56 protein-coding genes, 1 tRNA gene and 1 pseudogene (2 of these 58 running past the window's edge) are annotated in these 57,671 nt (G+C 37.2%); 22 read left to right on the top strand and 36 right to left on the bottom strand.

Annotated features, from left to right (window positions below; all coding sequences use genetic code 11):
* The 6 genes from OLM56_RS00730 to OLM56_RS00755 form a co-directional block, all read left to right on the top strand.
* Positions 1-260, top strand: the 3' portion of a protein-coding gene (locus OLM56_RS00730; protein WP_264527984.1) for an LptE family protein. The gene continues 244 nt to the left of window position 1, outside the view; only the last 260 of its 504 coding nucleotides appear in the window; the start codon falls outside the window, past its left edge; the stop codon is at positions 258-260.
* A 29-nt stretch (positions 261-289) separates the two neighbouring features.
* Complete coding sequence (locus OLM56_RS00735; RefSeq protein ID WP_264527985.1) at positions 290-1,219, top strand: tetratricopeptide repeat protein; 930 nt, start codon at positions 290-292, stop codon at positions 1,217-1,219.
* 3 nt (positions 1,220-1,222) lie between these two features.
* Positions 1,223-1,591, top strand: a complete 369-nt coding sequence (secG, locus tag OLM56_RS00740) for a preprotein translocase subunit SecG (RefSeq protein ID WP_264527986.1) — start codon at positions 1,223-1,225, stop codon at positions 1,589-1,591.
* Positions 1,592-1,735: 144 nt separating this feature from the next.
* The gene (groES, locus tag OLM56_RS00745; RefSeq protein ID WP_182492727.1) at positions 1,736-2,011 is read left to right on the top strand and encodes a co-chaperone GroES; all 276 of its coding nucleotides are present in this window, start codon (positions 1,736-1,738) and stop codon (positions 2,009-2,011) included.
* Between the two features lie 41 nt (positions 2,012-2,052).
* On the top strand, positions 2,053-3,681 hold the full coding sequence (gene groL, locus OLM56_RS00750) for a chaperonin GroEL (RefSeq protein ID WP_182492729.1): 1,629 nt from the start codon (positions 2,053-2,055) through the stop codon (positions 3,679-3,681).
* A gap of 119 nt (positions 3,682-3,800) precedes the next feature.
* A complete protein-coding gene (locus OLM56_RS00755; protein WP_264527987.1) occupies positions 3,801-6,176 on the top strand; it encodes an ATP-binding protein in 2,376 nt (791 codons plus the stop codon).
* A 57-nt stretch (positions 6,177-6,233) separates the two neighbouring features.
* On the opposite strand, the gene OLM56_RS00760 is transcribed toward OLM56_RS00755, so the two are convergent.
* The 6 genes from OLM56_RS00760 to xrtF all read right to left on the bottom strand — a co-directional run bounded on the left by OLM56_RS00760 (position 6,234) and on the right by xrtF (position 11,819).
* Positions 6,234-7,574: a hypothetical protein gene (locus OLM56_RS00760; protein WP_264527988.1), complete on the bottom strand. Its 1,341-nt coding sequence runs from the start codon at positions 7,572-7,574 to the stop codon at positions 6,234-6,236.
* Positions 7,575-7,660: 86 nt separating this feature from the next.
* Positions 7,661-8,002 carry a heavy-metal-associated domain-containing protein gene (locus OLM56_RS00765; RefSeq protein WP_264527989.1) on the bottom strand — a complete coding sequence of 114 codons (342 nt, stop codon included), beginning with the start codon at positions 8,000-8,002 and terminating at the stop codon, positions 7,661-7,663.
* Between the two features lie 39 nt (positions 8,003-8,041).
* Positions 8,042-10,288 (bottom strand): TonB-dependent receptor, encoded by a 2,247-nt coding sequence (locus tag OLM56_RS00770; RefSeq protein ID WP_264527990.1) that lies wholly within the window; start codon positions 10,286-10,288, stop codon positions 8,042-8,044.
* Between the two features lie 64 nt (positions 10,289-10,352).
* Complete coding sequence (locus tag OLM56_RS00775; protein WP_264527991.1) at positions 10,353-10,778, bottom strand: HYC_CC_PP family protein; 426 nt, start codon at positions 10,776-10,778, stop codon at positions 10,353-10,355.
* A 53-nt stretch (positions 10,779-10,831) separates the two neighbouring features.
* On the bottom strand, positions 10,832-11,287 hold the full coding sequence (locus OLM56_RS00780) for an exosortase F system-associated membrane protein (protein ID WP_264527992.1): 456 nt from the start codon (positions 11,285-11,287) through the stop codon (positions 10,832-10,834).
* A complete protein-coding gene (gene xrtF / locus OLM56_RS00785) occupies positions 11,271-11,819 on the bottom strand; it encodes an exosortase family protein XrtF (RefSeq protein WP_264527993.1) in 549 nt (182 codons plus the stop codon). Before xrtF ends, OLM56_RS00780 begins: the two co-directional genes overlap by 17 nt.
* 74 nt (positions 11,820-11,893) lie before the next feature.
* On the opposite strand from xrtF, the gene OLM56_RS00790 reads away from it, so the two are divergent.
* From OLM56_RS00790 to OLM56_RS00825, 8 genes are all read left to right on the top strand, one after another.
* A complete protein-coding gene (locus OLM56_RS00790; protein ID WP_264527994.1) occupies positions 11,894-12,349 on the top strand; it encodes a GAF domain-containing protein in 456 nt (151 codons plus the stop codon).
* Positions 12,350-12,541: 192 nt separating this feature from the next.
* Positions 12,542-12,811 carry a 30S ribosomal protein S15 gene (rpsO, locus tag OLM56_RS00795; RefSeq protein WP_121375174.1) on the top strand — a complete coding sequence of 90 codons (270 nt, stop codon included), beginning with the start codon at positions 12,542-12,544 and terminating at the stop codon, positions 12,809-12,811.
* 152 nt (positions 12,812-12,963) lie between these two features.
* Positions 12,964-15,117, top strand: coding sequence for a polyribonucleotide nucleotidyltransferase (locus tag OLM56_RS00800; RefSeq protein ID WP_121375175.1), 2,154 nt, complete (start codon positions 12,964-12,966; stop codon positions 15,115-15,117).
* 138 nt (positions 15,118-15,255) lie between these two features.
* Entirely contained in the window at positions 15,256-16,098 is an 843-nt protein-coding gene (locus tag OLM56_RS00805; RefSeq protein WP_264527995.1) for a hypothetical protein, read from the top strand.
* A 46-nt stretch (positions 16,099-16,144) separates the two neighbouring features.
* Entirely contained in the window at positions 16,145-17,431 is a 1,287-nt protein-coding gene (locus OLM56_RS00810) for a DUF1566 domain-containing protein (RefSeq protein WP_264527996.1), read from the top strand.
* A 29-nt stretch (positions 17,432-17,460) separates the two neighbouring features.
* Entirely contained in the window at positions 17,461-18,012 is a 552-nt protein-coding gene (locus tag OLM56_RS00815; RefSeq protein WP_182492740.1) for an RNA polymerase sigma factor, read from the top strand.
* Complete coding sequence (locus OLM56_RS00820) at positions 18,002-19,417, top strand: hypothetical protein (RefSeq protein WP_264527997.1); 1,416 nt, start codon at positions 18,002-18,004, stop codon at positions 19,415-19,417. The genes OLM56_RS00815 and OLM56_RS00820 overlap by 11 nt, the downstream gene beginning before the upstream one ends.
* A 305-nt stretch (positions 19,418-19,722) precedes the next feature.
* Positions 19,723-20,403 (top strand): hypothetical protein, encoded by a 681-nt coding sequence (locus tag OLM56_RS00825; RefSeq protein ID WP_264527998.1) that lies wholly within the window; start codon positions 19,723-19,725, stop codon positions 20,401-20,403.
* Positions 20,404-20,500: 97 nt separating this feature from the next.
* Here OLM56_RS00825 and OLM56_RS00830 read toward each other — a convergent pair whose 3' ends face one another.
* Together OLM56_RS00830 and OLM56_RS00835 are read right to left on the bottom strand one after the other, a co-directional pair.
* A complete protein-coding gene (locus OLM56_RS00830) occupies positions 20,501-21,115 on the bottom strand; it encodes a hypothetical protein (protein WP_264527999.1) in 615 nt (204 codons plus the stop codon).
* Positions 21,108-21,686, bottom strand: coding sequence for a hypothetical protein (locus tag OLM56_RS00835; protein WP_264528000.1), 579 nt, complete (start codon positions 21,684-21,686; stop codon positions 21,108-21,110). Before OLM56_RS00835 ends, OLM56_RS00830 begins: the two co-directional genes overlap by 8 nt.
* Positions 21,687-21,786: 100 nt before the next feature.
* On the opposite strand from OLM56_RS00835, the gene OLM56_RS00840 reads away from it, so the two are divergent.
* The 3 genes and pseudogenes from OLM56_RS00840 (at position 21,787) to rpe (ending at position 24,793) form a co-directional block, all read left to right on the top strand.
* Positions 21,787-22,743, top strand: a complete 957-nt coding sequence (locus tag OLM56_RS00840) for a hypothetical protein (protein WP_264528001.1) — start codon at positions 21,787-21,789, stop codon at positions 22,741-22,743.
* A gap of 99 nt (positions 22,744-22,842) precedes the next feature.
* Entirely contained in the window at positions 22,843-23,706 is an 864-nt protein-coding gene (locus tag OLM56_RS00845; protein WP_026707723.1) for an RNA polymerase sigma factor RpoD/SigA, read from the top strand.
* A 423-nt stretch (positions 23,707-24,129) separates the two neighbouring features.
* Positions 24,130-24,793, top strand: a pseudogene (gene rpe, locus OLM56_RS00850) (ribulose-phosphate 3-epimerase).
* Positions 24,794-24,855: 62 nt separating this feature from the next.
* On the opposite strand, the gene OLM56_RS00855 reads toward rpe, so the two are convergent.
* From OLM56_RS00855 to mraZ, 16 genes are all read right to left on the bottom strand, one after another.
* Positions 24,856-25,650: a zinc-dependent peptidase gene (locus OLM56_RS00855; protein ID WP_264528002.1), complete on the bottom strand. Its 795-nt coding sequence runs from the start codon at positions 25,648-25,650 to the stop codon at positions 24,856-24,858.
* Between the two features lie 92 nt (positions 25,651-25,742).
* A tRNA-Arg gene (locus OLM56_RS00860) sits at positions 25,743-25,816 on the bottom strand.
* A gap of 29 nt (positions 25,817-25,845) precedes the next feature.
* Positions 25,846-26,295, bottom strand: coding sequence for a GatB/YqeY domain-containing protein (locus OLM56_RS00865; protein ID WP_264528003.1), 450 nt, complete (start codon positions 26,293-26,295; stop codon positions 25,846-25,848).
* Between the two features lie 166 nt (positions 26,296-26,461).
* Positions 26,462-28,393 (bottom strand): cell division protein FtsZ, encoded by a 1,932-nt coding sequence (gene ftsZ, locus OLM56_RS00870; RefSeq protein ID WP_264528004.1) that lies wholly within the window; start codon positions 28,391-28,393, stop codon positions 26,462-26,464.
* Positions 28,394-28,453: 60 nt separating this feature from the next.
* A complete protein-coding gene (gene ftsA, locus OLM56_RS00875) occupies positions 28,454-29,848 on the bottom strand; it encodes a cell division protein FtsA (protein WP_264528005.1) in 1,395 nt (464 codons plus the stop codon).
* Between the two features lie 3 nt (positions 29,849-29,851).
* On the bottom strand, positions 29,852-30,577 hold the full coding sequence (locus OLM56_RS00880; RefSeq protein WP_264528006.1) for a cell division protein FtsQ/DivIB: 726 nt from the start codon (positions 30,575-30,577) through the stop codon (positions 29,852-29,854).
* Positions 30,564-31,913 carry a UDP-N-acetylmuramate--L-alanine ligase gene (gene murC, locus OLM56_RS00885; protein WP_264528007.1) on the bottom strand — a complete coding sequence of 450 codons (1,350 nt, stop codon included), beginning with the start codon at positions 31,911-31,913 and terminating at the stop codon, positions 30,564-30,566. Before murC ends, OLM56_RS00880 begins: the two co-directional genes overlap by 14 nt.
* 50 nt (positions 31,914-31,963) lie before the next feature.
* Positions 31,964-33,067: an undecaprenyldiphospho-muramoylpentapeptide beta-N-acetylglucosaminyltransferase gene (gene murG / locus OLM56_RS00890; protein ID WP_264528008.1), complete on the bottom strand. Its 1,104-nt coding sequence runs from the start codon at positions 33,065-33,067 to the stop codon at positions 31,964-31,966.
* 70 nt (positions 33,068-33,137) lie between these two features.
* The gene (locus tag OLM56_RS00895) at positions 33,138-34,451 is read right to left on the bottom strand and encodes an FtsW/RodA/SpoVE family cell cycle protein (protein WP_264528009.1); all 1,314 of its coding nucleotides are present in this window, start codon (positions 34,449-34,451) and stop codon (positions 33,138-33,140) included.
* A 50-nt stretch (positions 34,452-34,501) separates the two neighbouring features.
* Complete coding sequence (murD, locus tag OLM56_RS00900; RefSeq protein ID WP_121375193.1) at positions 34,502-35,839, bottom strand: UDP-N-acetylmuramoyl-L-alanine--D-glutamate ligase; 1,338 nt, start codon at positions 35,837-35,839, stop codon at positions 34,502-34,504.
* The gene (gene mraY, locus OLM56_RS00905; protein ID WP_264528010.1) at positions 35,840-37,063 is read right to left on the bottom strand and encodes a phospho-N-acetylmuramoyl-pentapeptide-transferase; all 1,224 of its coding nucleotides are present in this window, start codon (positions 37,061-37,063) and stop codon (positions 35,840-35,842) included.
* 7 nt (positions 37,064-37,070) lie between these two features.
* Positions 37,071-38,534, bottom strand: a complete 1,464-nt coding sequence (locus OLM56_RS00910) for a UDP-N-acetylmuramoyl-L-alanyl-D-glutamate--2,6-diaminopimelate ligase (RefSeq protein ID WP_264528011.1) — start codon at positions 38,532-38,534, stop codon at positions 37,071-37,073.
* Positions 38,531-40,528: a penicillin-binding protein gene (locus OLM56_RS00915; protein WP_121375195.1), complete on the bottom strand. Its 1,998-nt coding sequence runs from the start codon at positions 40,526-40,528 to the stop codon at positions 38,531-38,533. The genes OLM56_RS00910 and OLM56_RS00915 overlap by 4 nt, the downstream gene beginning before the upstream one ends.
* Positions 40,519-40,866: an FtsL-like putative cell division protein gene (locus tag OLM56_RS00920; protein ID WP_121375196.1), complete on the bottom strand. Its 348-nt coding sequence runs from the start codon at positions 40,864-40,866 to the stop codon at positions 40,519-40,521. Before OLM56_RS00920 ends, OLM56_RS00915 begins: the two co-directional genes overlap by 10 nt.
* 60 nt (positions 40,867-40,926) lie before the next feature.
* Positions 40,927-41,835 carry a 16S rRNA (cytosine(1402)-N(4))-methyltransferase RsmH gene (gene rsmH / locus OLM56_RS00925; protein WP_264528012.1) on the bottom strand — a complete coding sequence of 303 codons (909 nt, stop codon included), beginning with the start codon at positions 41,833-41,835 and terminating at the stop codon, positions 40,927-40,929.
* Positions 41,810-42,283: a division/cell wall cluster transcriptional repressor MraZ gene (mraZ, locus tag OLM56_RS00930; RefSeq protein WP_182492758.1), complete on the bottom strand. Its 474-nt coding sequence runs from the start codon at positions 42,281-42,283 to the stop codon at positions 41,810-41,812. Before mraZ ends, rsmH begins: the two co-directional genes overlap by 26 nt.
* Before the next feature lie 431 nt (positions 42,284-42,714).
* Between mraZ and OLM56_RS00935 the strand changes: the two genes are divergently transcribed.
* The gene (locus OLM56_RS00935) at positions 42,715-43,479 is read left to right on the top strand and encodes an alpha/beta fold hydrolase (protein ID WP_264528013.1); all 765 of its coding nucleotides are present in this window, start codon (positions 42,715-42,717) and stop codon (positions 43,477-43,479) included.
* Positions 43,480-43,577: 98 nt separating this feature from the next.
* Positions 43,578-44,198: a ribosome biogenesis GTP-binding protein YihA/YsxC gene (yihA, locus tag OLM56_RS00940; RefSeq protein WP_121375199.1), complete on the top strand. Its 621-nt coding sequence runs from the start codon at positions 43,578-43,580 to the stop codon at positions 44,196-44,198.
* Between the two features lie 56 nt (positions 44,199-44,254).
* Here the strand turns inward: yihA and gldC are convergent, their stop codons facing one another.
* Positions 44,255-44,596, bottom strand: a complete 342-nt coding sequence (gldC, locus tag OLM56_RS00945) for a gliding motility protein GldC (protein ID WP_170148744.1) — start codon at positions 44,594-44,596, stop codon at positions 44,255-44,257.
* Complete coding sequence (gene gldB / locus OLM56_RS00950; protein WP_264528014.1) at positions 44,596-45,555, bottom strand: gliding motility lipoprotein GldB; 960 nt, start codon at positions 45,553-45,555, stop codon at positions 44,596-44,598. Before gldB ends, gldC begins: the two co-directional genes overlap by 1 nt.
* Before the next feature lie 127 nt (positions 45,556-45,682).
* Here gldB and nadE point away from each other — a divergent pair, with 127 nt between their 5' ends.
* Positions 45,683-46,489 (top strand): NAD(+) synthase, encoded by an 807-nt coding sequence (gene nadE, locus OLM56_RS00955; protein WP_182492761.1) that lies wholly within the window; start codon positions 45,683-45,685, stop codon positions 46,487-46,489.
* An 83-nt stretch (positions 46,490-46,572) separates the two neighbouring features.
* Positions 46,573-47,202, top strand: a complete 630-nt coding sequence (locus OLM56_RS00960) for a response regulator transcription factor (RefSeq protein ID WP_121375202.1) — start codon at positions 46,573-46,575, stop codon at positions 47,200-47,202.
* Between the two features lie 2 nt (positions 47,203-47,204).
* Here the strand turns inward: OLM56_RS00960 and dnaG are convergent, their stop codons facing one another.
* The 7 genes from dnaG to rlmN all read right to left on the bottom strand — a co-directional run bounded on the left by dnaG (position 47,205) and on the right by rlmN (position 55,258).
* Positions 47,205-49,181 (bottom strand): DNA primase, encoded by a 1,977-nt coding sequence (gene dnaG / locus OLM56_RS00965; RefSeq protein WP_264528015.1) that lies wholly within the window; start codon positions 49,179-49,181, stop codon positions 47,205-47,207.
* A 129-nt stretch (positions 49,182-49,310) separates the two neighbouring features.
* A complete protein-coding gene (locus OLM56_RS00970) occupies positions 49,311-50,369 on the bottom strand; it encodes a hypothetical protein (protein WP_264528016.1) in 1,059 nt (352 codons plus the stop codon).
* Between the two features lie 34 nt (positions 50,370-50,403).
* Complete coding sequence (locus OLM56_RS00975; protein ID WP_264528017.1) at positions 50,404-51,108, bottom strand: hypothetical protein; 705 nt, start codon at positions 51,106-51,108, stop codon at positions 50,404-50,406.
* Entirely contained in the window at positions 51,095-51,655 is a 561-nt protein-coding gene (locus OLM56_RS00980) for an RNA polymerase sigma factor (protein WP_182492765.1), read from the bottom strand. The genes OLM56_RS00975 and OLM56_RS00980 overlap by 14 nt, the downstream gene beginning before the upstream one ends.
* Before the next feature lie 148 nt (positions 51,656-51,803).
* The gene (locus OLM56_RS00985) at positions 51,804-52,994 is read right to left on the bottom strand and encodes an aspartyl protease family protein (RefSeq protein ID WP_264528018.1); all 1,191 of its coding nucleotides are present in this window, start codon (positions 52,992-52,994) and stop codon (positions 51,804-51,806) included.
* 109 nt (positions 52,995-53,103) lie between these two features.
* Complete coding sequence (locus OLM56_RS00990; RefSeq protein ID WP_264528019.1) at positions 53,104-54,084, bottom strand: polyprenyl synthetase family protein; 981 nt, start codon at positions 54,082-54,084, stop codon at positions 53,104-53,106.
* 130 nt (positions 54,085-54,214) lie between these two features.
* On the bottom strand, positions 54,215-55,258 hold the full coding sequence (gene rlmN, locus OLM56_RS00995) for a 23S rRNA (adenine(2503)-C(2))-methyltransferase RlmN (RefSeq protein WP_264528020.1): 1,044 nt from the start codon (positions 55,256-55,258) through the stop codon (positions 54,215-54,217).
* 78 nt (positions 55,259-55,336) lie between these two features.
* Here rlmN and OLM56_RS01000 point away from each other — a divergent pair, with 78 nt between their 5' ends.
* Entirely contained in the window at positions 55,337-55,978 is a 642-nt protein-coding gene (locus OLM56_RS01000) for an O-methyltransferase (protein WP_264528021.1), read from the top strand.
* 1 nt (position 55,979) lies between these two features.
* On the opposite strand, the gene OLM56_RS01005 is transcribed toward OLM56_RS01000, so the two are convergent.
* The 3 genes from OLM56_RS01005 to OLM56_RS01015 form a co-directional block, all read right to left on the bottom strand.
* The gene (locus OLM56_RS01005) at positions 55,980-56,585 is read right to left on the bottom strand and encodes a phosphatase PAP2 family protein (protein ID WP_264528022.1); all 606 of its coding nucleotides are present in this window, start codon (positions 56,583-56,585) and stop codon (positions 55,980-55,982) included.
* Complete coding sequence (locus OLM56_RS01010; protein ID WP_121375212.1) at positions 56,586-56,960, bottom strand: twin-arginine translocase TatA/TatE family subunit; 375 nt, start codon at positions 56,958-56,960, stop codon at positions 56,586-56,588.
* A gap of 91 nt (positions 56,961-57,051) precedes the next feature.
* Positions 57,052-57,671: the 3' end of a M1 family metallopeptidase gene (locus OLM56_RS01015; RefSeq protein ID WP_264528023.1), read on the bottom strand. 1,639 nt of this gene lie beyond the right edge of the window; 620 of the gene's 2,259 nt are visible here — the last part of the coding sequence; the start codon falls outside the window, past its right edge; its stop codon occupies positions 57,052-57,054.

The following is a 57,671-nucleotide window of genomic DNA, read 5'->3' on the forward strand; positions in this document are numbered from 1 at the left end:
GTGAAATTGTAGATTATAGAGTTTCGCCAATGACGGCAACAGCAGACCAAAAAGCGGCCCAAAACAGATTAACAATTTCTGTAATGGTACGTTTCACCAATAAAAACAAAGAAGAAGACGATTTTGAAAAACGATTTTCTTTCTTCTATGATTACCCAGGAACCAACCAGCTTGTTGGATCGCAACTGACAACCGCCTTGGATGTGATTTTTGAAAGAATTACACAAGACATATTCAATGCGTCTTTAGCAAAATGGTAAACAAAAACCGTTTCTAAAACATTTAAAAATTGAACCTAACGGAATTTACATCTTTGTTGAGCAACCCAAATGCTGTCAGTGAACGGCAGGTATTTGCTTTGGAAAAAATAGTGGAAGAATTTCCCTATTTCCAAAGCGCTCGAGCATTACGCCTAAAAGGATTGTACAACCAGGACAGTTTTAAATACAACGGAGAACTAAAAGTCACTGCTGCTCATACTACAGACAGAAGTGTCTTATTCGAATTCATCACTTCTGAAAATTTCATGGCTATCAACAAAGCTTTTTTTGAAGAAAAAGAAGCTCGCATTAATGAAATCAAGGTGAATGAAATTGAGATTCTTCGTCCAGAAATTGAAATAGAAGAACCGATCGCAAAAATCGACCCGCTAGAACAATCGATGCTTGCCTCTATTCGCGAAGCCGCTGCCTCTCAGCCGCAACGCGAAGAAGAAAATATCCTTGAAACCCAGCAAGAAGAATTAAAAACGGAAATAGAAATTCCAGCAGAAACAATCGAAGAAAAACTAGAAATAGGAAAACCGCTAGATTTTTCAAAGGAAGAAAAACATTCTTTCCAAGAGTGGCTCCAGCTGTCAAGTTTCAAGCCTATTGAAAGAGAAGAAATAACTGCTGCTACAGAAAAACCAGAAGAAGTTTCAGAAATCGATCAAGAGAAAAAGAAGAAATTAGAAATTATCGACAAATTTATTGAGGCAAATCCGAAAATTTCTCCTGTCAAGAACACCTCTCCTATTTCATTGGTTTCGGAGCGAAATTCACAAGATAATTCCTATCTGATGACCGAAACTTTGGCCAAAGTTTATCTCGAACAGAAAAAATATCAGAAAGCAATTCAAGCTTATGAAATATTAATTTTGAAATATCCAGAAAAAAGTCATTTCTTTGCAGACCGAATTTTGGATATTAAGACATTACAACAAAATAACAATAATTAAACAATGAGCACATTTACAATTTTTTTGGTTTTAATCACAATCGTTTGCTTTCTACTAATCGTAGTTATTATGGTACAAAACCCTAAAGGTGGCGGTTTGTCATCTACACTAGGTGGTGGCGGACAAATGGGCGGAGTTCAAAAAACTACAGATTTCCTAGATAAAAGTACTTGGACGTTGGCAACTTTGCTAATCGTTTTGATTTTATTATCAAGCTTGAGTTTTACAGGAACTTTTGGTGACAGTTCATTAAAAACAATCGACCAAAATGCTGCTCCAGCTCCAAAAACAGCTCCTGCAGCAAAAACACCTGTGACTGAAGCTCCTGCAGCTACAACAGCACAGCCTGCAGCACAAGACACAGCAAAATAATTTCTTTTGAAAATAGATCCGAAATGCCAACATCTGACGTGTTGGCATTTTTTTTTGATCAAAATGGCATAAATAGCGATTGGCATAATTTCTGACTACTAGAAGAAAACTTTAAAAACACATATAAATATAAATTTTATAATTATGGCTTTAAACATTAAACCTCTTTCAGACCGTGTATTGGTTGAACCGGTTGCAGCAGAAACAAAAACTGCATCTGGAATTTTTATTCCTGACACAGCAAAAGAAAAACCTCAAAAAGGAACCGTTGTAGCTGTAGGAAACGGAACAAAAGACCACGATATGACTGTAAAAGTTGGCGATTCTGTCCTTTATGGAAAATATGCAGGAACAGAACTAAAATTGGAAGGAAAAGATTACTTGATTATGAGAGAAGACGACATTCTTGCGATAATCTAAAAACTTTAAAAATTCTTTCAAACAAATAAATTAAGACAAAAATGGCAAAAGAAATAAAATTTGATATTGAAGCACGTGACGGTTTAAAACGTGGTGTTGATGCATTGGCTAATGCAGTAAAAGTAACTTTAGGACCAAAAGGTCGTAATGTAATTATTGGGAAATCTTTCGGCGGACCAACAGTTACAAAAGATGGTGTTTCTGTAGCAAAAGAAATCGAACTTCAGGATACACTAGAAAACATGGGAGCGCAAATGGTAAAAGAAGTCGCTTCAAAAACCAACGATTTAGCGGGTGACGGAACTACAACTGCAACTGTTTTAGCTCAAGCTATCGTAAAAGAAGGCTTGAAAAACGTTGCTGCAGGTGCAAATCCGATGGACTTGAAAAGAGGTATCGATAAAGCCGTAGAAGCTATAGTTGCCGACTTAGCAAAACAAGCTACAGAAGTTGGAACAAACACGGACAAAATCAAACAAGTAGCTTCTATTTCAGCAAATAACGATGACGTAATCGGCGAGCTGATTGCTACAGCATTTGGAAAAGTTGGAAAAGAAGGTGTAATTACTGTTGAAGAAGCAAAAGGAACTGATACGTATGTTGATGTTGTAGAAGGAATGCAGTTTGACAGAGGTTATCTTTCTCCTTATTTCGTTACCAATTCTGAGAAAATGGAAGCGGAATTAGAAAATCCTTATATCTTATTATACGATAAAAAAGTTTCTTCATTGAAGGAACTACTTCCAATTTTGGAACCAGTAGCTCAATCAGGAAAACCATTGTTGATTATTGCTGAAGATGTTGACGGAGAAGCTTTATCAACTTTAGTGGTAAACAAATTAAGAGGTGCTTTGAAAATTGCTGCCGTGAAAGCTCCAGGTTTTGGAGACAGAAGAAAAGCGTTATTAGAAGACATCGCAATCTTGACTGGCGGTACTGTAATAGCTGAAGAGCAAGGATATACTCTAGAAAACGCTACGCTTGAAATGCTTGGAACAGCAAAAAGAGTGACTATCAATAAAGACAATACGACATTGGTTAGTGGTGCTGGCGAAATCGATTTGATCAAAAATCGCGTGAACCAAATCAAAGGTCAGATGGAAACTACAACTTCTGACTATGACAGAGAAAAATTGCAAGAGCGTTTGGCTAAATTAGCTGGCGGTGTTGCTGTTCTTTATGTTGGAGCCGCTTCAGAAGTAGAGATGAAAGAGAAAAAAGACAGAGTTGACGATGCTTTGCATGCGACTCGTGCTGCTGTTGAAGAAGGAATCGTTGCCGGTGGCGGCGTTGCTCTTTTGAGAGCTAAAAACGTATTGAAAGACATTAAAGCAGACAATGCAGACGAAGCTACAGGAATCCAAATCGTTTCTCGTGCAGTAGAATCTCCATTAAGAACAATTGTAGAAAATGCAGGTCTTGAAGGTTCTGTCGTGGTGGCTAAAGTTGCCGAAGGTTCTGGAGATTTTGGATATAATGCTAAAACAGACGAATATGTTGACATGTTAAAAGCCGGAATCATCGACCCTAAAAAAGTAACTCGTGTCGCTTTAGAAAATGCAGCTTCTGTGGCAGGAATGATCTTGACTACAGAATGTGCTTTGGTAGAAATCAAAGAAGAAAATGCAGGCGGAAGTCCAATGGGCGGCGGTATGCCAGGAATGATGTAAGACTCATTTTCATAAATTTTATTTTAGAGGACGTTCAATTGAACGTCCTTTTTTATTTTTATATAATTAACAAAATGTACGATTTTATACATATATTGCAATAAATTATATTACTTATTATGCAGCACACATTACTTCGCCTCTATATAGTATTGTTTTTTTCTTTAGCCATATCTATTTCTTATTCACAGGAAACTAGTCCTCAAAAAGATTCTATTTCAAAAAAAATTGAAGATTATTTCTTTTTAGAGCGAGAAAATATTCACCTCCATTTTAGCAAAACTACTTTTTTTACAGGAGAAAAAATCTGGCTGAAAGGCTATGTGTATCATCGAAAAAAAAGCGCTCCTTTTTTTACTACAACAAATGTAAATGCCTCTCTTTATAATGAAAAGGGAGACAAAATCGAAGACAAGCTTTTTTATTCCAAAAATGGAAGTTTCATTGGGAATTTCGAACTGGATGACGAGCTGCCCTCTGGAAAATATTATGTGCATGTCTTCACAAACTGGATGAAAAATTTCAAAGAAGATGAATCCTCAATCTATAAGATCAATATCATTAATAAAAATGATTCTTCCTATAGTAGAGACATAGCCGATTATTCTCAGGTAAATATCACCTTTTATCCCGAAGGCAGTAGTATAATAGAAGGTATAAAAAACAATATCGGCATCAAAGTTAGAGACTGTAATGGCAATATTTTATCAATCTCTGAAGGTGAATTAGTAAGCCCAACTGGCCAAATTCTACAAAAAATAAGTCTTAATAAATTTGGCTTAGGAAAATTTGAATTGGTACCTGATCTAAAAACATACAAAGTACGATTCGTTATTGACGACAAAAAAATTGAAGGAATCATTCCTGCAGCAAATCCTAAAGGAATCTCCTTAGATGCCAATAGTTATGCTCTTAAAGACAAGACCATCATAAAAATCAGGACTAATGCAGCCAGCATCGAAAACTATATCGGCAAACCCGTACTTATGGTTGTGCACCAAGATGACAAATCGGCTATTTTTGATGTGGACTTCAAGAATAAAAATCTAGAGCAGACTATTGCATTTACGAACGATATTCTTTTCCCTGGCGTCAATACAATCAGAATAATTGATTCAGAAAACAATCAGATTGCAGAAAGACTGGTGTTCAAATATCCGAAAGAAAATCTTAAGTTAGATTTTGAGAGCATCAAAAAGGAAAAAGATACCGCAGTAATCAAAAGCAGATTTAATTTTATAAATACAAATATCAGCATTTCTGTACTTCCTCAAGAATCGCTTGCCATTGATGAAGAAAATGATATCTATGGCGACTTTTTGTTAAACCCTTATTTTAATGAGAAGTCTGCTTATTCTAAATATTATTTTAACGAAATCACGCCGAAAAAAGCTTACGAACTAGACATATTGCTTCTAACGCAAGAATCGAGCAAATACAAATGGCAGGATATCAAAAATTCGGCACCGAAAACAGAATTTGATTTTGATTTTGGATTGACTCTCAAGGGAACGGTAAATCAAACTTTAAGCAATCCTAAAAATTTCAAGGTAAATATGCTTGCGTTGCAATACGGAATTAATGAGTCTACTACTATCAACGAGAAAAACGAATTTTATTTTAATAATCTAGTCTTAGAGGAGTCAGCATTCATAAACTTCAATTTGATAGATGAAAAAAACAGGTCAACGGTCTTTAAAGTTTATCCTCAGTTAGTAAATGGAAGAAGAGCTTTTAACAAAACACTGCAAATCAAAAACAAATTTTGCCCCGTAAAATCAGAATCTGTTGCAATAGAAATGCCAGAATTTGCTATCGGTTCGATTACGTTAGATGATGTGGAAATAAACAAAACCGTCAAAAAGAAGTTAAAACGTGGCTCCTCGCTTGCCAATAGCCACTTGATTGGATTCCAATTCACAGAAAAAAACAATCAGATGGATCTCTTGCAATTTATTCAGATACATGGTTTTGAGCTTGTGAACGATGTTATGGCTAGCACTATTCAAATTCTGTCTAGAACAAGAAACTCCTTTCGTGCGCAAAAACTTTCAGCATTAATATATGTCGATGATGTACAATTATTATCAAATGATATGTTATTAGGACTAAGAATGTCAGAAATCGATGAAATATATCTTAATCCGCATGCTATTGTTCCTTCAATGAAAGGCAATATGGGCGTGATAAAAATATACAGGAAAAATATCATGGATAGCACCGAGCCTTCAAAAAGCAAAGCGGTACCTTATATTGTCAAGCAAGGATTCTCCAAAAATGAAGCTTTCAAAAATATTTCATATACATCTACCGAAAGTGCAGGATTCCGAAATTTCGGATTAATGGATTGGATTCCGAATACCATTACCAATGAAACGAATAATTTTACATTCAAATTTCCGACATACGGACAAAAGAAGGCAAGGCTTCTTATTGAAGGGTTTTCGGCCGATGGAAAATTAATTTCAGAAATCAGGACAATTGATTTAGAATAAAAAAGAAAATCCGGAGCTTGCGTTCCGGATTTTCAGCTATAAAACCAACCAACTAGGTTAAATAGAAACTTGATATTGAGCAATAAATGCTCCTTTATGATCGATCAGATTGCCTGAAGTATTGTATATCGGTCGGTTTTGGTAGGACACAGTGAACTTTGAAGTCTGACCATTCAACAGCCAGTTTACTCCAATATCATAAAAATTCATATCCTTATTTAGCCTTTCATAATGAGCATGCTGAATAGCAACATACGGCATCAAAGTCGTAGTCCCGATTAAATTATCTTTGAGCTTGTAGCCCAATTGAGCATATAGGACATTTCCAGTTCCATAAGCCGGGAAACCGTTGCCGCTTCCGTTTAAAATACTAGAATCATTGCTTCCGTTCGCCGGATTCATAGGAGCTGCATTTCGGATATAATTTGGACCAAAATCATAGTGCGTGAAATTTCCGTAGAAACTAATCGTCTCACCTCTTGAACCTATTGGAGCATCATAAAAAACATCAGCCGCTAAGTGGAGCATGTCGGTTTGAATAGTATCATTTGCAACATTTTTATGCCACATCGCATCTTGCTGATACACGATTCCAGCTCCAACATTCAGTACTTTCTTTTTACCTAGATAACTTCCTGTAGCATAGGGCGTCAGATTAGATTCTTGATCCTTAAATTGGTATTGGAAATAACCATTGTATTGCATCTGTGGCGGTTTTGGAGAAAAATTTGACCTTTCGCTTATTGCCGCAACATAACTAGAACTTTTCTGTATGGCTAATGGCTGTGCAAACGCAACACGGTAGTCCAATTTCCCTAACTTACCTTTGGCATAAAACGAAAGCTTTCTTACAAATTGATCTGTCACGTCGTTTGTCGACTCTAAAAATAAAGGTATATCAATCCCCATAATGGAACCTACAGAAGAAGCAGAAAACCGCGACAACCCTGTCCAAGAAGACAATCCAGCTCCTAAAGACAATCTGCCTTTATCGATTTCATATTCTCCTAGCGCATCGTGGATAAAAAATCCTTGCTTTCTGTCAGAAACATTATTGAAGTTATTCTGTCCGATTTGTCCATAAATGAAAACGCGATCCGCTACTTGCCCATACATTTGGATCCTGAATCTTCGGATGCCGATATCGGTTCCGCCTGATTTTGGGGAATCAAAAATTGTAGTTCCGGGATTGTACTCTTGATTTCTGATCCACACTTGAGAAAGAAGCGCAAATTTTAAATAATTAGAACCGTCTTCATTCAAATATAATTTTTTGTCGTGCCAAAACTCATGTTTTGTTTTTTCTGGTGCTGGCTGTTGTTCTTGTGCTTTGGCTTCAGGCGACAAAAAGAGAGCGGATAGCCCGCAAAAGGCTACTGCATATTTTAATGGTTTCATTCTAATTATATTTATTAAACAGATTATAATTCGTTGTATGTATTTCTAACAGAAAAAATGCCCTGAAACTTAGGGCATTCTAACCTTTAGTTCCTATCATACGCGCAGCAGGTGTGAAGCTTGTTGTAGTCATCATCTGTTGCTTTTACTTTTTCAGTATCATGCCCAACTTTTGCAATGGCTTTTTGGACTTCTAAATCGGATGTTTTTTCTTCATTTAAAATCAAATGCAATTGCTTATCATCTAGGCTCCAAGTAGCCGATTTCACACCTGAAACCGAAAAAGCAGCTTTCTCGATTCGTTTTTTACACATCTCACAATTGCCTTGTACTTCGACTGTGTGTTTAGCATTTTTACTCTTTTTTTCTTGTGCCTGCGATGCAAATCCTAGTAAGGAAATAAAAAGCACTATCAGTATTTTTTTCATATTTCTCTATTTTAATATTATTGAAATCGTTTTTTGAGATTATTTTATTTTAAATCGTAATCCTGCATAATACATCTGTCCGAAAACCGGCGCATAAATTATAGAAGTATCAAAATTGGGTCCAAACGGATTATCGCTTCCCAAAATTGCTTTGTCTTGCCTATAATTTCCGATGTTCTCGCCTCCGACATATACTTCAAATGTAGAAGAAAAAGTTCTCGTGATTTGCGCGTTCATTAAAGAAAATGCTGGCGAATAATCAGGAAGCCTGTCGGCCGTTGGATTAGAAGCTGTGTTTGGCAATTGTTGTTTTCCAAGCCAGTTGTAAGTAAAATCAAATTTCCATTGCTTTCCCTTTTCTCCAATGTGAGTCGCATACTCTAAATTAGCAAAAAAACGATGCTTTGCCTGAAGCGGCCTTTGTTCGCTGCCGCTTAGATAATCAGTTTCGATTTCATAGAACTTATACGCTGTCCTAAGATTGAAATGTGTCGCCAATTCATAGTTGAAATCAATCTGTAGACTGTTTGCATACGATTTGCCGTCGAGATTATAAAACAAAGCCTGTTGTGGGCTAGCATACAAATCAACAACTGCTTGATTTTGGAAGTCGGTTCTGTACAAATCAAGAGTTACATCGGCTGGCCTGTTGAAAAGCGTAAAACCTTGCATAAAGCTCAGTCCGTAATTCCAAGCGATTTCTGCATCCAGACCATAGATTTTACCATTTGTATTAAGAATATCGAAAACTCTAGAACTGGCAAAAAGCTGCTGATTTTCGGCAAAAATATTAGCCGAACGTTTTCCTCTTCCGACAGAAGCTCTCAAAACAGCTTTTTCCCAAGGATTATATCTAGCGTGAAGTCTTGGTGTGATAAAAGTACCTAATCGATTATGATTGTCTACTCTTGCTCCTGCTACCAGACTGAAATTCGTGGTATTGTCATACGTATATTCAAAAAAGGCTCCGACAGAATTATCAATCCTGTTGAAATCTCTCGAAATATTCGGAACGCCAACAAACTCATCGTATTTGTCGTAAGTAAAATTCAAACCAGCGGCAAACTTATTCAGCGTATTGTTGATAATCGAATTAAAAATCAGGTTGGAATAAAAGCTTTTTTGGTTGATATCATACTGATTCAATCCAAAATATGATTCTTGATCGTGACCGTTAAAAGCTGCTTGAAGGCCGATACTTTGGTATGGCATATCTGGAAAAACATAACCGAGCTTTGCCGAAACATCATAGCGTTCAGTCTTGATTTCAGAACCCCAATAATTGGTAGTCAGTTTGTCACGGTCTTTATCGAAATCCATCTCGCCAGTCTGTTTGGCATCGTTCATATACCTAAAATTCAAAAAGCTGACCCAGCCTTTTTCCATATCGGTATATTGCCAGCGATTCAACACGTTGATTTGTTTCGCCAGCGGATTGTCCAAGAAACCATCATCGTTCATGTCGTTTTTTGCGACTCTCGCATTTCCGTGCAAAAACAAGCTCGTGCTCCATTTGTCGGAAACTTTTTTATTGAAATGGGTATTTAGCTCAAAACGACTGTCGGTCGAACCATAAGCATTTAAAAAGAACGGTATGTCGTTAACAGGCTTGATCAGCTCGGTATTGATCTGCCCTGAAATGCTTTCAAAACCGTTCACGACAGAACCTGCCCCTTTTGTAATCTGGATGCTTTCGACCCAAGTTCCAGGCGTGAAAGAAAGTCCATACGCTTGAGAAGCGCCTCTGACAGAAGGAATATTTTCTTCGGTAATCATCAAATAAGGACTGGTCAAGCCCAGCATCTTGATTTGTTTTGTTCCTGTTAGAGCATCCGAAAAATTTACATCGATAGAAGGATTTGTCTCGAAGCTTTCTGCCAAATTACAGCAAGCCGCCTTTAGCAATTCCTTACTGGACATGGTCGTGACATTTGCCGTCTTCATATAGGATTTTTGAAGACTTTTTCGTTCTTTGTTAATCGTAACTACCTCCAAATCATTATTCTGAGAAAGAGCATGATTGATAAAATTTGAAGAATTTACCGAAATCGTATCTGTCGTAAATCCGACATAGCTGATGACTAATTTTGTAAATTCAGGCTTATATGAAATAGAAAAGTTTCCATTTTCGTCTGAGGTTGTGCCTATTTGGGTGTCGAGCCATTGTATATTGGCTCCTATAATGGGCTGTTCTGTAGCAGCTTCGGTTATTTTTCCTTTTAACTCTTGTGAGAAAGAAACTGTGGAAGCCATGAAACACAACAGCAGAATGAATTGCTTTTGCATAAAAAAGATTTAATAGTGTAAATGAAAATTTGCCATGCAAATGGCTCGGTCATTACCTATCAAATCACGCGTAGAAAATATATTGGGAATACAGCTTGAATAGTGGCGGCGCATTGGCATCGCAGTAGTATTCAATAGTGTCTTGTTTTGTAGATTGTAACGGATTTTCAAACACTACAGGTTTCCAGTCTTGCACAATAAAAGGAAGCGCAACATGGAAAGAAAATGTTTTTACGACAACTTCTTCTGATTTTTTCTTAAGGTCTACTTTTTTATCAGAACAGCATTTTTTGCCTTCTTCCGCTTTTGCAGCGCAGCATTTTTTCTGCGCACTTGCTTTTTTAGGCATCGCACAGGCTTCTGAAATTTTATAGTTTGTTGAAATCGAAGACACTTCGCCTCCGCAGAAATGCACGTTGAAAGCCAATCCCATGTTGGAAACCAACAGGAAAAATGCTAAAATCAAACTGGTGCTCTTTCTTAAATTCATTGATTATGAAGTTATCTGATGCAAAACTATTAAAATTGCGGACACAAAACTATTTAAGAATTGTTATTTTTTTTCGAAATCTTATCTTGATAATAAAATGCCGGCACGAACAGCAATAAGAAAAGTGGCTGGATTAAAAATCTTCTCACATAAAAAAGCATCAGATTGTTGTCCTCATCAGAAAAATTAAGAATTGAAAAAAAGACAAGTATCAAAATCAGGAAAAAGATAAGATATAAGATTCCTGCAAATTTTGTCAGTGTAAAATCTTTAAACAGTACTTGAATAATGGAAAGCGAAATCAGGCTATTTAATGCATACCTTAAAAAAAGGCTGAAAAACAACTTTAGTGAATCGTACTCTGGAAAAGCCAATTTCATATAATCACTTTTGAAATATTCCAAAAATGGATCATAAAACAACTCTTCAAAGCTTCTAACCAAAGCCAGCAAAAAAACCAACAAGATCGAAAACCCGATTTCTTTTTTATAGTTAAGAAGCTTTTGCATGCAATGAAAATTTTTGGACCCACAGAACCCACAATCCAAATACGACTCCATAAATGAAGAGCGGAAAAATGACACCGTGTAAAACATGTTCATATTGCGGATAATGATACAAAGCAATTGCCAGAAGCGCGATTCTAAGAATATTTAATATGTGAATAATTAAAATTCCTGCCAAGACAAATAAGACGGTATGTTTCCATTTTCCTTTAAAAGCAATAACAAAAGCCACAAAAAGAATCATGACGCTCATCGCATTACAACCTTCTACGACCCTTGCAATAAATTTTTCATTTAGAAAAAGCTTAACAGAAGGCTGCGTCGGATGTGGCAGAGTATAAGCATTTTGCCCGAAAAGCAAAAGAGCATCATTCGTCTGAGTTGCTACAAACTTTGTAAAACCGTCTGTTTCAAAACGTGCGGCATCAAAGCTATTTAAGTACAATTGGTAAAAAAAAGTCAGCACTCCATAAGTCACAAAGAACTTCAGCAGGAAAATAAAAAAAGGCCGATATTGGACGAAGTAGCTTTTCAAAAAAATATTTTTAACAAAACTATACAATTTTAGCTTTACGCAATTAAATACCTTTGTATATAAATAATTAAATTATGACTTTCGAAGAATTAAAACCTAAGGTTCAAGATATAATTCACCATAAAGACACTTTGAGAGATGACAAACTGATGCAAATTTGCCACCTCTTGAAAGATAATATTGACTACTACGACTGGGTTGGTTTTTATTTTAGGAATGGCGAAAAAGAAGAACTGATTTTAGGACCTTATGCTGGAGAACCGACAGACCATACTGTCATTCCGTTCGGGAAAGGAATCTGCGGACAGGTTGCTGTTTCTAATAAAAATTTCGTCGTTCCAGACGTAAAAGCCCAAGACAACTACATAGCCTGCAGCTTTACCGTAAAATCTGAAATCGTGATTCCGCTTTTCGTTGAAGGAAAAAACATTGGACAAATAGATATCGATTCTAATGTCTTAGATCCGTTTACAGAAATGGACGAACGATTCTTGGAATTTGTAAATGCAGAAACAGCTAAACTATTTTAGTTATTTAAAAATCCCTGAAAGCAAAGGCTTGAAAGATTCTATTGACTAAGCTATTAGTCTAGAATTGTATAGAAGGTTTTATTTTTTTAAATCTTTCAATCTGAAAATTATTTTTTCTAAAAATAAATATTACCTTTGCACACGAATAAGAAAAACTTATTCATACATAATAATCATTTAAATAATATTAGCATGTACTTAACTAATGAAGTTAAAGCAGAAATCTTCGCTAAACACGGAGGAAAAGCTGAAAATACAGGTTCAGCAGAAGGTCAAATCGCGTTGTTCACATTCAGAATCAGCCACTTGACAGAGCATTTGAAAAAAAATCGTCACGATTACAATACTGAGCGTTCGCTTGTCCTACTAGTAGGTAAAAGAAGAAGCTTGCTTGATTATCTTAAAAAGAAAGATATCAACAGATATCGTGAGATTATCAAAGAATTGAATATTAGAAAATAATTTCAATAGAAAAGAGGTGCTCACGCGCCTCTTTTTGTTTTTACACATATTGCAAGAAAAGTTTGGTTTTTCATTGGGTTTTAGACAACTACACACAACAACAACTACAACACAACTAAAACCCATTGTTTAATCAATTAGAGAATTAATTTATGATTCCACAATTATTTGTAGAAAGCATCGATTTAGGTGATGGAAGAAGCATCACAATCGAGACAGGGCGTTTGGCCAAACAAGCTGACGGTTCTGTAGTAGTAAGAATTGGAAAAACTGTTATTTTAGGTACAGTTGTTTCCGCAAGAAAAGCAAGTCCAGGTATCGACTTTTTACCATTAACGGTAGATTATCGTGAAAAATTTGCTGCAGCAGGTCGTTTTCCTGGCGGTTTCTTCAAAAGAGAAGCTCGTCCAAGTGATAGCGAAGTATTAACAATGAGATTAGTTGACCGTGTTTTGCGTCCGCTATTCCCAAGCGATTACCATGCAGAGGTTCAAGTTATGATTCAATTAATGTCTCATGACGAAGACGTTATGCCAGATGCATTAGCAGGTTTGGCCGCTTCAGCAGCGCTTGCTTTGTCTGACATTCCTTTTGAAACTTTAATTTCTGAAGCAAGAGTTGGAAGAATTGATGGAAAATTCATCATCAACCCATCACGCGCACAATTAGAATTGTCTGATATTGACATGATGATTGGAGCTTCAAGAGATTCTATCGCAATGGTAGAAGGTGAAATGAAAGAAATTTCAGAAAAGGAAATGGTGGAAGCCATTAAATTTGCTCACGAACATATCAAAGTACAAATCGATGCTCAAGAAAGATTGGCAGCGGCTTTTGGAAAAAAAGAAATTCGTGAATACGAAAAAGAAAAATCTGACGACGCTATTTACGCAAAAGTAAAAGAAGCGGCTTATGATAAAATTTACGCAATTGCAAGCAAAGGTTCGGCAAAACACGAACGTTCTGATGCATTTGATGCCGTAAAAGAAGAAGTAAAAGCATTATTTACAGAAGAAGAATTGTTAGAAAATGGAGATTTAGTTTCTAAATATTTCTACAAAACTAACAAAGAAGCTGTTCGTAATGTGACTTTAGATTTAGGAACTCGTCTTGACGGAAGAAAAACTACAGAAATCAGACCTATCTGGAGCGAAGTAGATTATCTGCCATCAGTTCACGGTTCTGCATTGTTCACGCGTGGAGAAACTCAAGCTTTAGCAACTGCAACTTTAGGAACTTCTAGAGAAGCAAACCAAATTGATTCGCCATCAGAACAAGGAGAAGAAAAATTCTACTTACACTATAATTTCCCTCCATTTTCAACAGGAGAAGCTCGTCCTTTAAGAGGAACTTCAAGAAGAGAAGTGGGTCACGGAAACTTGGCACAAAGAGCCTTGAAAAACATGATTCCTGCTGATTGCCCTTATACAATCCGTGTGGTTTCTGAAGTTTTAGAATCTAACGGTTCTTCTTCAATGGCTACTGTTTGCGCTGGAACATTATCTTTGATGGATGCTGGTATTCAAATGATTCGTCCAGTTTCTGGAATTGCGATGGGATTGATTACTGATGGAGATCGTTTTGCTGTTTTATCTGACATCTTAGGTGATGAAGATCACTTGGGAGATATGGATTTCAAGGTAACTGGAACTTCTGAAGGAATTACAGCTTGTCAAATGGACATCAAAATTGACGGATTGAAATATGAAATCATGGAGCAAGCTTTGGCTCAAGCTCGTGAAGGACGTCTGCATATCTTAGGAAAATTGATGGAAACTTTGGATCGCCCAAGAGCGGATGTTAAAGTTCACGCTCCTAAAATCATCATGCGTACAATTCCCGGTGCTTTCATTGGTGCATTGATTGGACCTGGCGGAAAAGTAATCCAAGAATTACAAAAAGCTACTGGAACGACAATCGTTATCAACGAAGTGGACGAACAAGGTGTTGTTGAAATCCTTGGAACAGATCCTGATGGAATCGCAGCTGTATTGGCAAAAATCGATTCTATCATCTTCAAACCACAAATGGGAGAAGCTTACGAAGTAAAAGTTATTAAAATGCTTGACTTTGGTGCTGTTGTAGAATATACTGCTGCTCCAGGAAATGAAGTATTGCTTCACGTATCGGAATTGGCTTGGGAAAGAACTGAAAATGTTTCTGATGTTGTAAAAATGGGCGATGTTTTCCAAGTGAAATACTTGGGCGTTGATCCAAAAACAAGAAAAGAAAAAGTTTCTAGAAAAGCATTGCTTCCTAGACCTCCAAGAGAAGAATCAAAACCTCCAAGAGAGGAGAAAAAATAATTAATTTTTATATAAAGGTTAATTCAACTGAAGCCCCGTTTCATTAATTTGAAATGGGGCTTTTAAGTTTTTATGATTTTTTACGCAACCTTTTCATCTTTCTAAGTCTTTTTTATAGAAAACCTTAAAAGATTAATTATGAAAAAGCTTGCGATTTATTTTGTTTTGGGAATAAGCATCAGCTTAATTTCTTGTTCCAATGATGAGAGCAACGATTCTCCGGAAAACGGGAACTTAATGACTCTTAAAAAAGCGGTAATCATTTCTTCGAATACGGCTGGGCATTATAGCAAAAGAATAGTATATTATTCAGACAATAAGGCATTTGCCGACACTACTTTTGATGCTCAGAATCAATGGTACACAAGACGTGTCGTTTCTACAGAAGGAAATATAAAAAAATACACAAGCTACACTACTGACGGCTCTAGCGATGTAAGTCAAATCGAAGGCTATGACACTCAAGGCAAATTAATTTCCCGCCACACATCACCTGCTAACAATGCAATCAGTTTTACATATGTCTATAATCCGGATAACACGATTACTTCCGTCATGCATAATGACATCAATAACCAGACCTCCAATTACAGGAAGTATTACAAAAACAGCAATGGAATAATTTATAAAGAATTAGATATCCTTACCAATAAAGAAAGGGTTATTACATTTCAAGGTGACAAGCCGATTTCAATCTCTGACGGCACTACATCAATTACATTCAATTACTTCCCAAATCCAAAACCCAGCAATCTCTTAAGGATTCCTACCGAACTAAACAATAGTATCTTGATTGCGAACGATCTTCAAAAATTAGGGCGCGAAGGTAATTTTTATCCGCAGGAAATTAATAATCCCGAGAACACCTACGAGACCATTTTTAACGGATTCAATTATAAGATGTCTGAAAAACATACTTACGTCAATCAGAATTCTCCGAACGTCACATCCACATACGAAACTACTTATTTCTATAATTAAACAATCTATGATTATGTAAATTATTATTTCTTCAAAAAAATTAGCTATGAAAAAAAACAAACTTATTTTATTCGGCCTTTTCTTTATTCTTCTTGGAATAAATGGCTGTGGCAATGATTGGGATGACAATGAATCGGTTAACGTGGTAAGAAACGTAATCACTAAAGATTCCGAACTGTTCAAGCTTATTGAAGGCGTAACTTCCGAAGGAAACAATCCTACAGAGCATGTAGTCTGCCTTGATTTTATCTACCCAATAAACGTTTTGGTTTATGACTCAGATTTGCACCAAATCGGCATCCATAACCTGATCGGCGACAACCAATTCAGCGCATTTTTAGGACAATTGCCTGGCGATCATTCTATCAGTATTAGCTATCCCATCAGCACGACTTTGGCAGATGGTACGATCTTTAGGATAAACAACAATCAGGAACTGAAACTGGCAATCGATAGCTGTTCCAAAGAAGACATCATTAGCTATTGTAGCGGTTTATTCGGCGATAATTCTCCATGTGTTTGGAAAATCCAATACACCGCTGGAGAAGACAATAAATATACGAGCGGCTTTTTCGAAACAAATGGCGATGGTTCTCTAACTTTTCGATTTGACGGAACAAGTTATGTTGGGACATGGGTGTTTTTATTTGTCGATGACAAACTTCACATGAATATTCATCTCGGAGGAACTTCACAAGTGGCGCAAGACTTGAGTATTGACAGAGAAGTAGAAGTCACCGAAACCGAAATGCGAATACTAAACGGCCAAAAAGATATTATCTTAAGAAAATCTTGCCAAACCTTAACAGAATATCACGTTGGCGAAACAGGTCCAGCAGGAGGAATTGTTTTTTACGATAAAGGAAGCTATAGCGAAGGCTGGCGGTATATCGAAACTTCCTTGATTGATTTAGGTCCATTTGAATGGGGATGCTCTGGTTCGCAAACCCAAAGCATCAGCAAGCCTGAAATCGGAAGCGGACTGTTTAATTCTGCTGTAATAGCCAATTATCATGATGATTTGACGAACTATTATGCGGTTCCTGCGATTTGCAATGCCTTAAATAATGGTACCGTTGCTGCCAAGAAAGCCTTACAATATAACTTAAACAGCTATAAAGACTGGTTTTTACCTTCTCAAAATGAATTGCAATTGATGTATCAAAACTTGCATACGCAAAACTTGGGCAATTATACAAATTCATTATATTGGAGTTCTACAGAAATAGATGGTACTACAGCAAAAGCAATTGACTTTAGCAATGGCACTTCAGTTTCTGCAGCAAAAATCCCGTCAGTCGTTATAAATACTAGAGCTGTCAGATATTTTTAAAGTCAACTAATTAAAGTACGTACTATCCATTGAACTTAGAAAGCCTCATAAAGGACTGCATCAGGCAAAAAAGCAAAGCACAAGAAGAATTATACAACAGGTATAAAGATATTCTTTTTGTGCTGAGCTTAAAGTATTGCAGCAATGAGGCCGAAGCCGAAGACAACCTGCACAATGCTTTCATTGAAATATTCACCAATATTAAAAAATACAATGGCTCGGGATCTTTTGAAGGTTGGATAAAACGAATTACCATAAACAAAGCCATCGACAGTTATAAAAAAAGCTACCAGATGGTTCCGATCAAAGATGATTTTCAAGACACTTTGATTGAGGAAAAAGAAATCGATTTTTCTTTAGATACGATTTTATCATTGATTCAAGAGCTTCCAACGCAATACCGGTTGGTTTTCAGCTTGTATGAACTGGATGATTATTCACATAAAGAAATAGCGCAAATGCTGGAAATTTCAGAGAATACATCCAAATCGAATCTGCATAGGGCCAAAACCATCTTGAAAGAAAAGATAAAGCAGAAAAATTCATTCCATAACAATTACAATATTAGCAATGGAGAATAAAAAAGACATAGGAAAAGCATTTAGGGACAAAATTGACGGTTTGGATAAATCTCCAAGCCCTAAAGTTTGGGACTCAATAAATGCCGAGCTGAAAAAAAAGAAAAAAAGAAGACTGTTGCCATTCTGGATAAAAACTACCGGAATTGCGATCTTATTCCTATTCTTATTACTGCCTTTTTCAACATTGGAATGGAGCAGAAATTTTCCGTTTTACAATAATAACAAGACAGATGCTACCGAGAAAAACAACAGTAGCAATGGTGCCAATGACAATAACAGCTCTACTACAAACTCTACCGATACTTCAAATTCTGGTAATTCTAAAATGGGTCATGAGAAAATCAATTCTCCAACTTCAAAAGACAATGCTAATAGTTCCGACAATGCTTCAGCACGTAACAGCATAAGTTCATCTGAAAAATCAAAAATCACCAAATTCAAATCGAGCAATGCATTTCAAAAAAAATCAAAAATTAAAGCTTTAGCGCAAAATTCTTCCAAAGCAGCAAAAAGTAAAAGTAAAAAATCACGTCTTGGGAATAAGTCTTCAGAAAAAGCTCCATTTGAAAAAGATGTCTTATCTCAAACTACAAATACAACTATTGCCGAGAATCAAAGGAACTACTCTGCAAATACAGAAACTGATTTAACTCCGACAGAAAAAAAGAAGGACAGCCTAAAAGAGAAAAAGAAAGAAAAAAAGCCTGAAGTAAAAGACGAGAAAAAAACCGTAAAAGACAGTGTCAAACCTTTTAGCAAATTCTATGTTTTTGGATATGTTGCTCCTACTTATTACGGACTATTTTCAAACAAATCTTCTTTAGACAACCGCCTTGAAAACAATAAATCTAGTGCTGAATTTACGTTCAATTTTGGCGGTTATATTGGCGTAAATATAACTGAAAGACTAAATCTTCGATTGGGTGCCAGCCTTTCCAAGTTTAATACTACAACTCAAAATGTGAACTTTAATACAAGTAACTTTGAAAATATAGAATATAAGCCAGGCATTACAAACAGTTCGATTGCGGCACAATTTAATAATGAAAATCTTGATATCCGAGAAGAATATTCTTTTTTAGAGATTCCGTTTGAACTCAAGTATACTTTGTTAGATAAAAAAATCGGAATCGAGGCCATTGGCGGCATCAGCACCTTGTACCTGAATAAAAATACCATAGAGGTCGAAAAAAATAACCAAAGCCTCATCATTGGTAAAAGAAACGATCTTCTAAAAGTACATTTCACGACGAATTTTGGAGCAGGATTCTATTATAAAATATCCAAAAATTTACGTTTCAACGCTGAGCCTATTTTTAAATATCATTTCAATCCTTCGGAAGGCTCGCCTAAAAAAATATCCTTTGGACTCCAGACCGGATTCCAGTATAATTTAAACAATTAGTTAGTTAGATAAGTTGGTTAGTTATCTTAGCCCTATTTCATTAATCTGAAATGGGGCTTTTAATTTGTACGTGAGTTTTGTCTCAAAATATCATTTACAGCAAAAACTGGTATTCTTAATTGTCAAGTTTATTCTCATTAATAGTTCATGTCTCTTTTTCTTCTTTCCGTGACATCTATTTTCTAGTTCGTAGCATTTTCTTCCATAAAAAACCGAATTGCCTTTACTTTTACTAAGCAAAACAAGCAATCTTGGCGGATACCGAAAAGCCATATGAGTAGGAACAACCACAAAAATCTAGAATCATGTCACAACAATTCAATTTAAAAACAGTATTTACAAACGAGCAATTGAACATCCTGTATGTAACAGGAACGAATGTCATCATTGGAAAACCTTCTGACGGACGTCCTACAAATGTTGCATGGCAAGTTTTCAAGCCCTTGCAAACAAACCTATTTTCATGGAAAGAAGAATATGGAATTTACGCATCGGCTGCTGACATCAGAAATGGTGCGACCTTATCTCAATTATCAAACACTCCAATTGGATCAGAAATGGGTAAACAATATGTATTACAAGACTCTGGAAGAATCGTTGGACCTATGGGCGGAGGATATCCAAACGCATTTCTATTGTTAAACCAATTTGGAATGAAACCTTATATGACAGTTGGTCTTCATCAAAATGCCACCGTGAATGGAATTGAAAGAATTGGAAATGCCGTTTCTGCAACCCCAGCTTTAATGCAAAGTACTGCGGTAATGTCCCCAAACACCACTCTTCATATCTGGTTGCAATCTCAAGTTGTTAGCAATTCAGTTGTTACTACTATAACCTCTCCTATTACTGAATTAAAATTTGGAGGCAATGTAACTGAAATTTCAATTACGTATGATTCTGCGACTGGAAAATTTGTTCCAGTAAAAAGCGGCGCGTTAAAAAGCGCTTCAGAACCATTAAATTATATTGAGCCTTCTCTATAATTATAAAGAATAAAAGTGGCTACCTATACCTAGTAGCCACTTTTATTATTCTTAAAACCATCTTCGCGCGGGCATTTTTAGCATTTTTTATTGCTGTCTAAAAATTCCAGCTTCCAGATAAACCGAGATTTATAGAAGAAGCCCCAAAATCTTTCCCTGCCCTTGAATTGAATAAATCATAAGGCGAATAATGGTAATTGCAATGAACTCCAAATCCATAAAACATAATTTTAATTCCTTGTGAGAAAGCAATCGTGTGAAGCGTCGGCTTCAAGTCCATTTTATCAAAACGTTCTCCATCGGGCTTGCTATAATGCAAATATTTCCAACCGATTCCAGAATTTGACTCAATGTGGAAATTTTCATTAGGAGATTGATATAAAAATCTTGTATATCTTAACCCTAATAAAAAAGAAGATTTACTTCCTTCCAATAGTATATTTTCATTATTCTCTTTATATGAAATGCTTTTCCCTTTTACAATACCGCTAAGTTCAGCACCAAAATCTATAAATTGACGTTTTGCAATTTTTGTCCTCATATAAAAAGCCGTGTTAATCGAACTTTCATATTTGTCGGCCAAAGCACCAAGCGGAATCCCATAACTCACTTCTATAATATTTCTTTTATATAAATCGATTTTCGGAAAAACAATAGTGTCTTGCGCATTCATCTCAAATGCAATCAAAACCAAAAAAAGCATTTTATTCATTTGGCAAAAGTTTAAATTTATTATCTGATTTGTGAGAATTTCCTGCTCCAAAAAGTAATAGCATCCCTTCGTTCACATTATGTTCCTCAAATACTATTTCTTTTTCGCTAGGTAAGTAAATCGAGTATTTGGTCATGCTCTTGGTTATAAAAACGATCGGAAAGGAAACCGTTTCGTAATTGGTATGAAAAACAAATTTGTTCTTATAATGCTTTCCATAAAATTTCAAGACATAACGTTTTGCACGAGTATCCTCAAAACTTAAAAACAGTTCTTTATTTTCTATATCTATTTGAATAGGCTTTGAATAATTGATATTATCTACATTGGAAATGTGCTTCATCAAACTCCTGGTAAAAATCTTATTATCATACTGAACATGCACCGTATCCAATTGATCATAAAATTTACCCGAAAATTTTTTAGGAATGTTTTTAAAATCTTCCCGATTAATTTGATTGTGAACCGTACACGAAGTGATACAAAACGCAAATAAAAACGGCCAGTTTCGTTTCAAAGAGTTGCCAATGCACTTTTGAAAGCTGTCAAAATTCTCAATGATTGTTTTCATGATTACTTATTTTTAGTAGTCCAAAATTCTTTTGTTTATCGCAAATAATATTGTGCTAAATAATATTTTGTATTTTAGCATTTGTGATAATCGCAAAAAAATGAGTAATCAAGACCTTTTACTAGGGAATATCAGAAAGCACCTGTCTAAAAATTCTTCCTTAATTGAAGAAATAGCTTCCGTCTTACACATAAGTTATGATGCTTCTCATCGAAGAGTCTCTTGCAAAAGCAAGTTTTCGATTGAAGAAACCGTAAAGCTCTGCCAGCACTATTCCATTTCGATGGACAATATTTTCAAAGGAGATAGCAATAAAGTAATTGCAGAAAAGACAAAAGAAATACGTTCACTAGAAGATTTGGCATTATACTTTAGACAATCAGCTCAAAATCTGAAACCTTATGCCGCCAACTCGAAGATGTATTATTCTTCAAAAGATATTCCTCTTTTTTATACTATTGGAGGAACATTGCTTTCAAAATTCAAATTATATGTATGGCTGAATCTTTTGGTTGGAACAGAAAATCAGGAAAACTTTGAAAAGTTCACTCTAGATCAGTCACTTTTAGAATATAGTTCACAGCTGCAAAGTGTTTATGAAAATGCTGAAGTTCATGAAATCTGGAACGACACTACCATCAACAGTACATTACAGCAAATCTTATATTTTTTTGAATCCGGATTATTATCGCATTCCAATGCAGTACTTCTCTATGAAGATTTAAAAAAACTTTTACAGAAAGCTGAAGAAAAATCAAGCAAGAACTCGACAGGATATCATTTATATTATAATGAGTTGCTGATCTTGAACAACAATGTGCTTATGTCTGGTCCAGAAAAGAAATCTTTATTTATTCCATACACCATGCTTGGTTATTTTATTACAGAAGATGAATCGACTTGTCGAAACGCTTCGGAATATTTTATCCATCAAATTAAAAATTCGAAGTCGTTAAACTTGTCAGGAACACGCGATCGAAAAATTTTCTTTGGTAGAGGCCATCAAAAAATTGATTTTTATTTACAGAAAATCAACAAGTTAGACTTCGAAATATAACAAAAGACTAAAAATAGAAATATTTTTTTTACCTTTTTGTAACTTTTTGGCAACTCGTTACGTATAACAACCTGAATACTTAAATTAAGGAGAAACTAAATGAGACAACTCAAAATTACCAAGCAGGTAACTAACCGTGAAACTGCTTCCTTAGACAAATACCTACAAGAAATTGGAAAAGTTGACCTTATTACAGCTGATGAAGAGGTAGAATTAGCTCAAAAAATAAAAGCCGGAGACCAGAGAGCGTTAGAAAAATTGACAAAAGCCAATTTGCGTTTCGTAGTTTCGGTTGCAAAACAATATCAAAATCAAGGACTTACACTTCCTGATTTAATTAACGAAGGAAATTTAGGTCTTATAAAAGCCGCGCAACGTTTCGATGAAACGCGTGGTTTCAAATTTATCTCCTACGCTGTATGGTGGATTCGTCAATCTATCTTGCAGGCTTTGGCAGAACAATCTCGTATTGTTCGTCTGCCTTTGAACAAAATCGGTTCTATCAATAAGATCAATAAGATGTATGCGTTGCTTGAGCAATCAAACGAGCGTCCGCCATCTGCTGAAGAAATTGCAAAAGAATTGGATATGACGGTGAACGACGTAAAAGAATCTATGAAAAATTCTGGACGTCACCTTTCTATGGATGCTCCTCTTGTGGAAGGAGAAGATTCAAACCTTTACGACGTTTTACGTTCAGGAGAATCTCCAAATCCAGATAGAGAGCTAATTCACGAATCTCTTCGTACAGAAATCGAGCGTTCTTTGGAAACATTGACTCCAAGAGAAGCAGATGTTGTCCGTTTATACTTCGGTTTAGGCGACCAGCATCCGATGACTTTGGAAGAAATAGGCGAAACTTTCGATTTGACACGCGAGCGTGTGCGTCAGATTAAAGAAAAAGCAATCCGCAGACTGAAACACACTTCAAGAAGCAAGATCTTAAAAACCTATTTAGGATAAACAATTGCAAAGTTTTCTATAATCATTTTGATTGTTAGAATTTATTTGTATATTGGTTTTCCAAAAAATTGACATTCATTTACTACAATATTTAACGCAACAACAGTTCAAAACTGTTCGTTTTTTGATTGATGATTGAAACTCCGGCTGATTACCGGAGTTTTGTTTTTTTATCAAACAAAACCTCGGTCTGTTCGCTTCGCTCGGGTTTCCGGAGTTTTGTTTTTTTATCAAACAAAACCTCGGTCTGTTCGCTTCGCTCGGGTTTCCAGAGTTTTGTTTTTTAGTTTAAAAACTTTATTCCAAATTGAATATTCAACATTCAAAATATTTTGAAAATAGTATCTTTGCCACACAACTGAAAAAAGTTTGAATATTGATTAACGAATTTTCAATTTTGAACTTTATACAACACAACTACAAATGAAAAATACTTTAATCGCACCTTCTGTGCTTGCTGCTGATTTTGGGAACTTGCAGCGCGACCTGGAAATGATCAATACTAGTGAGGCCGACTGGTTTCATATTGATATCATGGATGGTGTTTTTGTTCCTAACATTTCTTATGGAATGCCCGTTTTGGAAACTATCCAAAAACATGCAAAAAAAAACAATCGACGTACATTTGATGATTATCGATCCTGATCGTTATATCAAGACTTTTGCATCGCTTGGAGCAAATGTACTAAGCGTCCATTATGAAGCTTGTACGCACTTACACAGAACGCTACAGGCTATAAAAGCAGAAGGCATGAAAGCTGGAGTTGCTTTGAATCCACACACAAGCGTTACCCTTCTAGAAGACATTATCAACGATATTGACGTAGTATGTGTAATGAGCGTTAATCCTGGTTTTGGCGGTCAATCATTTATTGAATCAACTTATAAAAAAGTAAGACAGCTAAAAGAAATCATATCTCGAAACAAAGCAACCACTTTAATTGAAGTAGACGGCGGCGTTACTAACAAAAACGCAAGACAATTAGCCGAAGCAGGAGCCGATGTTCTAGTTGCCGGCAGCTATGTATTCAAAGCAGAAAATCAACTAGAGACTATTGCTGATTTAAAGAAAATCACGGCAATTTAATATCTCTGTTATCCATAAAAAAGACCTGCAAACAAATTCGTTGGCAGGTCTTTTTATTTGGTTTATTCTTCGTTAAAATTAATCATTGCCTTTACTCTTTCGTATAGTTCAGGAAATTCTTTTTTAAAAGTCTCCGGAGATTCAAAAAAATGTTCTAGAAGCACTGATAGAAATTCAAATTGGTTCTCATAAGCATAATCCCGGAAATACCCTCTCTCCGTCAATTCAGAAGACATTCTAGCATCATTATAGTATTTTACAATCTCATTGAATTCGTCGTAGAATATAGAAGCGCTAGCATCTTTCCCTTTTATGGCATGAAAATGTAGTACATGTGTAAATTCATGAAGTCCTAAATTTACATTGTCATTAGTCGTCTGATGTCCTAAAAGAAAATCTTCCCATGAAAACACCACGGCTTTCAACCTTGGATTGTATTCGCCTTTATGATTCTGCTCTGTTATGGTTGAAAAATACTGGCTCGGATAGATGATAATTTTTTGAAACAAAGGAGTGAGATAATACCGCATTCCGAATGTTAGCATAACATAGGTTCCGGCTATAATGATCTTCATTTCTTCAGAAACATGGACGTCTTTGCCGAGAAATTGATAATACTCAATAAACGATTTTACACGATGCTCAAAATAAGTTTTCCGTTTGCCTGAAAGCTTTCTGTAGAAAGAAAATTCTTTTTCCAACATCAATCTTTGAGAAGATTTTAATTTCTTAGGAATTGGATACCAATGCAGATATAACGGCTTGTTGAATGCCAACACATAAGCTGGCTCAACAACAAGTCTTAAAAAGCCCATAATCATGCATAAAGACACGATTACAACAAGTATGTATGTCAAAAAAACTAAAATTGTTTCGCCCATATTCAATATCCAAGCATTACGTTTTGGAAAATAAAAAAGGGACTAAGCCTAGTCCCTTTAAAAATTTGTGACCCTGGAGGGGTTCGAACCCCCAACCCTCAGAGCCGAAATCTGATATTCTATCCAGTTGAACTACAGGGTCATTCTTTAGAGTTTAGTCTAAAATATTATTTATGATAATAATTTCTTTACGATTGTAGAGATAGTCTTGCCATCTGCTTTTCCAGCTAATTCAGCAGAAGCTTGGCCCATTACTTTCCCCATCGAAGCCATTCCAGAAGCTCCTGTATCGGCAATGATTTTTGCCACAACAGCTTCTACTTCTTCTTCACTTAATTGAGCCGGAAGAAACTTTTCGATGATAGAGGCTTGTAGTAATTCAGGTTCAGCCAAATCAGGTCTTCCTTGCTGTGTATAAATATTGGCGCTGTCTTTTCGTTGCTTCACTAATCGTTGTAAAAGCTTAATTTCTTCATCTTGAGAAATCTCTTCTTTTGCTCCAGATTCGCTCTGTAACAGTAATAAAGCCGACTTTACAGCTCTTAACGATTCAAGGCTGACAGTATCTTTGGCTCTCATAGCCGTTTTGATTTCTTCGTTGATTTGGTTTTGCAAGCTCATTTAGTATGATTCTTTTTATTAAGTTCTTCTCATAATGCTTAAAATCAAAGAGGCATTTTTCAAATTTATTGCCATTGCCTTATTTTTTAAACTTGATGCGAAGATAAAAAAAATAACCCGAAAATCACATTCAATTTTCGGGTTATCGGGTTTTGGTTTGAGTTAGTTAATCTACGTTGTCGTGAAGAAACGAATTGTTTGAACGTAATTGTAAATCATCGTTACTGTCTGTTCCTAGTGACATCCTAGATTTGCTATTGTCAGCTTGGGCACTGTTTAAATCAATTCCCATTCTTTTGTATGCTGGTTCTTTTTCAAATTCATCAACTCTTGAAGGATTGTTGTGGAATTTATAATTAAATTCTTTCATCTTCATCCTTCTTTCGTCAGCTCTTTTTTTCAAGGTCTGCTCGATGGTCATTTCAAGAGGCGAAATTTCTTCAAAAGCTGGATTGTTGAATTTTGGAGTTTCAACTTTCATCGTCAAATCCAATTCTTTGTCAACTGGCTCCTCTACTTTTGCAGCTGGTTTCGATTGAAGCAATTCGTTTTCAACCTCCATATATTCTTCTAGAGAATATTTAATGATGCCTTTCTCGTTCAATTCAGTCATCGGAACCACTTGAACAGGCTGATTCACCTTGATTTCTTTAGTTTCGTTTGACAATTCGAAAAGAATTCGGTCTTCTTTTGGCGCTTCTGTTTTTGCAATCGGCAAGTCAAAAGAAAAAGTAATCTGCTCTTCTTCTTTGTAAGCTACAAATTCTGGCTCGCGTACTTCCATTTCTCTAACTTCTGGAGTCGTGATGTAAAATTCGTGTTCGCTGATAGGAGAAACAATCTGGAATTCCACATCAATATTCTTGATGAATTCTGTCGTTTTTACCAAATCAGAAACGATTTCCGGTTCTTCTACTTTTGCTTCAAATACGTCGAAATCTTCCAAAGCAAAAACAATTTTTTCATCATTTACTACTTCTTTTTTTTCTTCTGAAGGCGCAAGATCAAAAGACGGAATCGTTTGCTTTTGCATCAAGTCACGACCCATTTTTTGCTCATCCTCCAATGAGTGGATAATTTTTTTTGGCTCGGTATTGACGATTTCGTTTTGCTGTTCTACGTTAAATCCCGTAGCAATGATCGTTACAGCGATTGAGTCGCCAAGCGTATCATCTTCGCCAACTCCCATGATGATGTTAGCATTAAAGCCCGCTTCAGCTTGGATGTGGTCATTGATTTCTCCGATTTCATCAATCGTAATTTCGTTGGTTCCAGAAACGATAAGCAACAATACGTTTTTGGCGCCTGTAATTTTGTTATCATTTAGCAAAGGCGAATCTAATGCTGAAACGATAGCTTCTTTAGCACGATTTTCTCCGATTGCCGTAGCCGAACCCATAATAGCCGTTCCGCTGTTTGACAATACGGTCTTTGCGTCTTTTAAATCGATATTTTGAGTATAGTGGTGCGTAATTACTTCAGCAATACCTCTTGAGGCTGTTGCCAAAACTTCATCCGCTTTTGAGAATCCGGCCTTGAAGCCAAGATTTCCGTATACTTCTCTTAATTTATTATTGTTGATTACGATAAGCGAATCTACTTGCTTTCTCAATCTTTCTACTCCTAACAAGGCTTGGTCAGAACGAACTTTTCCTTCAAATTGGAAAGGAATAGTCACAATCCCTACTGTAAGGATGTCTCTTTCTTTAGCCAATTGAGCAATTACCGGCGCAGCACCAGTTCCAGTACCACCGCCCATTCCAGCCGTGATAAAAACCATTTTGGTATTGCTGTCAAGCATCTTCTCGATATCAGCAATGCTTTCGATAGCCGACTGTTGTCCAACTTCAGGGTTTGCTCCAGCTCCAAGACCTTCTGTAAGGTTAACCCCTAACTGAATCTTGTTTGGAACTGCACTATTCTGCAAAGCTTGAGAATCTGTGTTGCAGACAATAAAATCCACTCCTTTAATTCCCTGCTGAAACATGTGGTTGATCGCGTTGCTTCCGCCTCCTCCTACACCAATTACTTTAATTACATTTGATTGATTTTTTGGTAAATCAAATGAAATGCTTCCAAAATCTGAGTTGCTCATCATAATATTTGGTTTTAATTTCTTTTCCTTTTCTTTTAATTTTTCTGTCTGGCTATTAGGCCCCTATTCCGCATTGTCTAAAAACTCCTTAATCTTGTCGATATATTTGTCAAAAAACGACTTTTTCATTCTTCCTTCTGTAGAAACCGTCTTGGCCTGCTCTACTTTTTTAGGAACTTCTTCTTCAATAATTTCTTCTTCATAATGATTCGTTTCCGCAACAACTTCTTTCTGCTGCATCTGAATCGGAACGACCTTTTCAACTTCTACTTGATTGAACGGAACAGCACTTGTGGTATTATTCCTGATGCTGTTCATCACTAATCCGACAGCTGTTGCATAAAGCGGACTTGAAATTTCTTCATCCGAATTTCCAGCGAGATGTTCGTTCGGATAACCAATTCTCGTATCCATTCCTGTAATGTATTCTACCAATTGCTTGATATGCTTCAATTGTGCTCCACCGCCTGTCAGAACAATACCTGCAATCAGTTTTTTACGCGGATCTTCGTGTCCGTATGATTTGATTTCTGTAAAAACTTGGTCGATAATCTCTACTACACGAGCATGAATTATTTTTGACAAGTTTTTCAACGAAATTTCCTTAGGCTCTCTTCCTCTCAAACCTGGAATAGAAACAATCTCATTGTCTTTATTTTCTCCTGGCCATGCAGAACCGAATTTCACTTTCAATAGCTCGGCTTGTTTTTCAATAATCGAACAGCCTTCTTTGATATCATCGGTAATGACATTTCCGCCGAAAGGAATCACTGCCGTATGGCGGATAATCCCATCTTTAAAAATTGCCAAGTCTGTTGTTCCACCACCGATATCGATTAACGCAACACCAGCTTCTTTTTCTTCTTGGCTCAATACTGCATCTGCCGAAGCTAAGGGCTCTAATGTCAATCCGGATAAATCTAGGCCTGAACTTTTGATACATCTTCCAACATTTCTGATTGAAGAAGCTTGGCCTACGACAACATGAAAACTAGACTCTAGTCTTCCGCCATACATTCCGATTGGCTCTTTGATTTCGGCTTGCCCGTCAATCTTAAATTCTTGCGGCAACACGTGGATAATTTCTTCTCCAGGAAGCATCGCTAATTTGTGCACCTGATTGATCAACAGGTCGATATCATTTTCGCTGATTACTTCTTCAGGATTGCTTCTGCTGATGTAATCGCTGTGCTGTATGCTTCTGATGTGCTGTCCGGCAATGCCGACAACAACGTCTTTTATTTTATAACCTGAATCTACTTCTGCTTCGTGTACTGCCTGCTGGATAGATTGAATTGTCTGCGTGATATTGTTTACAACGCCTCTTGCCACACCAAGGCTTTTGGATTTTCCAACGCCCAAAATTTCAAGCTTCCCGTATTCATTCTTCTTGCCAATCATAGCGACAATCTTGGTTGTCCCAATGTCTAAACCTACTGCAATGCTCTCTTTTTCCATATCCTAATTTTTGGTGCACACTACCTGTTGCGTAAACTTCAGATTTACTGTCTTGTATTTATTTATCAAACTGTCTCGAATTGCCTTCTGAAAAAAGGCTTTATAATTCTTGAACTTTTTATCAACATTAATGGTTCTGCCAAAATCGATGACATAATTAAAATTTCTGTTCATCATTTTTAGGCTACCATTTGGCAAAACTTGTATACCGATGATGTTTTTATGCAAAAACTCATCGTCATAGATGTAACGAAAAACCTCGTTTAGATTTTCATTATTTTTACCGTTAATCCCCCCCGAAACAATTGGAACTCTAGCTGTGAAATTGTCTGACAACGGCATCTTATGTCCTTCGTAATCAATATAAAAAGAACCGTTATCCTCAAACACTCTGGCAACAGGTGTTTTCTGTTTCACGACAGCTTTTAAGACGCCATCAACACTCACAAATACTTCACACTTTTCGATCATATTGTGATTATTGAGAGTTTTCTCCAATTTATTCAAATCTAACTCATCTTTTTGAATGCTCGTAGCGGCTGCATTATTTTCTATTAACAATTTATTAACCGCTTCTTGTGTAATAAACGGACTATTTTCATTGACAAATTCTACTACGGATTTTTTCAATTTTCGCTGTTCATTTCTCTTCGAAGTAAAAGAATACAGGAAAATCACAAGCGCAAACATGAACGCTAATTTGATATTTGTCCAGTTAAACTTTTTCATACAAAGCTTCTTTAATCGGTTTCACCAATTCGCCTATATCGCCTGCTCCAATTGTAACAACAACTTTAGCATTGCTTTTTAAAATCTCCGAAATCAGGTCGGTTTTTGACACTAATTTTTTATTCGGATTGTCTATCTTGCTTAAAAGCCATTCGGAATTCACTCCTTCGACTGGCAACTCTCTAGCCGGATAAATATCCAACAAAATCACTTCGTCAAAAGCAGACAAACTTGACGCAAATCCGTCGATAAAATCTTTTGTCCTGCTGAATAGATGGGGCTGAAAAATAGCCAAAACTTTTTCTTCAGGATACAACTCCGTAACCGCTTGATGTACCGCATTTATTTCAGTCGGATGATGTGCATAATCATCGATATATACTACATTTTCTTCTTTAATCTGATAAGAAAATCTGCGTTTTACACCTTTAAATGTAAATAATGCTTTGGCAATGCTTTCGGTCGGGGTGCCGTAGGTATTTGCCATTGCCAAAGCGATTAAGGCATTTGTCAAATTGTGTTTTCCTGGTAAATTAAATTGTATGTCTTTTATGATTTCTGAAGGCGTCTGCACATCAAAAACATAAGCGCTATTTTCGATTCTGATATTAAAAGCCTTGTAATTGGCTTCTTCATTAACCGCAACAGAAATCCCTTCTAAAGGCAGTCCCTTTGCAATAAACAAATTGTTTTTATCTTCTACTTTGCCTGCAAATTCAACAAAGGAAGCTTCGATAGAAGCTGTATCTCCATAAATATCCAAATGATCAGCATCCATCGATGTGACGCAGGCAATATTTGGATATAAATGCAAGAAGGAACGATCAAACTCATCAGCTTCAACAACGGTTACGGTCTTGCCGCTTCCGATTAGGTTGGAATTATAATTTTCTATGATGCCACCTAAAAATGCCGTAACATCGGCTCCGCTTTCATATAAAATATGTCCTAAAATGCTCGAAGTCGTCGTTTTCCCGTGTGTTCCTGCTACGGCAAAACAGAAGGTATCTTTTGTAATTATACCAAGTACTTCTGCTCTCTTTTTAACTTGGTATTCTCTTTCTAAGAAATAGTTCCATTCCGAGTGCGTTTTAGGCACAGCCGGAGTAATGATTACTAAAGTATTTTCGGAATAATAGTCTTTCGGGATTAAGGAAATACTGTCTTCAAAATGAATTTCGATTCCTAAAGCTTCTAATTCTTTCGTAAGCTCTGTTTCGGTCTTATCATATCCACATACGTTTTTGCCGATAGCTTTGAAATAACGCGCCAGTGCGCTCATTCCGATGCCTCCGATTCCGATGAAATAAACGTTATGTATCTGATTCAAATTCATTTTTTTAGTCTTAATGTCGTAAAGTTTCAAGTCATAAAGTCATCAGACTTTTACGATTTTTGGCTTTCAACTAATTTTATTATTTCGTCGACAATGTCTTTTGTTGCATTAGGCATTGCCATTTTTTTTATGTTTTCGCTCAAGTTTTCTTGTAGGTTCTTGTCACTTAAGAGATTGTTGAAAATTGAAGTGAATTTTGTATCCAGCTCGTTTTCTTTTATCATCAGGGCTCCATTTTTATCTACAATTGCTTTTGCATTTTTTGTCTGATGGTCTTCGGCAACATTTGGCGACGGGATAAAAATTACAGGCTTACCCACCAAGCACAATTCCGAAACTGAAGAAGCTCCAGCTCTAGAAATAATGACATCTGCCGCGGCATACACCAAATCCATTCTATCAATAAACGCTGTCACCTGAACATTTTCTTTTTCATTAAAATGCTTGTACTCTTCGATATAAAACTTGCCGCACTGCCAAATAACTTGTACCTCTTGAGAAGAAAAATTCACTAATTCTTTCGCAATCAGTTGGTTTATTCTTCTTGATCCCAAACTTCCGCCAAGCACCAATAACACTTTTTTATCGGGATTCAGCTTGAAATAGTCTCGTGCTTCTTTTTTCTTCCCTTTTATATCGATCAAATCTTGGCGAACTGGATTTCCCGTGAAGACAATCTTATCTTTTGGAAAAAATCGGTCCAGATTTTCATAGGCCACGCAAATCTTGCTTGCTCTGCTACTCAACCATTTATTTGTGATGCCTGGATACGAATTTTGCTCTTGGATTACAGTTGGAATTCCTGCAAAACCAGCTACTCTTAATAGCGGTCCGCTTGCAAAACCTCCAGTTCCGATAGCCACATTCGGTTTGAATTTGTTGATAATCGTCCTTGATTTCAACAAGCTATCAAAAAGCTTGAAAGGGAAAAGCGAGTTATCCAGCGTAAGCCTTCTTTGCAATCCTGAAATCCAAAGTCCTTTTATCGGATAACCTGCTTGTGGCACTTTCTGCATCTCCATTTTGTCTTTGGCCCCTACAAATAGGATTTCACAATCTGGGAAACGTTCTTTTAATTCATTTGCAATAGCAATTGCTGGGTAGATATGTCCACCAGTACCGCCACCGCTTAATATGAATTTTAATTTTTGCATTTTTTTAAATCTTTTTTCACTGATTTCATCTGCAAACTGCCATCTGAAATCTTATATCTGCCATCTTAAATTATTTCCCCATCACTGCTTTCATTGGATTGTCGCTTACATCCTCGATTGCATATTGTGGTTCTTTTTCATTTGTGATTTCTTCTTCCTCTTCGACATTTTCACCGTTCATTTCTCTTTCGATCAATCGTTGCAATGCTTCTTCTCTTTGGGCTTTTTCAAGATTTTCTTGAGCAATTTCCTCATCTTTTTTGGTCACGCTGAGAATAATCCCAAGCGACACACAAGTCATCCAAATAGAGCTACCTCCACTACTTATTAACGGCAAAGTCTGTCCTGTTACGGGCAATAATTCAACGGCAACAGCCATATTAATTAGCGCCTGAAATACTATAGGAAATCCTAACCCGACGACTAATAATTTTCCAAATAAGGTATTGGCTTTGTGCGATGCAATCAAGAATCGGATGAAAAGCATGATGTAGAGGAACATGACGACAACGGCACCAATAAGTCCATTTTCTTCTACGATGATCGCATAAATAAAATCGGAAGACGATTGCGGCAGGAAGTTTTTCTGAACGCTTTTTCCTGGACCTAAACCACGTATTCCGCCAGTAGCTATTGCTATTTTTGCTTTTTCAATCTGATAATTATCTTCGTCTGGTTTGTCGCTCGTAAAGTTTTCAATACGGCTGACCCAAGTGTCTACACGGTTAGGAAAAGCATCTGGAAAAGCTTTTGCAACTAAAATAAAAAAGGTCAATCCGACAACTCCAGCTCCGATTACAATCCCGAGGTATCTCAAAGGATATTTGCCCACAAATACCAGCATTACGACCATTGAAAAAATCAGTGCTGCGGTAGAAAAGTTAGCCGGCAGAATCAGCAGTATTATTCCGAATACTGGAAGCCATAATTCGATTACCGATTTTTGGAACGTGTCTTCGACTTCTCGCTTTTTTGCCAGATATCTTGCTACATAAATCATCAGCACCATTGCGGCGAGTGTTGAAGTCTGGAAACTGATTCCGACAAAAGGAATCTGGATCCAACGGCTGGCATTCGCACCGCCTATTGTTTTTCCTTGGAAAAGCGTGTACAGCAAGAGCAATCCTACAATCGGAAGGGCAATCATTGAAATCGCCTTGAAATAATGGTATGGAATTTTATGCACCATATAAACAATCAGAAATCCGATTCCTACGTGCGCAAAATGCTTAATCAAAAAGCTGACTGTGTTTCCAGAACCATTTGCACTATACGCCAAATTACTACTTGCGCTGTAAACAGGCATAAACGAAATCAATGCCAAAAGAGCGATGAACGCCCAGATGACCTTGTCTCCTTTAAGATTGTTTATAAACTCTTTCATAATTCCCTTTCTTTTACTTGTAATTTACTTTCCTGAAAACAGGTTGGCATCTATAGATTTTGAACGGCTTGCTTAAACTGCCTTCCTCTGTCTTCGTAATTTTCGAACAAATCGAAACTTGCACAGGCCGGCGAAAGCAAAACAGTATCGCCTTTTTCTGCCATTCTTTGTGCATATTTTACGGCATCTCTCATATTTTGAGCCTCAATCATTTCATCCACGACATCACCGAAGGCGTCGATAATTTTTTTGTTATCAATACCAAGGCAGATGATTGCTTTTACCTTTTCGCGAACCAACGGCATCAATTCTGAGTAATCATTTCCTTTGTCAACACCTCCAACTATCCATACGGTTGGCGTATTCATGCTATCTAAAGCGTAAAATGCGGCATTCACATTGGTTGCTTTTGAATCGTTCACATATTGCACGTTTTGAATTTTAAGCACTTTTTCCAAACGATGCTCCACACCTTGAAAATCAGAAAGGCTTTCACGGATTGTGGATTTTCTGATTCGCAGCAATTGCGCAACTGTTGAAGCTGCCATTGCATTTTTCACGTTGTGTTTTCCTTCTAGGGCTAGTTTGTCTTGTGGCATAACAAATTCTTCGTTATTGATGTTTATATTGATTGTATCTTCTTTTGCATAAGCTCCGTTTTCAATTGTCTTTGTCATTGAAAAGGGCAGCAACTGCGCTTTTGTCTTGTTCATTTTGAGCCAATTTCCTATGGCTTCGTCGTCGGCGTCATAAATCAGGTAATCTTCTTCTGTCTGGTTTTCGGTAATCCTGAATTTTGATGCGATGTATTTTCCGTAATCATAATCGTATCGATCTAAATGATCTGGGCTGATATTTGTGATTATGGCAATGTGCGGCTTATAGTCTATAATCCCATCCAATTGGAAACTGCTTAATTCTAAAACATACACATCGTGTTTATCATCGGCTACCTGCCAGGCAAAGCTTTTTCCGATATTCCCAGCTAATCCTACGTTTATGCCTCCTTGTTTCAGCAGATGATAGGTCAGCATCGTCGTGGTGGTCTTTCCGTTGCTTCCGGTAATCCCAACGGTTATTGCTTTTGTGTACTGGACGGCGAATTCAATTTCGGAAATCACTTTTATTCCTCGCTCCAAAAGTTTTTTTACGATTGGCGATTTATCAGGAATTCCGGGGCTTTTCATCACTACATCTGCATTGAGAATCAAATCTTCTGTATGCTTTTCTTCTTCCCACTTTATACCATGAAGGCCAAGAACTTCTTTATAATTGTTTTTTATTTTTCCGAAATCAGACACAAAAACATCGTATCCTTTTTTCTTTCCGAGAATTGCAGTTCCTACGCCGCTTTCTCCTCCGCCTAAAATGACCAATCGTTGTTCCATTTATCTTAATTTTAGGGTTACGATTGACAGAATTGCCAGCAAGATTCCCACGATCCAGAAGCGGGTCACGATTTTGCTTTCGTGATAACCCTTCTTCTGGTAATGGTGATGCAATGGCGACATCAAAAAGATTCTCCGGCCTTCGCCGAAACGTTTTTTTGTATATTTAAAATAAGAGACCTGCAGCACGACGGAAAGGTTTTCTGCCAAGAAAATACCGCACAATACAGGAATCATTAATTCTTTTCTAACTGCAATAGCCAAAACGGCGATGATTCCGCCAATGGTCAAACTGCCTGTATCGCCCATGAATACGGTCGCAGGATAGGTGTTGTACCAAAGGAATCCGACGAGCGCTCCGACAAATGAGGCGATATAAACCGTCATCTCTCCTGAATTAGGGATGTACATTATGTTCAGGTAGTTCGAGAAAATAATGTTACCCGAAACAAAGGTGAAAATACCAAGTGCTATTACGGAAATAGCAGAAGTTCCAGCGGCAAGACCATCGATTCCGTCGGTAAGATTGGCTCCGTTGGAAACAGCGGTGATGATAAAAATCACAACTGGAATAAAAATCAGCCAAGCGTAATCTTTATAGTCGTCTCCAGCCCATGAAAGCAATTCTGCATAATCAAATTCGTTGTCTTTGAAGAAAGGAATTGTTGTTGCTGTCGATTTTTCTTCTAATGGAACTGCAGAAACAGTCGTCTGATTTGTCGCAAAAACATTGGTGTTTCCAGTATCTGTCCGCACGGTTACGCTTGGATGGAAATACAGTACTGTTCCGACAATCAGTCCTAGTCCGACTTGACCGATAACTTTGAACCTTCCTTTTAATCCTTCTTTATCTTTTTTGAAAATCTTGATATAATCGTCTATGAATCCGATAGTTCCCATCCAAAGCGTGGTTACAATCAGCAAAAGAATATAGATATTGTTCAATTTGGCCAGTAAAAAAACCGGTACCAAAGTGGCAACGATGATAATCAGTCCACCCATCGTAGGCGTTCCCGCTTTTTCGTTTTGTCCAGCAAGACCAAGCTCACGAACGGTTTCCCCTACTTGCTGTCTTCTTAAAAAGTTGATGATCTTTTTACCAAAAACAGTCGAAATCAACAAAGAAAGTATGATAGCCAAACCTGAACGGAAGGTAATATATTGAAAGACTCCAGTTCCTGGGATGTCCATTCGGTCTAAATAATCAAATAGATAGTATAGCATAGTTCCTCTATTTATTCAGTTGTTCTAATAGTTCAGTTACAATTTTCATATCGTCAAAATCATAGCGGACTCCGTTGATTTCTTGATAGGTTTCATGTCCTTTTCCTGCAATCAGGATAATATCGTTTGGTTGTGCCAGCTGGCAGGCTGTTTTAATGGCTTGCTTTCTGTCGACAATCGCTATTGTCTTTTTATAATTTTGAGGCTCTACACCTTGTTCCATTTCTAAAATAATGGCTTCTGGATCTTCGGTTCTTGGGTTGTCTGACGTTAGAATCGCTTTGTCACTTAATGTTGAAGCAATATTCGCCATAATCGGGCGCTTAGTCTTATCTCTATCGCCGCCACAGCCGACTACCGTAATAAGTTGTTCGTTTTTTGTACGGATATCATCGATAGTTTTCAATACGTTTTCCAAAGCATCTGGCGTGTGGGCGTAATCCACGACAGCGGTAATGTTTTCTTTGGAAACGATAAATTGGAATCGTCCAGAAACGCTTTCAAGTTCAGAAAGCAATCGCAACACTTCTAAATTGTCAAGTCCTAATTCAATCGCAGTTCCATATATTGCAAGCAGGTTATAGGCATTGAATGTTCCGATTAGCCTAACCCAAACTTCTTGCTCATTTACTTTCAGCAACAATCCTGACAATTGGTTTTCTAGAATCTGCGCTCTGTAATCGGCGTATGATTTTAAAGCGTAAGTCAGTTTTTTAGCTGTCGTGTTCTGCAACATGACCATTCCGTTTTTATCATCAGAATTCACTAAAGCGAAGGCTGATTTTGGCAACTGATCGAAAAACATTTTTTTGACATCTCTGTATTCTGCAAATGTTTTATGGTAATCCAAATGGTCGTGTGAAAGATTGGTAAAAACGCCTCCTGCAAACTGTAAACCTTCGGTTCTTTTTTGGGCGATTCCGTGAGAGCTGACTTCCATAAAGCAAAATTCCACGCCAACATCGTTCATTTCTTTCAAGAACTTATTGATCGTGATCGAATCTGAAGTCGTCAACATTGACTTGTATTCTACATCATCTACCACATTTTTTACGGTCGAAAGCAATCCTACTTTATATCCTGCTTTTTTAAATAGCTGAAAAAGCAATGAAGCTATGGTTGTCTTACCATTTGTACCTGTAATTCCGACCAATTTTAAATTTGCGGAAGGATTTCCATAATAGTTAGAAGCAATAAAAGCCAGCGCTCGATTGGTATCTTTTACTTGGATATACGTCACGCCTTGTGCTATATTTTCCGGAAAAGTATCGCAAATAATAGCCACTGCTCCTTTGCTGATAGCCGTTTCGATATATTCATGTCCGTCTGCTACTGCACCACGGATTGCAATAAAAACGTCGTTCGTTCCGATTTTTCTTGAATCGAAGTCAATCGCGTTAATAGCAATTTCCGTTGAACCTTTTACAGCTTCAATGGCGACTTTGTATAATATGTCTTTTAGAATAATCACGATAATTCTAATATTATGGTTCTGTTTTTTACTATTGCTTCTCCAGGCTGTATGGATTGTCTTTTTACTTTACCTATTCCGATAACTTTTACTTTCATCTTTAGGTTTTCAAAAAGCGCTACTGCGTCCATTCCTGCCATTCCGTGAACATTTGGAATCGTTTCTTTTGATACTAAATCAGAATATCTTCCGTAATCTTTGTCTTGGTTGATGCTTTTTTTGTTCAGGTTTTTAATTTCATTGGTCGACGGAACATCGGTAAAAATCTTCTGTGCGATTCTCTTGAAAACCGGACCGGAAACGTCTCCTCCATAAAAGCCTTTGCTTTTACTTGGCTTATGAATGATCACGATACAGGAATATTTTGGCTTGTCGGCTGGAAAATATCCGGCAAAAGACGAAGCATAATACATGGCGTCGGTATGCTTTCCTTTAGCATAATCTACCTGTGCTGTTCCTGTTTTTCCTGCCATTGAGAAATCTTTGGAATATAATTTTGAGCCTGTTCCTTTTTTTACCGTATTCTCCAAAACTTTTCTCACTTTTTTAAGCGTTTCATCAGAGCAGATTTTCGGATTGATTACTTCTTTGTCAAATTTCTTGATGGTTTTGTTCCATTCTTTGATTTCTTTTACGAAAATCGGCTTCACCATTTCTCCGTCGTTAGCAACAGCGTTGTAGATGGCCAAGCTTTGCAATGGCGTCATGGAAACTCCATATCCGAAAGCCATCCAAGGCAATGATGTCCCGTTCCATCTTTTGGTTCCTGGCTGCGGAATAAATGGCACTCCTTCGCCTTCAAAAGGCAATCCTAATGGTTTGTTTAGCCCCATTCTGTTGATTCGGTCTACAAATTCTCTCGGATTGTCTTTGTAATTTTCATACACGGCCTGCACCATAATCGTGTTGGAAGACAGCTCAAAACCTCTTGCCAAAGAGACTTTTCCGTAACCTCCTTTTTTCGAATCTCTTACGTGTCTATTGTGATAGGTAATATCTCCGCCTCGGCTGTCATACACTTTGCTTGTATCAACTTTTTTATCATCTAAAAGAGCAATCAGGTCGATCAATTTGAATGTTGATCCAGGCTCGTGCGATTCGGCAACAGCATAATTCAATGTTTCGGAATAGCTGCCGTCTTCTACTCTGCCTAGATTTGAAATGGCTTTAACTTCGCCGGTTTTTGTTTCCATTACGACCACACAACCGTGTTCTGCTTCGTAGTATTCTAATTGCTTAAGCAACGCATGATGGGCAATATCTTGTATGTAGACATCAATCGTAGAGATAATATCATAACCGTCTTGAGGCTCTACCTGATTGTTATCGCTGATCGGCTTCCACTGTCCTTTTGCAATTTTTTGTTTCAGTACTTTTCCGTCCTTGCCATTGATATAGTTTTTGAACGCCCATTCAATTCCTTTTCCATCTACACCGCCGTCTACATATTCTCTTTCGTATCCGATAGTTCTATTGGCAATCATCCCGATTGGATGCTCCCTTACCGTTTTTTGTTCTGAAATCAATCCGCCTTTATTAGCACCTAAGTTGAATAATGGAAACGTCTTGATTCTCATATATTCTGTGTAGCTCAAGCCTCTTGCCAAAAGCATGTACCTGTTTTTATTGGCTTTTGCTTTACGGAACTCGTTCAAATAATGCGAACTTGGCTTGCCCAATAAGACTGAAAGCGAATCGGAAAGCGCTTCGACATTTTTATTAAAATCTTCTTTTTTTGGAGCCACGGCATCAAATCGGATCGTATAATTCGGAATTGATGTCGCTAAAAGACTTCCGTCGGCAGAATACACATTTCCTTTATTAGCAGGAATCACAAAATTTTTCACAGTGCGGTCTTTCGCTAGCTTCCTGTAATAATCGCCTTCCACCCACTGAATGTTCGTGAGCTTTACGAGTATTCCAGTAGCCATTATCACGACTGCAAATGCAACGAGATAAATTCTGTAAGAAATATTTTTTTCTTCTACTGCCATAACTTTTCAAAAAAGCCTTTTTCTTTTTCTTTTAATACTTTAATTTTCTTTGGAGGAACAGAAGAAGGAAAAATTCCCTTGACTTCCATTTTTTCTGAAATCGTCGATTCCATCTTTAATTTCATCAACTCGGAACGCCTGTCGACAAATTCGGAACGGAGTTCTTTCACCTCTTTATCTAATTCTGTAATCCTGTATGTCTTTTGCTCGTAATTGTGCGAATTTGCAATCATGATTAAAGCCAAGATGATCAGGAAAATGATGAACTGCCAGTTTTTTGCCGCATCATCATTGATCAGAAATTTTGCTTTTAATATGCTGTAAATTCCGCCTTTCATGTTTTTAGATTTTAGATTTTAGATTTCTGTTGTTTGCAACCGAAACCTGCCATCTGAATACTATATCTTTTCTGCAATTCTTAGTTTCGCACTTCTTGCCCTGTTGTTGATTCTGATTTCTGCATCGTCAGGAACGATTAGTTTTCCAATCGTCTTGAACGGAACAGAAAAATTCCCGAAGAAATCACGTTCTGGCTCGCCTTCAAACATTCCGTTTTTGATGTATCTTTTTACCAATCGGTCTTCTAAAGAATGATAAGAAATCACGCTTAATCTTCCGCCAGGCTTCAATATCTCTAAAGATTGTTCCAAAAATTCTTTCAAGACATCCATTTCTTGATTTACTTCAATGCGGATTGCCTGATAGATCTGAGCCAAAATCTTATTGCTTTTATGAGCCGGCAAAAATCGGCTCAAGACCGCTTTTAGTTGTTCTGTATTTTTAATTGGCTCATGTTCTCTAGCTTCCAAAATGACTCTTGCAATTGCAGGGGCGTTTTTTAGCTCGCCATAGTCATAAAACACGCGACGCAGGTTTGCTTCGTCATATTCGTTCACTACTCCGTAAGCGCTCAAATCATTTTTTTGACTCATTCTCATATCCAATTCCGCATCGAAACGTGTCGAAAAACCTCTTTCCGCCACATCAAACTGATGCGAAGAAACCCCTAAATCAGCCAAAATTCCATCAACGCTTTTCACATTATGGAACCTTAAGAATCTTTTTATGAATCTGAAATTTTCATTAATCAGCGTAAATCTTTCATCATCCAAGGTATTTGCCAGAGCATCTTCGTCTTGGTCAAATCCGAACAGCCTACCGTTTGGACCTAGACGTTTTAAAATTTCTTTTGAATGACCGCCACCGCCGAACGTCACATCCACATAAACTCCATCTGGCTTGATATCCAAACCATCTACAGTTTCTTTCAACAAAACCGGATTATGATATTCCATTGTCGTCATCATTTATATTTCCCATTACGTCTTCCGCCAAATCTGCAAAATCTACATCATCGCCTGAAATTGATTTTTCATACAAATCCTTATCCCAGATTTCCACAATATTCACTGCCGAAGACAACACTAAATCTTTTGAGATATTTCCGAAAGCCACTAAATCTTTCGGAATCAGAAGCCTTCCCAAGTTATCGATCTCTACGACTTTTACGCCAGCCGTAAAACGCCTGATGAAGTCGTTGTTTTTCTTTACAAATCGATTCAGCTTGTTTATTTTCTGCATCATTAAATTCCACTCCGCCATCGGATACAGCTCCAAGCAAGGCTGAAAAACAGAACGTTTTAACACGAAACCATCGTTCAAAGAATCAGTCAATTGCTTCTTCAAAGGAGCTGGCAAAAGCACCCTTCCTTTAGCATCGACCTTGCATTCATATGTTCCAATGATGGTATTCAATGAGTTACATTTTTTACTGTTTCATAGCAAATGTAGAAAAATAATTACCACAATCTACCACATTTTACCACTTTGTTGATAAGTTTTACCACTTTAGAATCAAAACAGATAATTAATAGCTTGCCAGAGCTTTAGGATTTGTTGTAGATATTTTAACTAAATTTAACTTTAGCCAAAAATTCGATAAGAGATTTATGATTTTTGATGGAAATTTTAAATATTTCAGAAAAAAGAAATTTTAAATATCCGCATCAAAAGAGCTGACCGATAACACTTTAGAAGATGAGAAATCCAAAAAATTATTTTCAGACGAAAATCCTTACAGCATAATAAATTCCATTTAAAATTTAAAGGTAAATTATCAAGTCAAAAATTCGTTTTTATCTATAAAATCATATATTTGTGTGAATTTGAAACGTCCAAAAAGATCAATGGAAGAACACTTAAAAAAAGAAGGTAAATACAAATATTTTGAAACTGGCGAAGGAACTCCAATCATTATTCTTCACGGACTGATGGGAGGACTAAGCAATTTTGACGGAGTTGCAGAATATTTTCCAAAGCATGGCTACAAAGTCGTTATTCCTGAATTACCGATTTACACACAAAACATACTGAAAACCAACGTTAAGGCTTTTGCAAAGTATGTAAAGGATTTCATCACTTACAAAGGTTTTGACCGAGTTATCCTTTTAGGAAATTCTCTTGGAGGACATATCGCCCTATATCATACAAAAATGTATCCTGAAAAAATGCTAGGATTAGTAATCACCGGAAGCTCAGGACTTTACGAAAGCGCTATGGGCGACAGCTATCCACGCCGCGGTGATTATGACTATATTCAGAAAAAAGCAGAAGATGTTTTTTACGACCCGAAAATAGCCACAAAAGAAATCGTTGACGAGGTATATGCGATGGCCAATGACAGAATCAAGCTGATCAAGACCTTGACTATCGCCAAGAGCGCCATTCGTCATAATATGGCGAAGGATCTTCCAAAGATGCACGTTCCTACTTGTATTATCTGGGGGAAAAACGACAAAGTTACGCCACCTGAAGTCGCTGAAGAATTTGACCAATTGTTGCCTAACTCTACCCTGTATTGGATTGATAAATGCGGGCATGCAGCCATGATGGAGCATCCGGATGAGTTTAACCGACTAATGCACGATTGGCTTCAGAAAACACACTTATAAATTTTATTACAGTATAGTCTAACCGCTGTTTGAAGGATTTTTCCAGAAAAACAGCGGTTATTTTTTTTGACTACCTTTGCAGAAATCGAACATCCGTTATGAAAATCAATTCCGCTGAATTTGTTATCAGCAATTCCGAAGTAAGCAAATGTCCGCAAGAGCGTCTGCCCGAATACGCATTTATTGGAAGATCAAATGTAGGAAAGTCTTCTTTGATCAATATGCTGACCAACCACAAGAGCTTGGCTAAAACTTCGGGAAGACCCGGAAAAACACAGCTTATCAACCATTTTAAGATCAACAACAATTGGTTTTTGGTTGATTTGCCAGGCTATGGTTATGCCCGCGTTTCTAAAAAGACAAAAGAAGTATTCCAGCAATTCATTACGGATTATTTTGAAAAAAGAGAACAGCTGGTTTGCGCTTTTATATTGATTGACATCCGCCTGGAAGCACAAGCAATTGATTTGGAATTCATAACTTATTTAGGTGAAATAGAAGTTCCGTTTTGCATCATATTTACCAAAGCGGATAAAATCAGCAAGACCAAAATAGATTCAAACGTAGCTGCTTACCGCAAGAAGCTCCTGGCAAGCAATTGGGAAGAGATGCCTCCTTATTTCGTCACCTCATCGACCGAAGGCACCGGAAAAGAAAAAGTCTTGGCCTATATAGACGAAATCAACACCGAGGTTTTTAAAGACTTGAATAGTTTTTAGTTATAAATAAAAAAGCGGACCTAAAAAGTCCGCTTTTTTATTATGTTCCAAAGGCGCTATTCTCCTTTTTTTAATTCCATTTTTTCTGCAAAGTAGTCGCAGAAATCTCTCATGGTGTCCGACATCTTCTCATCGTCTGTCGCTCTCTGAAAAGTATCTGCCATTGCGACAAGGCTCTGGTGAAAGAATTTTTTCATTTCATCAACCGGCATGTCTTTAGTCCAAAGGTCGATTCTCATTGTTTCTTGAGCATTGCTGTCCCAAAATGAAAGCATCATGGCTTTTGACTCCTCTTGAACAACGCCTCCATCTTGAGCGGCCCAGAAAAGCTTTTCTGGCACTCTGTTATCATCAAGCTCAACGGTTATTTTTATTTCGGAAGTTATTTTTTTAGGCATTACTTTTTAGGTTTGTATTTAGAATTATCAAAAATTTCTTTTGCATCGGTCTGCAATAATTGCTGCAAAGATACATCATTGTTTTTCATGTAGGAACGCACAATTTGCCATCCAATCCACATTCCGATCTGTCCTGGTGACTCATTATCGATTTCAAGATAAAACTTGGAAAACGGGGCTGGATTTATAAATCTTCCGGGCAATTTAGGATCAGAATCGTATAATAACTTCTCATCTACGAAATAGCGCCAGATATATCCTTCGTTTTCTTGGCTCCAAGTAATCTGCTCTGGCGTATAGCCTATCTTGTCTGCATCGGAAACTTGAGGAATCAAGACATCTTTCAAATATAGTTCTTTCCCGAAATAGATCATTTGAGAAAGCAGCGCTCTGTCTGTTGGAGGCGCTATTTTTCGAAGCGAAAAATCAGAGACAACATCTGGAAGGATTTGTGATTTTTCAAAAGTTCTTCTTTGGTATTCTGGAAAGCCTGAATAGAATTTATGGTCTTTTCCTAAATAAACATCCAACGAGATTAACAACAAACTGTCCGCATAAATCACTTTGCTTTGCGTATCGACTTCTGAAATCAGCGTTATAACTTTTGGAAGGTTGGTCTCTGGAAAATAATATTTGATATGGCGAAACAACTCTTCTAAATCGCCTCTTTCTTTTTGAAAATTGCCAAATGTTTTTTGAACTTCTGCATGCAATTCTCTCAAAAGTGGATTTTTCATCTTGTTTGTCCAAACCGTATCTTCATTTCCGGCTGGGAAAAAGTAAGGATACTGTCGTTTTATCTTGGAAAGATCTTCGGGAGGCGTTTCATAAAAAACCTTATCAAAACGCTCTACATCAAGCTCAACTGGCACTTCTTCTATTGCTTTTTCGACCTTGTCTTTTTTATCACAAGAAATAAAAAAAACAGTAAAAATCAATAATACAGTAAGTTTTCTCATTTATATTTTTGTTAGTATTTTTGTATTAAATCTTAACCTTAAATTATGAATTGTTTTTTTAACTTTAATTAGGCAAAAAAATAAAGTGCAAATATACACTTCACGTATTTAAATTAATAAAATTGTAATGCAAAAAAACAATACGCTCCAAGCCGATAAGATCACAACCCATATTGCAAATTGGCTAAAGGACTACGCAACAAACGCAAAAGTAAGTGGTTTTGTTGTAGGAATCTCTGGAGGAGTCGATTCTGCAGTCACTTCAACGCTTTGTGCGCTCACAGGACTACCGACTCTTTGTGTAGAAATGCCAATTCACCAAGCGCCAAGTCATGTTTCAAGAGGACGGGAGCATATTGAGCAGTTAAAAAAAAGGTTTTCTAACGTAGACAGCATCGAAACGAATCTCACTTCTGTTTTTGAGATGTTTAAAAGTATAGTCCCATCTGGCGACGACGAAAAAAAACTACATCTTTCCTTAGCAAATACTAGAGCACGCTTGCGAATGACCACTTTATATTACCATGCAGGAATACACAGTCGCTTGGTGGTCGGAACCGGAAACAAAGTCGAAGATTTTGGCGTAGGCTTTTATACCAAATATGGCGATGGCGGTGTAGATGTGAGTCCGATAGCCGATTTGATGAAATCGGAAGTATTTCAGCTGGCTGCTTTTCTAGGAGTTCCGACTTCTATTCTGAATGCCGCTCCTACCGATGGGCTTTTTGGAGACGACAGAAGCGATGAGGACCAGCTTGGTGCCAGCTATGACGAATTAGAGTGGGCAATGAATGCTGCAGAGGACGGAAAAGAAGCAAAAGATTTTTCCGGAAGAGAAGCTGAAGTCTTTTCAATCTATAAAAGACTTAATTACGTAAATCAACATAAAATGATTCCGATACCGATTTGCAAAATTTCGGAAGATTTGAAATGATTTTCATACAAACCTTATTTATTTTAAAAAAATTTAACTAAATTTACTAAAGGTTTATCAGTTTAAATTTAAAAAAATGCATTATGATCAAAATATGTTTAGCCGATAATCACCCTATCGTCCATTATGGAATAAAATCCTATTTTAAAGACAATTCAGAAATCAGTATCGTTGGGCATGCTGAAGACTATAATACTCTGGAGGACATCCTGAGTAAAAAGTCTGTAGACATCGTTATCCTTGATCTTGATTTGGAAGGACTTTCGAGTATTAATCTTATAAAAGGAATGGTTAAAGACTATCCTTCCACTAAGATTGTGATTTTCACAAACCTTTCGGAGCAAATGTACGCCCCAAACGCTCTGAAAGCTGGTGTTTCTGCCTACATTCATAAGACTTCAAAATTAGAAGGACTTGCATCTGCATTGACTAAAGTATACGGCGGAGCTGTCGTATTTAGCGAGACTGTGAAGAAAAATCTTGCGCTGATTGGAAAAAGAAATAAATCGGAACGTCTGTACAGAAAACTTTCAACCCGCGAGATTGAAGTACTGCGCTACCTCAGCGATGGAAAAAAGAACAAAGAAATTGCAAAGATTCTTGACTTAAACGAAAAAACAGTAAGTACTTATAAATTGAGGCTTCTTACAAAACTAAACGTGACAAACCTTGTAGATCTTGTCAACAAAGCTAAAACTCTTGAGATAGTCTAGGCCTAGCTATAGCGCGACATTACCCTGCCTAGTTTAGACGAAAAAGAATTGATTAGTTTATAATAATCCATTGCCATAGACAGTGTTTCTGTATTGTCTGAATCTGGGCCAGATGTAATGCTGCCTTTCAACTCCTCTATAATTCTGTCTACGAGATACCACCTCAATGTCAGAATTGTCTCTGAAACATATTGGCCTATAGTCTGGTCTTTTTGTTTTACTATAATATTTTGTCCTTCCCAGTTATGAAGAAGCTCTCTTTCCTCATACATTAATATGTCCGTAACTTCTTGAGCCAGTTCTGGCGCAAGATGCATCAGGTAATGTTCCATATTGAAAGATTCGTTTTGATGGAAATAATTCACCAAATCGTTGTAGATATCTCTGAATAGCGGATTTGCAAGTTCTACTTCGTCTTCTTGAAGGCTCAAATATATTCTTTGGTATACTTTGTATTCTTTTTTTTCGATTGCTTCTTCAATTTCGCCTTCATCGTTGGTCTTGAGCAGTACATCTTCGAATTCTTCTTCCTTATTCCCATACAACAGGAGAATTTCGATTATTTTTCGCTCTAATTCATAAAGGACATCGATTTTTGGAGTCGTTTCTGAGTTTTCGTTCTTTACAACTTCAAAAGCTTTCTGCTCTTGTTTTTGCTTTTTACCGGTATCCGTAACTTCTTTCTGGACAAGCTGTGCCAATGTATTGACCAAGACTTGCTCCGAGATATCCATTATTCTTGCCGTTTCCTGAAGATAGATTTCTCTTTGGATACGATCTGGAATTTTTGAAATACTGGCCACCATATCGCGAATCAGTCCCGCTTTTTTGACAGGGTCATTCTTCGCTTCATCCATAAGCAGCGAAGCCTTGAACTGAATAAAATCTTTTGAATTAGCTTCTAAATAACGGACAACCTCATCATGAGAATTTTTTCTGGCGAAACTATCCGGATCTTCACCGTCAGGGAACGTACACACTTTGACATTCATCCCTTCTTCAAGGATAAGGTCAATCCCCCTGATTGAAGCTCTTAACCCGGCCGCATCGCCGTCAAAAAGCACTGTAATGTTTTTTGTCAGACGGTTGACTAAACGAATCTGGTCGGGCGTCAGTGCCGTTCCGGAGGAAGCTACCACGTTTTCTATTCCGGCTTGATGAAATTGGATCACATCTGTATATCCTTCAACTAAATAGCAATTATCAAGCTTTGCAATGGCCTGCTTGGCATGAAATATTCCATAAAGGACTTTACTCTTGTGGTAAATATCGCTTTCAGGCGAATTCATATATTTTGCGGCCTTCTTGTCGTTGCCGAGAATCCTTCCTCCAAAACCGAGCGTCCGTCCCGACATGCTTTGTATCGGAAACATCACGCGTCCTTTAAATCGGTCAAATTGCTTATCCTCTTTAACGATGGTCAATCCTGTCTTGTCAAGATAGTCGAGCTTATACCCTTTACCTAAAGCTTCTTTGGTCAAGGCATCCCATGATTCTGGCGAATAGCCTAATTCGAACTTTCGTATGGTTTCGTTGGTAAAGCCTCTTTCCTTGAAATACGAATAACCAATCGCCTGGCCTTCTTCGTTATTGAGCAATATGTCGTGAAAGTACTTTTTGGCAAATTCCGAAACCAGATACATGCTTTCCTTTTCATTTGCTTCTGCTTTTTCTTCCTGCGACTGCTCTGTCTCTTCTATTTCTATATTGTATTTCTTGGCCAAATAGCGAATCGCTTCTGGATAGGTAAAATGTTCGTGCTCCATCAAAAAAGCGACGACATTTCCTCCTTTTCCCGAGCTAAAATCTTTCCATATCTGCTTTACGGGCGAAACCATAAACGAGGGAGAGCGTTCGTCAGAAAAAGGACTCAGTCCCTTGAAGTTGCTCCCTGCTCTTTTGAGCTGCACGAAATCGCCTATGACCTCCTCGACTCGGGCGGTTTCAAAAACTGTATCTATGGTTGTCTTGGCTATCAATTATAAAGAAGTATTCGGTTTTAAGAGTTCAAAGATACGAAGATTTTCGGCTTGCATAAATACAAAAAGCGCTCACACCTTTTTGTCGGCATGAGCACTTTTCTACGTATTCACTAACTTAAACACTCTTTAATTTAAATCAAATCTAATTCCTACGGAAATATTATTTTGGTCTACTGGATTATCTCGGAAAATCGTATTCAGATCGTATTTGGCATACAAGCTTATTTCGCCGTATCCGATGTAGGCACTAAGCCCATAAATAAAATCGTTTACATTGAAATCGCCTTTGCTTCTTTCTTTTACGTTATGATTGTCAATTTCATAGCGCAAGATTTGTTTGGATTTTACATTTACTCCTCCATAACCTCCGATACCGAATCGGAAGCTTTCATGCGAATGGAAGTAGGTTCTTTTTTCGGTAACGCGTTTTTTTGTGAAATCGAATTCTAGATGCACAGGAACTACCAAATAGACATTTCTAAAACGTGAATCCTTCAGATTGATTGGATTTGTCACCAAATTTGTCTGGTCGCCGTTTACCACAAAATTACGATTGTCCGTAGGGCGAAGATTGTTATACATCAACGACAGTCCGTATTTGGCATGCAAAAGGTTGTGGTTTTTCGCTAATCTTGTATTGAACGTGATTCCCCATTCGTAAAAATGCGATCCCCACACTCTATAATCAGAACCTTCAACAGAACTCAGGTCGCCTTCTGTCAGCGCATTGTTAAGACCAAAAGCAAAAACAAATTGTGATGTTGTCCTGGATTCGCTTCTAGTTCTTACGATAGAGTCTCTTTTTTTAGAGTCTTTATCCCAACTATCCCAATAAATACTAAAGGCTGTTTTTCTTCGTTCCGGAGGCAATTTTCCATCTACTTTTTCTTTCACTAACGCGGTTAGTTTTGCTTCTTCGGTTCCGACTCTTTCTTCAATATTTTTTGCTCTGGTGTCGGCAAGCGTGGCTTTTTGGCTATCCGCTTCTTCTTGCGAAATCTCCCCATTGTCAAGCCGTTTGTTTACGACTTCAACCTCCTCTTTTAGGGCATCTTTTTCTTCTTTTGTGATGGCTTCAATACGCTGTGCGATTGCTTTGGCTCTTTGTTCAAAAGTTTCTTGTGCAAATGCTTTGGATGCAAAAAGGCATAGCAATGCCGCTGCGTAAAAAATAATTTTTTGCATGATATTTGGTTTTAGTTTGTAAAGTCAGATTGATTTATTCGTTATTTCTGTTTGCAAGGGACGTCTTTACGTTTTCGTAATTCTTGCCGATGGATTTGACCACCTTGTCTCTAAAAGTCTCGTTCAATTCTCCTTCTACAGAAGAAAGCAAGCCTTTGGAATCCACTTTCACGCTCGATTTTGCGACGTATTTTTTGATAGACTGCGATTGGATTCTCGTTTCAGCTTCAGCCAAAAGCTGTTCTGATTCGATATACTTATTGGCTTTTGTCATCTCGTTTTGCCCAGCAGAAGCTATCATTTCTGTCTTTTCTTGCGTCGGTTGCAGCGCTTGGTCTTCTTTCTTCAAAGAAGTGGAAGACCCAGCTTTTTGATTCTTTTTTTGCACCGGCAACCTTGAAGCGATGGCTTCTGAATTAACTATCGTGATTTGATTTGATGATTTTGTATTTTGTTCTTCTGGGGCGCTGTTTTCAACTGCTTTTTCAGTTTTCTCTTCAGTCACAACTACATCATTCCCTTTCTCTATTACCGCTTCTGATTGGTTGAAGAAGATTGTCCCGACCAATAAAAATCCCAAAAAACTTGCTGCGATATAGAGCCATGTTCTTTTTTTAGGTTTTTTCTTTTCAGCTACCGAAAGCATGGCATCCAATCTATCCCAGGCCATTTCAGAAGGCTGAATGGTCCTTTCGTCTAGTTTCTTTTTGAAATCCTTTTCTAGTTTATTCGGTTCCATTTTGAAAATTCTTTAGTTTGTTAATTTGTTCCTGCAACATTTTTCGAGCATGTGACAATTGCGATTTGGATGTCCCTTCGTTTATTCCGAGCATTTTCGCAATTTCCTGATGCTTGAATCCTTCAATAGCATAGAGGTTGAAAACCATCCTGTAGCCGTCTGGCAGACTGTCAATCAAAAATTGAATATCTTCAACATTGAATTGGCTGTCTGTATTATTATGAGTCTCTTCGAAATAAGTCTCATCTTCAATATATTTTACTTTTTTCTGAACCCTGATGAACGAAATGCATTCGTTGATCATTATTCTTCTGATCCAGCCTTCAAAGCTTCCTTTGTGTTCAAAGTTTTTAAGGTTGGCAAAAACTTTCATGAAAGCGGTAATCATCACATCTTCTGCTTGGTGTACATCTTTTATATATTGCCTGCAGACACTTAGCATCTTCGGGGCATGGCCGGCATAAATCTTTTGCTGCGCATGACGGTTGTTTGCGACAGCCTGGCTGATTATGTCTTTTTCCTCTTGATGTAAAGCGATTACTTTCATTTAGTGTTTTTGATCTTTGACTTGAACATTTCAATCAGTGTTCTATTAGCATAGACGAGATTCGTTCGAAAAGGGTTGCATGGGGTGTAAAAAAAATTCAAATTAAATTGCTTAAAGGTAGCAACCTCCTATAAAACAAGGGTTAAAGTTAAAATATTTTTTGCTTCTTGAGGATTATCTTTTGTGTCTGCCCGTTTTTATTTACGTCTAATGTAATTTCGTTCTTGGTTTCTAAAAGCCTGCTGTATATTTTTTTGCATTGACAATAATCAAGGTAGTCTGCTTTTTGTCCGTCAACAGCCACTATTTCGTCATTGACCTGAAGTCCTGCTTTTGCTGCTTCGGAATCTTTGAGCAACGTGGCTACTTTTGATTTCCCGTCGTTATATTCTATTGTGAAGCCAAATGTACTCCAGCCATCATTCACAGCAGATTCATTTATAGGAAGAAAATAGATCTCATCGTCCTTGAAATTCATTGTGACGATATAATCTTTTATGATTGGGTTGCCAATTAGCGGTTCGTTGTTTGTCGAAGTATAATAAATCGGCTTGTTCAGATAAAGGAGGTTTTTAATTTCGACCTTACCAGAGTTTATGATATAAATCGGCTCTTTGATAACACCGTTTCCGCCTTCAGTTCCGCCGCCTGTTAAAGTAATCGCATTTTCTATCCCGTGCTTTTTGGCTATTTTTTCAGTCATGCTGAATAACGTAGCGCTTCCCAAATCAAACATCATTTTTTCTTTCTTGCCGTTTATCTTTACTTCTATATAAGGCATGAGCCTGCTATTAAACGTAACAGGAACTTTCACGGCTTGTTTTAGATTCACTATCCTACTAATCTGGTCTGTTACTATTATTTTCTTATTTGGGTAATCAATCTGCCAGATATAGTTTTTGATAATACTGGCTCCAATCAATCCGCCGTCAATCGTACATTTTATAGTTGGCGATTCATCAAAATTCATCTGGAGCGCAGCTATATCATGAAATATAAGTTTTCCGATATGCAGGCTGTCCACTTTTACGATGTTGATTTCTTTTTTGATTTTATTGCTGCTTCCGACCGTCTGTTTCGTCAGTATCGGGAAGTTGTTTTTTGCCTGAATAGCGTCGGTTATATTATTATAGCCGCCCGTATCAAAAATATAATCATACGTCTGGCCTCCAATCCGAACTTGAATCACGATTTCGTTATTGCGATATTCAAAAGGAATTTCATAATAAAAATCTTTGTTTTCTGACTTTGCGGTGTTGATCCAATTCAGAACTTCTTTAGGTTTCTGGGCATGGACATACGCTGAAAAAAGGAAAAAAAACACATATAAGAATCTCATAGCAAAAGTATTAGGTTAGACATGCTATAGTCTAAGACGATACTGCTACAAAAAAGGTTGCATGAAGGATAAAATAATAATTGTCAACGGATTAACGGATTGAAAGAAATTATTTTTTTCTTTCGATAACGTAATTTACCATCAAGGTAAGCGCGTCTTTATAAGGAGAATTTGGAAAATCTTGTATCAGAAGAAGGGCCTCATCTTGAAATTGGATCATTTTTTCTTCGGCGTACGCCAAGCCATTGTTGTTTTTGACAAACGCGATTACTTCCTTGACGCGTTTTTTGTCTTTATTATGGTTTTTGATGGAATTGATTACCCAGCTTTTTTCTTTTGGCGAACAGTGATTCAAGACATAAATTAACGGAAGCGTCATTTTTTGCTCTTTTATATCAATTCCGGTCGGCTTTCCGATAGCGTCATCTGTGTAATCAAACAAATCATCTTTTATCTGAAAAGCCATTCCGATAAGCTCTCCGAATTTGCGCATCCTTTCAATAATCTCGCTATTTTCTGGAAGCACAGAGCAGGCTCCAAGCGAGCAGCAAGCAGCAATCAGAGTCGCTGTTTTCTGGCGTATGATTTCGTAATAAATATCTTCAGTAATATCAAGCCTTCTTGCTTTTTCGATCTGGAGTAGTTCGCCTTCGCTCATTTCGCGAACGGCTACGGAAATGATTCTCAGTAAATCAAAATCGCCATTATCAATAGAAAGCAACAATCCTTTTGACAACAAGTAATCGCCTACGAGAACAGCAATTTTATTTTTCCATAAGGCATTGATGGAGAAAAAACCACGGCGCCTGTTACTATCGTCTACGACATCATCATGAACAAGAGTTGCGGTATGGATTAATTCGATGACTGAAGCGCCACGATACGTCCTTTCATTGACTATGCCTTCAGAAACCATCTTGGCTGTCAGAAAAACAAACATCGGACGCATTTGTTTCCCTTTTCGGTTGACGATATAGTAAGTTATCCTGTTGAGCAAAGCTACTTTTGAAGACATTGCTTCGTGAAACTTTTTTTCAAAAAGTTCCATTTCGGCAAGAATCGGCTGTTTTATTTGCTCGGTGATTTTCATTGGAAACAAAGATACTATTTAAGTGTTAAAGTGCAAGAAGTGTCATAAGATTATAAAATTCTCTTTTTAAAAAAGACGCTGTCAGGATTTGAAACCCTGACAGCGTCTTTATATATTCTTTTACTCTAAATTATGCTTCTTTATTAGCCAATTGTCCGCAAGCAGCATCGATATCTTTTCCTCTGCTCCTTCTCACTTTAACAACGATGTCATTTTTTTCTAAAGCTTTGATGTATTCGTTTATAGATTCTTCTGAAGCCTGTTGAAATTCACCGTCATCAATTGGATTGTATTCGATCAGATTGACTTTACAAGGAACGTATTTGCAGAATTTCACTAGAGCATCAACCGAAGCTTTATTATCGTTAATGCCTTTCCAGACAACATATTCATAGGTAATTTTACTTCTGGTTTTGTTATACCAATATTCCAATGACTCGCGCAAGTCTGCTAACGGAAAGTTTTGGCTGAACGGCATGATTCGAGAACGAATTTCGTCTATTGCGGAATGAAGGGAAACAGCCAGTCTGAATTTTACTTCATCGTCGGCAAGTTTTTTAATCATCTTCGGAATTCCTGATGTAGAAACAGTTATTCTTTTTGGCGACATTCCGAGTCCTTCTGGAGATACAATCTTGTCAATCGCCTTGATAACATTATTGTAGTTCATCAGCGGCTCACCCATACCCATGAAAACAATATTGGAAAGTGGACGATTATGATAGAGCTTGCTTTCGTTATCGATAGCTAAAACTTGGTCATAGATTTCATCTGGATTGAGGTTCCGCATTCTTTTGAGTCTTGCGGTAGCGCAAAAATTACAATCGAGACTGCAGCCAACTTGAGAAGAAACACAGGCTGTTGTTCTTGTGTTTGTTGGAATCAAAACAGATTCTACTACTAAGCCATCGTGAAGACGCACTGCATTTTTTACAGTCCCATCTTCACTTTTCTGCATCTGGTCTACCCTGATATGATTGATAACGAAGTTTTCTTCCAACATTTGGCGCGTTGTTTTTGCAACATTTGTCATGTCGTCAAAATTATGGGCGCCCTTGCTCCAGAGCCATTCATAGACTTGGTTACCACGAAAGGCTTTGTCTCCGTTGGATACAAAAAACTCGCGAAGCTGGTCTTTGGATAATGCCCTGATGTCTTTTTTCTCGATTTGCATGGCGCAAAGTTATATATTAGAAGTGATAAGTACCTAATGAGTGTTAATATTTTATAATTTTGCAAAAACTTTTTTACCATGCATTTTATTTCTCCCGAACTAGAACTTTATGTCGAAAGACATTCCGAAAACGAGCCTGCGCTTTTAGCAGCACTGCATAGAGAAACCTATCAAAAAATCATGCAGCCGAGAATGCTGAGCGGTCATTTTCAAGGGAGAGTCTTAAGCATGTTATCTAAATTGATACGTCCAGTAACTATTCTTGAAATCGGTACGTATACTGGTTATGCAACTTTGTGTTTAGCAGAGGGAATGCAGGAAAATGGCTCAATCGACACGATTGATATCAATGAAGAATTGTCCAGCATCCAAAAAAAGTATTTTGACTTATCACCATGGAAGGATCAAATCTCACAGCATTTGGGCGATGCTTTAGAAATCATCCCAACTTTGGGAAAGAGCTATGATTTAGTTTTTATTGATGCCGACAAAGATAACTACCTGAGGTATTTCGATATGATTCTTCCCCTGATGAACAAAGGCGGAATTATTCTTTCCGATAACGTGCTATGGAGCGGAAAAGTACTCGAAACGCCAGATCCAAGGGACTTAAGTACTAATGTTTTATTAGAATACAATAAAAAACTTAAGGAAGATCCGAGAATCGAAACAGTATTGTTGCCTATTCGAGACGGACTAACCGTGAGCAGAGTTCTGTAACTTAATTTCGGATTGGCTCGTCGTTCGTCGGATTGTCGACATATTCTTTTTGCGGAAAATACTTATCTCTTAAATAAGCATATAATTTCAGCATAATCAAAGCCATCAGGATTCCCCAGATGTAACCGCAAAGTATATCGCCAGGATAATGCAATCCAAGGTAGATTCTGCTATATGCAAAAATCAGAGGCCAAAGGAAAATGAATCCCATGTATTTCAGATAAGGCTTTAGTACCTTATACAGAAAGAAGGCTGCCGCCATCGAATTTGAGGCATGGCCTGAAATAAAACTAAAGGATTTTCTTTTTTGTACGGCCCTAATCAAGTCCACCAGATCAGGATTGCTACCTGGCCGCAGTCGTTGAAAACCATTTTTAAAAAGATTTGTAGTTTGATCTGTCAATGCAATCAGCAAAGCCATGACCACTATTATCATCAAGGCATGTTTCCAGCCAAGGTGCTTGAACACAAGATACATGATAATCGCAAAGATTGGAATCCAATTTATCTGTTTTGTAATGAATAGCCAAAAACCGTCGAATTGTTCCGAACCAAGGCTATTAAGATAAATAAACAGGTTTTTATCAAGTTCCAATATTGTTTCCATCTATCTGTCTTGTCTTTTTATTGGCCCCTCTCCTATGGTTTCGATATCTTCTTTGACTTTATTAATTTCGGCATCTACATCTTGAGTGATTTTATCTAAGCCAAAACTATTGTCGTTGGAATTTTCAATAATCTTGTTGAAGTTTTCCTTTACTTTATTGATTTCATCAGAAAAACCGCCTGTCAAAGATTTTGTATCTAGACCGCTATCTGAGGCTGTTTTGTGAATTTCCGACTTAATATCTTCAGTCGCATTTTTAAGCTGCTGCATTCCTTTACCAAGTGCTCTTGCAACTTCCGGGATTTTGTCTGCTCCGAAAAGCATGATTGCGATGAATATGATGAATATAAATTCTGATCCTCCTATGCCAAACATAATCTTGTATTTTATATCACAAAGATACGGTAAAAAACTAGCTGCAGTTTCAGCTTTATCTTTTTACTAATCTATTTTAATACGATTTTAACTAACCTCCTAATTCGTCAAACTTTGATTTTATCTTCTCTTTCGGCCATGAATTATTCTCAAGATCGATATCGGCAGTCTGTAATTTTGGATCCAGTTTTATCTTAGCAACTTTCTTTTCAGTAGCAAAAACACGGGATACCGTCTGATTTCCTTTTCTCCAGATTTGTACCGGAAAATTATAATCTTCTGTAGATCCGTCATCATAAGTCAGCTGTACCAAAATAGGCATCAACATGCCGCCTGGCTTATCAAAAGCAACTTCATAAAAATATTTCGGAGACTTGAGCTTGCTTCTTTCTTCTTGCGTATATTTTTCTTGGATGAAATCGGCCAAAACTTTTATATCATTTACATCAAAAGACTTCATATTCTTTTTATTGAGATCTTTTGAATCTCCAGAAACCATATACACAAATGGTCCGTCTTCTTTATTAAAACGGCCTCTTCGTATTGTTACGTCTTTAGTTTCCTTAGGAGCTTCAGACGAGACATAGTATTCTTTCACGTCTTGGATTCCGATATCTACATAATCTGTTGAATAGAACCATCCTCTCCAGAACCAGTCCAAATCAACTGCAGACGCATCTTCCATCGTTCTGAAAAAATCTTCTGGCGTAG

It is taken from the genome of Flavobacterium sp. N2550 (assembly GCF_025947265.1).
In the GTDB taxonomy this organism is placed as follows: domain Bacteria; phylum Bacteroidota; class Bacteroidia; order Flavobacteriales; family Flavobacteriaceae; genus Flavobacterium; species Flavobacterium endophyticum.

Coding starts and splice junctions, on each gene's coding strand:
- secG (WP_264527986.1), top strand. CDS start 1,223: ATGAGCACATTTACAATTTTTTTGGTTTTAATCACAATCGTTTGCTTT.
- groES (WP_182492727.1), top strand. CDS start 1,736: ATGGCTTTAAACATTAAACCTCTTTCAGACCGTGTATTGGTTGAACCG.
- groL (WP_182492729.1), top strand. CDS start 2,053: ATGGCAAAAGAAATAAAATTTGATATTGAAGCACGTGACGGTTTAAAA.
- OLM56_RS00755 (WP_264527987.1), top strand. CDS start 3,801: ATGCAGCACACATTACTTCGCCTCTATATAGTATTGTTTTTTTCTTTA.
- OLM56_RS00760 (WP_264527988.1), bottom strand. CDS start 7,574: ATGAAACCATTAAAATATGCAGTAGCCTTTTGCGGGCTATCCGCTCTC.
- OLM56_RS00765 (WP_264527989.1), bottom strand. CDS start 8,002: ATGAAAAAAATACTGATAGTGCTTTTTATTTCCTTACTAGGATTTGCA.
- OLM56_RS00770 (WP_264527990.1), bottom strand. CDS start 10,288: ATGCAAAAGCAATTCATTCTGCTGTTGTGTTTCATGGCTTCCACAGTT.
- OLM56_RS00775 (WP_264527991.1), bottom strand. CDS start 10,778: ATGAATTTAAGAAAGAGCACCAGTTTGATTTTAGCATTTTTCCTGTTG.
- OLM56_RS00780 (WP_264527992.1), bottom strand. CDS start 11,287: ATGCAAAAGCTTCTTAACTATAAAAAAGAAATCGGGTTTTCGATCTTG.
- OLM56_RS00790 (WP_264527994.1), top strand. CDS start 11,894: ATGACTTTCGAAGAATTAAAACCTAAGGTTCAAGATATAATTCACCAT.
- rpsO (WP_121375174.1), top strand. CDS start 12,542: ATGTACTTAACTAATGAAGTTAAAGCAGAAATCTTCGCTAAACACGGA.
- OLM56_RS00800 (WP_121375175.1), top strand. CDS start 12,964: ATGATTCCACAATTATTTGTAGAAAGCATCGATTTAGGTGATGGAAGA.
- OLM56_RS00805 (WP_264527995.1), top strand. CDS start 15,256: ATGAAAAAGCTTGCGATTTATTTTGTTTTGGGAATAAGCATCAGCTTA.
- OLM56_RS00810 (WP_264527996.1), top strand. CDS start 16,145: ATGAAAAAAAACAAACTTATTTTATTCGGCCTTTTCTTTATTCTTCTT.
- OLM56_RS00820 (WP_264527997.1), top strand. CDS start 18,002: ATGGAGAATAAAAAAGACATAGGAAAAGCATTTAGGGACAAAATTGAC.
- OLM56_RS00825 (WP_264527998.1), top strand. CDS start 19,723: ATGTCACAACAATTCAATTTAAAAACAGTATTTACAAACGAGCAATTG.
- OLM56_RS00830 (WP_264527999.1), bottom strand. CDS start 21,115: ATGAATAAAATGCTTTTTTTGGTTTTGATTGCATTTGAGATGAATGCG.
- OLM56_RS00835 (WP_264528000.1), bottom strand. CDS start 21,686: ATGAAAACAATCATTGAGAATTTTGACAGCTTTCAAAAGTGCATTGGC.
- OLM56_RS00840 (WP_264528001.1), top strand. CDS start 21,787: ATGAGTAATCAAGACCTTTTACTAGGGAATATCAGAAAGCACCTGTCT.
- OLM56_RS00845 (WP_026707723.1), top strand. CDS start 22,843: ATGAGACAACTCAAAATTACCAAGCAGGTAACTAACCGTGAAACTGCT.
- OLM56_RS00865 (WP_264528003.1), bottom strand. CDS start 26,295: ATGAGCTTGCAAAACCAAATCAACGAAGAAATCAAAACGGCTATGAGA.
- ftsZ (WP_264528004.1), bottom strand. CDS start 28,393: ATGATGAGCAACTCAGATTTTGGAAGCATTTCATTTGATTTACCAAAA.
- ftsA (WP_264528005.1), bottom strand. CDS start 29,848: ATGGAAAAAGAGAGCATTGCAGTAGGTTTAGACATTGGGACAACCAAG.
- OLM56_RS00880 (WP_264528006.1), bottom strand. CDS start 30,577: ATGAAAAAGTTTAACTGGACAAATATCAAATTAGCGTTCATGTTTGCG.
- murC (WP_264528007.1), bottom strand. CDS start 31,913: ATGAATTTGAATCAGATACATAACGTTTATTTCATCGGAATCGGAGGC.
- murG (WP_264528008.1), bottom strand. CDS start 33,067: ATGCAAAAATTAAAATTCATATTAAGCGGTGGCGGTACTGGTGGACAT.
- OLM56_RS00895 (WP_264528009.1), bottom strand. CDS start 34,451: ATGAAAGAGTTTATAAACAATCTTAAAGGAGACAAGGTCATCTGGGCG.
- murD (WP_121375193.1), bottom strand. CDS start 35,839: ATGGAACAACGATTGGTCATTTTAGGCGGAGGAGAAAGCGGCGTAGGA.
- mraY (WP_264528010.1), bottom strand. CDS start 37,063: ATGCTATACTATCTATTTGATTATTTAGACCGAATGGACATCCCAGGA.
- OLM56_RS00915 (WP_121375195.1), bottom strand. CDS start 40,528: ATGGCAGTAGAAGAAAAAAATATTTCTTACAGAATTTATCTCGTTGCA.
- OLM56_RS00920 (WP_121375196.1), bottom strand. CDS start 40,866: ATGAAAGGCGGAATTTACAGCATATTAAAAGCAAAATTTCTGATCAAT.
- rsmH (WP_264528012.1), bottom strand. CDS start 41,835: ATGATGACGACAATGGAATATCATAATCCGGTTTTGTTGAAAGAAACT.
- OLM56_RS00935 (WP_264528013.1), top strand. CDS start 42,715: ATGGAAGAACACTTAAAAAAAGAAGGTAAATACAAATATTTTGAAACT.
- yihA (WP_121375199.1), top strand. CDS start 43,578: ATGAAAATCAATTCCGCTGAATTTGTTATCAGCAATTCCGAAGTAAGC.
- gldC (WP_170148744.1), bottom strand. CDS start 44,596: ATGCCTAAAAAAATAACTTCCGAAATAAAAATAACCGTTGAGCTTGAT.
- gldB (WP_264528014.1), bottom strand. CDS start 45,555: ATGAGAAAACTTACTGTATTATTGATTTTTACTGTTTTTTTTATTTCT.
- nadE (WP_182492761.1), top strand. CDS start 45,683: ATGCAAAAAAACAATACGCTCCAAGCCGATAAGATCACAACCCATATT.
- OLM56_RS00960 (WP_121375202.1), top strand. CDS start 46,573: ATGATCAAAATATGTTTAGCCGATAATCACCCTATCGTCCATTATGGA.
- OLM56_RS00970 (WP_264528016.1), bottom strand. CDS start 50,369: ATGCAAAAAATTATTTTTTACGCAGCGGCATTGCTATGCCTTTTTGCA.
- OLM56_RS00975 (WP_264528017.1), bottom strand. CDS start 51,108: ATGGAACCGAATAAACTAGAAAAGGATTTCAAAAAGAAACTAGACGAA.
- OLM56_RS00980 (WP_182492765.1), bottom strand. CDS start 51,655: ATGAAAGTAATCGCTTTACATCAAGAGGAAAAAGACATAATCAGCCAG.
- OLM56_RS00985 (WP_264528018.1), bottom strand. CDS start 52,994: ATGAGATTCTTATATGTGTTTTTTTTCCTTTTTTCAGCGTATGTCCAT.
- OLM56_RS00990 (WP_264528019.1), bottom strand. CDS start 54,084: ATGAAAATCACCGAGCAAATAAAACAGCCGATTCTTGCCGAAATGGAA.
- rlmN (WP_264528020.1), bottom strand. CDS start 55,258: ATGCAAATCGAGAAAAAAGACATCAGGGCATTATCCAAAGACCAGCTT.
- OLM56_RS01000 (WP_264528021.1), top strand. CDS start 55,337: ATGCATTTTATTTCTCCCGAACTAGAACTTTATGTCGAAAGACATTCC.
- OLM56_RS01005 (WP_264528022.1), bottom strand. CDS start 56,585: ATGGAAACAATATTGGAACTTGATAAAAACCTGTTTATTTATCTTAAT.
- OLM56_RS01010 (WP_121375212.1), bottom strand. CDS start 56,960: ATGTTTGGCATAGGAGGATCAGAATTTATATTCATCATATTCATCGCA.